Raw genomic sequence first — 57171 nt, 5'->3', positions numbered from 1 at the left:
TGCGCCGGTTCATCTACATCCACGGCTGCCCGGAAACCGAGCCGATGGGCGTCGCGCGCTCACATGGCTGCATCCGCATGCACGCCCCCGAGTTGATCGATCTCTTCGATCGCACGCCTGTCGGAACGCCTGTGCTGCTGTTCGGTACGGGTGAGCCGGAACCGTCGGCAGTGAGCTCGGCGTTCGGTACATCCACGGCCATTCGCGGGGACGCGGTTTAAAATCATATATTTTTTATCTCTTAAACCGCGCCGGCTCCAGCGGTCGTCAACTCTGCCGGGGCCGATCCCATCCAAAAACATTGCATACCGCGTGGGGCGCGGTTTAACGGGGGGTGTCGGATCCCCGCCGTCTTCGGCGCGCTCGGTAGGCCGCGATTTGCTGCATGATCTGGGGAAAGGGCAGGTGCTCGAGGGCGCCGAAACGTGCGATGGCGGCGAGGATCAATTCGCGCACGTCGGCGATCTCGGCAGGGGCGGGTGCCTCGGGATCGAGTGCGACGGCGATGCCGCGTAGTCCGCCGATCTGCAGGCGCATCGCTTTCGCGTGGGGTAGCGCGCGCTGCTGGTCGTTGGTCTTGAGTGCGAACCTGGCCTGCCGACGCAGGAGGTCGAGCAGGGCGATGCAGGTCACCTGCGCCTCGTCTGAGCCGCAATGCACACCCTCGCGCTCGGCGATACAGAACTTCTTGGCCTCCGAGCAACTGCACTGATTGGTCAGGATGCCTTTTTCGTAGGCGCAGTAGCGCTCGTTCATGGCGCGATAGGTTCGACGAAAGGCATCGCTGTCCAAGTGGCTATCAACTCCCGGAATCGGTAGGAATCTTGAAACGCTGAATCAGGCGGCGATCGCGCTTGGTGGGGCGGCCGGATGTGTCTCCCGCACCGGCACCGGTATCGCGGCGCTCGCGCAAGATCTCTTGGCGTTTGAGTCGACTCGACTCGTCCTCGCTGTAGAGCAAGGCCGCTTCACTGGCCGAGCGGCGTTGCTTGCTTAGGCCGAGAACCTCGATGTCCCAGACGAGACCGCCTTTGTGGATCTCGATACGGGTTCCGATCGCGATTGCCCGCGCCGGCTTGGCGCGCAGAGCCTTGACCTTGATCTTGCCGCCGTTGATCGCCTCGACGGCGAGATGGCGGGTCTTGAAGAAGCGTGCCGCCCAGAGCCATTTATCCAAACGGACGCTATCCGGCGAGCCGTTGACCTCACTCATCGGTGGCACGCGGATCGGCATCGGCGCCATGCGAATCCACCCGTTGCGCATCCACAGGAACGAGCAGGGGATCGAGCTCGCCGCGTGCATCGAGCATGGCGAGATCGTCGTAACCGCCGATATGGCGATCGTCGATGAAGATCTGAGGCACCGTATGTCGGCGGCTGCGTCGGCGCATGATCGCCATCTGCTCGCGATCACGGTCAACCGAGATCTCCTCGAAGTCGACACCCTTGCGCTGGAGCAAGTGGCGTGCGCGGGAGCAGTAGGGGCAAATCATCGTGGTGTAGATGATGATATGAGGCATCGTGGTCTTCACCTTGCTGACGGTGGACGTTCAACGACGGTTTGGAGATGATGGCGAAGCTTCGCCGTCCGGGGTGCCGGCCGTCAACCCGACCTTGAACCTGGAACAGGATCATCATGTACCGCGACACGCCGCACCCGATACATCGCAGAGACTATCGTCCGCCCGAATTCCTGATCGACCATGTCGAGCTCAGGTTCGAGCTGGATCCGGATCACACCCGCGTCGAGGCTAGCCTGCAGGTGCGCCGTAACCCGGCGGCAACCCGCGGTGACGGCACGTTCAGGCTCGACGGCGAACAACTGGACCTGGAGGAGGTGGCGATCGACGGGCACAGACTCTTGCCTGCCGAGTACCGCGTGGAACCGGATTCGCTCACGCTGCAGCGGGTTCCGGACCGTTTCCGGCTCGCGACGCGTGTTCGTATCCATCCCAATCTCAACACCGCCCTCGAGGGCCTTTACCAATCCGGCCAGATGCTCTGTACTCAGTGCGAGGCGGAGGGTTTTAGGCGGATCACCTATTTCCTGGATCGCCCCGATGTCATGGCCCGCTATCGGACCACGCTGGTCGCCGATCGCGATCGCTTTCCGATGCTCCTGTCCAACGGCAATCGAATCGAGGAGCGCGTGCTCGAGAATGGCCGACATCTGGTCTCCTGGGATGACCCCTTTCCCAAGCCCAGCTACCTCTTCGCCTTGATCGCGGGCGACTTAAGTGCGATCGAGGATCGCTTCACGACGGCATCCGGCCGCGATGTCGTCCTGCAGATCTTCGTGGAGCCGCACAATCTGGATAAGTGCGACCACGCGATGCAGTCGCTGAAGAAGGCGATGCGATGGGACGAAGAGCGCTTCGGTCGGGAGTACGACCTTGATGTCTACATGATCGTGGCGGTGAGTCATTTCAACATGGGCGCCATGGAGAACAAGGGCCTCAACGTCTTCAACGACAAGTTCGTGCTGGCCCGCGCCGACACCGCCACCGATGTCGACTTTCAGGGCATCGAGGGCGTCATCGCGCATGAGTATTTCCACAACTGGAGCGGCAATCGCATCACCTGCCGCGACTGGTTTCAGCTCAGTCTCAAGGAAGGCTTCACCGTCTATCGCGATCAGGAATTCTCGGCCGATGTCGGCTCGCGAGGCGTGAAGCGTGTCGCCGACGTACGCCTGCTTCAAGCCCATCAGTTCCCCGAGGACAGCGGTCCGATGGCGCATCCGGTGCGGCCCGACTCCTACGTCGAGATCAATAATTTCTACACCGCGACCGTCTACAACAAGGGCGCCGAGCTGGTGCGGATGCAGGCGACCTTGCTCGGCCCGGAGCTGTTCCGCAAGGCCACCGATCTCTACTTCACGCGTCATGACGGCCAGGCCGTGACGACGGATGATTTCGTTGCCTGCATGGAGGACGCGAGCGGGCGCGATCTCATGCAGTTCCGTCGCTGGTACTCCCAAGCCGGGACTCCCGGTCTGCACTTCGAGGCCGCTTACGATGCCGAGCGCGCGACCTACAGCCTGCTGATTCGCCAAGAGATCGCACCGACACCGGGCGAGCCGGAGAAGGACCCGCTGCATCTTCCGCTGGCGATCGCACTGCTGGGTCCGGACGGACGGGAGCTAGCGCTTCGCCTCGAGGGCGAGCCGAACGCAGGGGATCCCGGGACACGCGTGCTGGAGCTGCGCGATTGGGAGACGCGGCTGTGCTTCGTGGACATTCCCGTTCGGCCGGTGCCCTCTCTGTTGCGAGGATTCTCCGCTCCGGTGCAGCCGAGGTTCGACTACGACAACGAGGACCTGCTCCTTCTCCTGCGTCACGACAGCGATGGTTACTCGCGCTGGAATGCCGCGCGGATCCTGATGCAGCGTGTTTTATCGGCGATGACGGCGGATCCTGCGGCCGAGGTTCCGGGGCGGTTCGTCGACGCCTTTCACGGCGCTCTGACGGACACCGAGAGCGATAAGGCGCTGCTGGCCGAGGTGTTGACGCTCCCATCCGAGTCGTCTCTTGGAGACCAGATGGAGACCGTCGATGTGGAGGGGATTCACCGGGCATGCACAGCGCTCGCTCGCATGCTCGGCGAGCGTCTCGCCGAGGAGCTCTCACGCATCTATCACGACAACGCCGACACCGAGTCCTATGCACCGACGCCCGATGCGATCGGCCGCCGGGCGCTCAAGAACCTCGCCTTGGGCTATCTGATGGCTGCAGGCAACGCGCAGGGTCTTGCGCTCTGTCGCGCACAGTTTGCCGATGCCGGAAACATGACGGACGCGATCGCCGCGCTGCGTCTGCTCGTGGATCACGGCGGCGCCCAAGGCCCGCCCGCACTCGATGCCTTTTACCGGCGCTGGTCCAAAGAGCCGCTGGTGATCGATAAATGGTTCAGTGTCCAGGCGACCAGCAGCCGCGAGGGGACCTTGGACGTCGTGACCGGCCTTTTGCAGCACCCGGATTTTTCGCTGCGCAATCCGAATCGGGTGCGCAGCCTCGTCGGCGCCTTCTGCACGGCCAATCCGGCACAATTCCATGCCGGCGACGGTAGCGGCTATCGATTCCTTGTCGACCGGGTGCTGGAGCTGGATCCGCTCAATCCGCAGATCGCGGCACGGCTACTCAAGGCGCTCATCCGTTGGCGCCGCTACGACACGGGCCGTCAGGCGCTGATGCGTGCCGAGATCGCGCGCATCCTTGCCGCCGATGAGCTCTCCAGCGATACCTTCGAGGTTGCCTCCAAGGCGGTGGAGGATGCCGAGCCTTCCGCGCGTCCGAGCGCGTCGTGACGGCGCCCGGGCGGGCGATCAGCCGGGCGGTCAGGCACCCCGGGGGATCGGTGCCCGTTTGGACTCCTCGGCGGCCTGGCATGCCGCGCAACGTCTCGCATTCGGCACATGTCGGCGCCGATTCGGCGGGATCTGATCGCCGCAATCGATGCAGAGCTCGCGGCCGTGCCCCGCGTGCGAATGGCGTTGGATTGCCGCGATTCTCAGCTCGGTTTCCCGTTCCATGTGGGCCTGCGCGCGATCGAGCACATCTGCAAATCTTTCCATCGGGACCTGCCCCCCTTGCTAGGAACGAAGCCCGAGTATCGTCCTGCCCGATGACCCCCTAATGACCTCTGGATGACGCCTTAGAGAATCCCATGCTCGGAATCGTCGATCGCTATCTGCTCTCGGAAGCGGCCAAGGTGTTCTCCGCCATCGTGGCGATCCTGGTGCTGGTCGTCGCGAGCATGCTTTTTTTGCGCACACTCGAGGAGGTCAACGTCGGGGCGTTGAGCGCGCATCTGGTGATCAACTTCTTGGCCTTTCAGATCGTCCGCGATATGCCGAACCTGCTGCCGCCGGCGTTTTTTCTGGCACTGCTGGTGACCTTGAGCCGGTTCTCGCGCGACAGCGAGTTGATTGCGATGAGCGCTTGCGGCATCGGCCCGCGACGGGTGTTTCGGGCGTTGCTGATCCTTGCGGTGCCGGTCGCCTTGGTCACCGCCTGGATCTCCTTGCTCCTGCAGCCTTGGGCGGCAGCCGGGATCCATCAGATCAGGATGCAGCAGAAGGAGCAGGCGGCACAGATCGCGGGGCTTCAACCGGGTCGGTTCTATCTCGAGCAAGGCGGGGAGCTGGTGCTCTATATCGGAGACATCGACCGCCAACAGTCGCTCGCCAATGTCTTTATCCTCGACCGTCGCGAGGATGTCGCCCGTCTGGTGGTGAGCCAGGCCGGGCGACATCGTATCGAGGAAGACACGGGCGACCATATTGTCACCCTGACGAGCGGGCACCGCTTCGACGGCGATCCGGGTTCGGCGGCCTTCATGATCGGGGAGTTCGAGGAGTATCGGATTCGCATCCGGGCGTCAGGCGCCGCGCAAGGCGTGATCTCCAAGCGCTCCACCACGCCGTCTCTCGACCTCTTGGCGTCGCCCGAGCTTCCCGACCGTGCCGAGCTCGAGCACCGGTTGGCCGCACCCTTGGCGATCCTCGTCCTCACCGTCGTTGCGATTCCGCTGGTGGCGCTCTCCCCGCGGCAGCGCAGCTCGGGCCGCCTCTCACTGGCTTTCTTGGCCTATTTCAGCTTCTTCAACCTGCAGCGACTGGCCGAGAATTGGCTCGCGACCGGCGTGACCCCGGTCTGGCTGACGAGCTTCTGGTACCAGGTCGTGATCCTCTGCGTCGTTTATCTGGTCTTGCTCCCCGAGAGCCTTTGGCTCAAGCGCCTGATCGCACGGGTGTCGGGCGGCCCGAACGGGAGGATCGGCGAGCAGCCGGGTTAGATCGGGAACCGGTCATGGATCGGTTGCCCTCGTCACCGCGGCCGCCCCGCCACCGCAAGGCCGTAGGTTGTACCGAGCCATGCGAGGCACAACCCACCATCGGCGCAAGTTGTTCTTCCTATCGTCAGCACAACCTACGACTCGCGGCCTCGGCGCATCGAGATTCCCGCGATCACGACGGCCAGGGTGACGACGGCAACGATAATGGTCGCAAGCGCGTTGATCTGGGGCGAGACGCCCATACGCACGCTTGAATAGATCACCATCGGCAGCGTCGTCGAGCCGGGGCCCGCGACGAAGCTGGCGATGACCAGGTCGTCGAGCGAGAGGGTGAAGGCGAGCAGCCAACCCGAGAGCAGGGCGGGCGCGATCAGCGGGAGCGTGATCGTCAGATAGACGCGCAGCGGCCGGGCACCCAGATCCATGGCCGCCTCCTCGAGCGAGCGGTCCATCTGGGAGAGGCGCGCGCGCACCACCACGGCCACATAGGCCATGCTGAAGGTGACATGGGCGATGGTGATGGTCGTGAAGCCGCGACCGTCGGGCCAGCCGATTGTCTGCTGCATCGCGACAAACAGCAGAAGCAGCGAAAGCCCGATGATCACATCCGGCATCACCAGCGGGGCGGTGAGCAGCAGCTCGAATCCGGTGCGACCGCGAAAGTGGCGATGGCGCACCAAGGCGTTGGCGGCCAGGGTCCCGAGCACGACCGCCAGGGTTGCGTTCACGGCGGCGATGCGCACGCTCAGCCAGGCGGCATCGAGCAACTGCTGGTTGCGGAAGAGCTCGACGTACCACTTGGTCGAGAATCCGGTCCAAACGGTCACCAAGCGCGACTCGTTGAATGAATAGATGATCAGCAGCAGGATCGGCACATACAAAAAGGCATAGCCGAAGGCGAGCACCGTCAGTAGGGGCCAGCGTCGACGCCTCATGGACGGCTACCCTCCATGCGCTGCTGCAAACGCTGCATCATGACGAAGGGCACGACCAGCAGCGCAAGCAGCACGATGGCGAGCGCCGAGGCGAGCGGCCAGTCCTTGTTGGAGAAGAACTCGGTCCAGAGCAGCTTGCCGATCATGAGGCTCTCGGGTCCGCCGAGCAGATCCGGGATCACGAACTCCCCGACGACCGGGATAAAGACCAGCATGCTGCCTGCGATGATCCCGGCCATCGAGAGCGGCAGCGTGACCTGCAGGAAGGCCCGCATGGGTCGGCAGCCCAGATCCGCCGCGGCCTCGAGCAGGCTCATGTCGAGCCGCGTGAGATTCGCGTAGAGCGGCAGGATCATGAAGGGCAGATAGGAGTAGACGACGCCGATGTAGATGGCCGTCTGGGTGTGGAGGATCGCCAAGGGCGTGTCGATCAGACCCAGCCAAATCAGAAAGTCGTTCAACAGACCGTTGGACTTGAGAATCCCGATCCAGGCATAGACGCGGATCAGGAAGGAAGTCCAGAACGGCAGGACGATCAGCATCAACAGGATGATCCGCCAACGCTCGGGTGTCGTCGCGATGGCGTAGGCCATCGGATAACCCAACAGCAGGCAGAGCAGGGTGCAGATGAAGGCGACTTGGAGCGAATTGAGCAAGGCGCTCAGATAGAGGTCGTCCTCCGCAACCATCATGAAGTTGCGCAGATTGATCTCGATGCGCAGCAGGCCCTCGTCGACCCAATGCCAGAGTGCGGTGTAGGGCGGCTGCGCGAGCGCCGGCTCGGCCAGACTGATCTGCAGCACGATGGCGAAGGGCAGCAGGAAGAAGAGCCCCAGCCACAGGTAGGGGATGCCGATGTTGACCAGTCGGCTTGTACGATGCTCGTGCGCGGAGCGATTCGGGGGCGGTGCGGGCATGGTGCTCGATGGGTCTGCGGACTACTCGGTCAGGACCACGCCGCTGGTCGGCGACCACTCGATGGCGACCTCTTGCTCCCAGGTCAGTGCCTGCTCGGTGCGCGGTTGGACGTTGGTCAGCGTCATTTCGACCAAGGCCCCGTCGCCGACGCGGATGCGATAGATGGACACGTCGCCGAGATAGGCGATGTCCTCGACCTGTCCCTTGAGCTGGTTGACCCCGTCGTCTCGGAAGTCCGTACAGAGCCGCATCTTTTCCGGTCGCACCGCGACCGTGACCGGGGTGCCGAGTACCAGGGGCTGGAAGGCGCGCATCCGCATGGGTCGGCCGACCCGGGTCTCGACCAGGACCTGATCGCCCTCGGTGGCCACCACCTTGCCTTCGAAGAGGTTGATCGAGCCAATGAACTCGGCCACCAGGCGACAGGTCGGGAACTCGTAGATCGCCGTCGGCGTGTCGACCTGCATGATCTGTCCGGCATCCATGACGGCGATGCGCGTGGACATGGTCATGGCCTCTTCCTGATCATGCGTGACGGTCACGAAGGTGATGCCGAGACGTTCCTGCAGGTTGACCAGCTCGAACTGGGTGTTTTCGCGTAGGCGCTTGTCGAGCGCACCGAGCGGCTCGTCGAGCAACAGGAGCTTCGGGTGCTTAGCCAGACTGCGGGCAAGTGCGACGCGCTGACGTTGTCCGCCCGAGAGCTGATCGGGCCGACGTTTGCGCAGATCGATGATCTTCAGCAGCTCCAACATCTCGCCGATACGCTCGCTGCGCTCGCGCCTCGACAGCCGATCCTGCTTGAGTCCGAACTCCACGTTCTGCTCCACGCTCATGTGCGGGAAGAGGGCATAGGACTGGAACATCATGTTCACCGGCCGCGAGTAAGCCGGCACATCCGTGACGTCCACACCGTCGATGTAGATCCGTCCGCTGCTCGGATACTCCAGCCCGGCGAGCAACCGCAGCAGGGTGGATTTGCCGCAGCCTGAGCTGCCGAGCAGCGAGAAGAACTCGCCCTGGAAGATCTCGAGACTCACGTCATCGACGGCATAGACGTCACCGAACTTCTTGGTGACACGGTCGATGCGCAGGTAGGGTACCGCCTTGGGATCCTGCCAAGGCTCGAGCGAACGGCGCTCGGCGTGCGTAGCCATCGGCGAGGTCCCCGATCCCGGTCAGCGATTCGCCTTGAGGCGCGTCCAAAGCCGGTTCAGCTCACGGATCTCCCGGTCGCTGCGCTCCGCGGGCACGAACAGACGCGCCTTGACCTCGGCAGGCGGATAGATCGCCGGGTCATCCCGCACCGCTTCGTCCAGGAGCGACGTGGCCGCGAGGTTGGGGTTGGCGTAGTAGACCTCGTTGGAGACCGCGGCGATGGCGGCGGGCTGCAGCATGTAGGCGATGAAGGCATGTGCTGCGTCCGGATTGGGGGCGTCCTTGGGGATCGCCATGACGTCGGTCCAAACCGACGCGCCTTCGCGCGGGATGACATAGTCGATGACCACGCCCTTGCCGGCCTCGTCGGCGCGCGACTCTGCCTGAAAGACATCGCCGGAGTAGCCCATGGCGAGACAAAGATCGCCGTTGGCCAGGTCGCTCATGTATTGCGAGGAGTGAAAGTAGCGTACATGCGGATGGATCGCCTTGATCAGTGCCGAGGCGGCGTCGAGGTCGGCCTTGTCGAGACTGTTCGGATCCTTGCCCAGGTAGGCGAGGGCGGCGGAGAAGACCTCGGTGGGGTCGTCCAACAGACTGATGCCGCAATCGCCGAGCTTGGCTGCCGTCTCCGGGTCGAAGATGAGCGACCAGGTGTCCAGGTCGGCGGACTCACCCAAGGCGGCCTGGACCTTGTCGCGATTGATTCCCAAGCCGGAGGTTCCCCACATGTAGGGCACCAGGTGGGCGTTGTCGGGATCGATGCTCGCCAGTTGGCTCATGATCGCCGGGTCGAGCCGGTCCAAACCCGGGAGCTTGGACTTATCTAGCGGGAGGTATAACTCGGCTTTGATGTGGCGAACGCCAAAAGGCCGCGCGGTCGGAAAGACCAGGTCGTAGCCGCTGCGCCCCGCGAAGAGCTTCGCCTCGAGGACCTCGTTGGAGTCGTAGACATCCAAGCGTGGCTTGATTCCGGTCTCGGCCGCGAAGCCGGAGAGCGTGTCTTCGGCGAGGTAATCGCTCCAGTTGTAGAGATGCAGGGTCTCGTCGGCGTGGATGACGGGCGCGAGCGTCGGCAAAGCGAGCGTTGCAGCAAGTGCGAGGGCGGTGGAGGTCCGTTGCATACAGTCCCCGAAGATCATGTCGTGGAGGTCGAGCCGCGAGTCGGCATCGACAGGGCTGCAATGCTACTTCAGATCGGAGCGAAAGGTGTCGATTTTCGGCATCCTCGGGCGGGGTTTCGGCAGCAGCCGAATCCCGCCCAAGGTTTGGTGCGGGCATGACTGGACGGATCTTCGTTGTCCGAACAAGTCGTACGGAATGAGTCGATCGCCGTCGTCTAGGCGTGCGCCGAAGCACCTTCGACCGACAGTCCCTTCAATTCGATTCGCAAACCGGATCCGTAGCGTTCGGTCGCCTCGCCCTTGGCCATCTGCACCGCGGTCACGATCGACAGCGCTTGAAGCACGTCGCCTTGCGCTATGCCACGAGCGTCTCGACGGTAGCTGTCGATGCTCCTCATGAAACGTTCGACCAGCGTCGCGACGTCCTCGCACGAGCAGGTATCCGGATGGAGCGGGATGTCCACGTCGAAGGTGTCGCGGAGGGCTCGGGTCTGCTGAAGCTGCATGGCATTTTCTCCTGGCTGTCGACACGGAAGTAGGGTATCGGGTCGTTCGGCTCGCCGGGTGTGGGCTGCCGATGTTGGTCTTTCGGATTCGGCGAGAATCGTATTAAGCCTGGACAAGACTTGGACGGCGGGGCTCGCACTCCCACTATGCACTTATGGACAGATTCGCTCCTTACAGGATCGATGGCTCCGTCGAGATTTCGCGTCCATCCTCTGTCCAAAGTTGAACGGATATTGACCAAGTGTTAGGGTCAAGATTAGCGGGGCTTCGGATTCTTGTCAAGGTAAATACCTAAACAAAACATGAACAGCTGATCACCATGAGGAGACCGCTTTGACCGACCAGGATGCTGCCTTACCGGGTCACACCTATCGCATCGGCGCCGTATCGCGGTTGACCGGGGTTCCCGCCGATACGTTGCGCGTCTGGGAGCGCCGCTACACTGTTGTCGCGCCGCATCGGTCGGAGTCGGGAACCCGTCTCTACGGGCCGGACGACGTGAGTCGATTGACCCTCATCAAGCGTTTGGTCGATCGGGGCGATGCGATCAGCAGTGTCGCGAACCTGAGCCTCGATCAACTGCGCGAGCGGATCCGCGGAACGGACCTACCCGAACCGACAGGAGCGCCGGAACGCCCATGCCGCGTGTTGGTGATCGGGTCTTCGCTCGCCGAGCGCTTCAGGCGCGAAAGTCCGATCTCGGGGGGAGGGGAGATTGAGATCGTCGGGCTCTTCGATTCGCGTCGAGCGTTTCTTGCTGCAGAGCCTGCGCCGATCACACCGGATGTCGCCGTGCTCGAGTACCCGACGATCCAAGGTGACCAAGTGCGCGAGATCGGCGAGCTGGTCGCCGCATGCGGCGCGGCCCGCGCGATCCTCGTCTACTGCTTCGCAACTCGGTCAACGATCGAGCGGCTCGATGCCCGTAGGCTGCTTTCGAAACGCGCGCCGGTCGATCTGCAGGAGCTGCGTCACTGGTGCAGGGGTCACTTCGCGCGGGCGCCCGCGCGGGTCGCCGAGGAGCCCGCCCTCGACCTCTCCTTGCCGGTCCCGCAGCGGCGTTTCGACGATGCGGATCTGCTGCGGATCGCCGCCGCCTCGCCGAGCGTGCGCTGCGAGTGCCCGCATCACCTGGTCGAGCTGGTGCTCTCGCTGAACGCCTTCGAGAGCTACAGCGCCGAATGCGAGGATCGCAGCGCGGAGGATGCGGCCCTGCACGCCTATCTCCACGCGGCGACTGCGCAGGCGCGCGCCATGATGGAGGTCGCGCTGGCGCGCGTGGTGGCGGCGGAGGGGATCGAGCTCCACACGCCGGACGGAGAAATCTGAATCCGAGCGCCCGATAGCGCTAAGATAGCCGTTTCGGCGGGTCCAGCGACCTGCGTTTCCGATATCAACACGACCGCCTCGGATTCAGACCCATGATCTCCCTGCTCGACTACGGCGCCGGCAATGTGCGAAGCCTCCGCAATGCCATTCATTCCCAGGGCTTCTCCTTGACCGAGATCGAGCGCCCCGCGGATATCCTCAAGGCGGAGCGGCTCATCTTTCCCGGCGTCGGTGCCTTCGGTGCAGCAATGCAGCGCCTGCATGCGCTGGGCTACGTGGAGCCCTTGCGTGAGTATCTCGCCGCAGGTCGGCCGTATCTCGGGATCTGTATCGGCTTGCAAGCGCTCTTCGAAGGGAGTGATGAGTCTCCCGACGTGCCCGGACTCGGGATCATCCCGGGCCGGATACGCCGCTTCGACGCAGGCGCGCTCGCCGTTCCGCACATGGGGTGGAACGACGTGCGCGTGGAGCGCGACTCCCCCTTGTTCGCCGACTACGCCGGGGAGAAGCTCTACTTCGTGCACTCCTACTTTGCCGAACCCACCGCCGAGAACCGGGACTGGCAGCTTGCCAAGACGGACTACGGTCGGTCGTTTTTGAGCGCCGTCGAGCTTGGACGGATCTCCGCGGTTCAGTTTCATCCCGAGAAGAGCGCAAACGCCGGGTTGCGGCTGCTGCGACGCTTCCTCGGCGGCGACGATCAGCCGCTACCCGCGACGACCCCCTCGACCGATCGCCGCCCGACGCATCTGGCCAAACGCATCATTGCCTGTCTGGACGTGCGCACCAACGACGCCGGCGATCTGGTCGTCACCAAAGGCGATCAGTACGACGTGCGCGAGGCCGGCGAGGTCCGCAATCTCGGCAAGCCGGTCGAGCTGGCTCGGCGCTATTACGAGGAGGGCGCCGACGAGATCACCTTCCTCAACATCACCGCCTTCCGTGATTTCCCGCTCGCCGACCAGCCGATGCTCGAGGTCCTCGAACGGACATCGGAGCGCGTCTTCGTGCCGCTCACCATCGGCGGAGGCATCCGTGCCTTTCGCGATGCCCGTGGGAATGACTACTCCGCATTGGACGTGGCCGACGCCTATTTCCGCTCCGGCGCCGACAAGATCTCGATCGGCTCGGATGCGGTCGAGGCCGTCGAAGGCTATCTGCAACGCGGAGCCAACGACGGCAGCACGGCTATCGAGCAGATCGCTCGGGTCTACGGCAACCAGGCCGTGGTCATCTCCATCGATCCGCGTCGCGTCTATGTCCGCTCCCCCGAGGAGACGCACCATCACACGGTCGAGACCGCCACGCCGGGACCCGATGGCGAGCGCTACTGTTGGTTTCAATGCACGGTCAAGGGAGGGCGCGAGGGTCGCGACGTCGACGCCGTGGAGCTTGCGCGGGTCTGCGAGATCCTGGGAGCCGGCGAGATCCTGCTCAACTCGATCGACCGCGACGGCACAGGTGCAGGCTTCGATCTCGAGCTGGTTCATGCCGTGAGGTCGGCCGTCAGTATTCCGGTCATCGCCTCGAGCGGCGCAGGCTGTGTCGAGCACTTCGCGGAGGTGTTCGCGGCGACGAATGTCGAGGCCGCGCTGGCTGCGGGGATCTTTCACCGGCGCGAGGTGCCGATTCAGGCCGTCAAGGCGTATCTCCTCGCCCGGGGGATCGAGATCCGGGCCTGATGGGAAGGGGGCGAGACAGCCCGATGGTCCGAACGATCGCGCATCTTCTTCTGGGCGTTTCGATCGCCGTCCTCGTTGGCTGCGCCGTTCCCGGCCGGATGACGGACGCGACGCCCGATCGCGGCTCCGGCGGGAGCGGCAACCTGATCTCCGGCTCGAGCCCTCCACCGCAAGGGATGAGCCGGGACGATTGGTTGAGTCGGGTCGCGGCATGTCATCTCCTGCGTGTCGGACAGAATCTCGACGTCGCCGTGACCGATTCGGCGGTGATTGCCGCCGCCGACAAGTATGGCTTCCGAGTCGATACGATCATCGAGCGATCCAATCGCTTGGTTATCGAGTACGAGGCGCGCGGACCGGCACTCCTCGCCTTCGCGACCGAGTCCTGTCGGCAAGTCTCCGACGCGACCGGAATGGCCTCGACCTTGGTTCGGTTCGAGCCGGACGGGACCTTGCGGATGCATTGGCTGCGTCTCGACGGCGCCGAGATCGCCGACGGATTCGCCGATAAGACCATCGGCGAGCTGCGCCGCGGGCGTGCTGTCGGTCTGGTGATCAATAGCCCGGGGGGCTCGGTCTTCGAGGCGCGCAAGCTCGGGCGCTACCTGCGCACCATGGGTCTGCGAACCGCGGTCGATCAGGCCTGTACCTCGGCCTGCATCGATGTGTTTGCGGGAGGCGCCGAACGCTACGTCACGCCCGATGCGAAGCTGGGGATCCATCAGAGCAAAGTCCCGAGGCGGTTCAGCAGTCACGAGGGCGGACAGCGTTACGTCGCCGACGCCTTCCTCTATCTGCGCGAGATGGGCATCGATCCGGATGTCGCAATCGCGGCCGCATCCGTGCCCAACAACAAGATTCTTCTGATCTCGCTATCCGACGCACTGCAGACCGGCTTGGTCACGGACGTGATCGAGCGCGTGGAGTAAAGCCGCGAGCGTTCGGAAGAGTTCGCAAATTCCATGCGCTGGATCAAAAAAAACATCTGGATCAAAGTCTTCTGTTGATATCCAATAGTGATGATTTACAGAATTATGAAAGTTAATAGATCATAATTCCGTAAGATTAGCAGTGTCTTTTTCGGGCGGAGCCGGTCCACGCTCGTAGACAGGCGGCGCGGCCGGGTTTGAGGCACGCGTCACGAGAATCACGACCTTGTGCGGTTCATCATGCGGCCTTCGTCCGCCCCGTCCGACCTTTGCCTGATTTGAGCTGTTTATGGCATCCATCCTTAGCGCTGTCGGTTTCATGGCCGCTCTTGGCCTGCTGCTCGCCCTGATCCTGATCCTGGCGAATCGCCGGCTGTACGTGTACGAAGACCCGCGCATCGATCAGGTCGAAGACCTGCTGCCGCGTGCGAACTGCGGTGCCTGCGGAACGGCGGGTTGTCGACCGTTCGCCGAGATGCTGGTCAAGGGCGAGATCGCGCCCGGCCGGTGCACCGTGAACTCACCCGCAATGAACAAGCTCATCGCCGGGTTTCTCGGCGTCGACCTCGGTGCCGTCGAGAAGCGCGTGGCACGGCTCGCGTGCGCCGGCGGGGCCCACGTCGCCTTCCTGCGGGCCTCCTACGGCGGTCTCGAATCCTGCCGCGCGGCCGCTCTGGTCTCCGGCGGCGGCAAGGGCTGCTCCTGGGGCTGTCTCGGGATGGGCGATTGCGCCGAGGTCTGCGACTTCGATGCAATCCGACTCGATCGTCACGGCCTGCCGATTGTCGACGCCTCCAAATGCACCGCCTGCGGCGATTGCGTTACCGTCTGTCCGAAGGATCTCTTCAGCCTGCATGCGATCAGCCATCGCCTGTGGGTCGCCTGCAAGAACCTGGATCCGGGCGACGAGGGAGAGCATGAATGCGATGTCGTCTGCACCGCCTGCGGACGCTGTGCGCAGGACTCACCCGAGGGTTTGATCGAGATTCGCGACAACCTGGCCCTCGTGGATTACACCAAGAACACGCTCGCCTCGAAGGTCGCGATCGAGCGCTGCCCGACCGGCGCCATCGTTTGGCTTGAGCCGGACGGTCGGATCATCAAAGGGAGGGACGCCAGAAAGGTGGTCCGCAAAGAGGCATTGCCGCTGGCTTGACGCCTTGGTCCGGGAGCGCCGTCCGCTGCAATCGGCACACCACGGAATCGGTCGTTCGAAGAATCGAAGCATCCACCCTGTCGCGCCCTCGAGCCCAGGCGTATCGCCTGCGGCCGGGCCGCCGGGTCAACCAAAGAGAAGCCCCATGTTCGGAAAGCCCATGTTCGGAAGTAAGGACGAGAAGCAGGTCAAGTATCCCGGTACACGGATGGCGATGGACGGCAACACTGCAGTCATCATGTGCGAGCGCGAAGCCTCCGACGCGGCCGGCGCCTACCCCATTACGCCCTCCACCCAGATGGGCGAGTATTGGTCGGAAGAGGTCGCGAACGGTCACCTCAACGTGTCGGGAAATCCGCTGATCTTCGTCGAGCCGGAATCCGAGCATGCCGCCGCGGCCGTCACGGCGGGGATGTCCATGACCGGGTTGCGCGCGACGAACTTCTCGTCTGCGCAGGGCATTGCCTTCATGCACGAGTCGCTCTATGCGGCGGTCGGCAAACGTCTGCCTTACGTCCTGAACATCGGTGCGCGCGCGATCACCAAATCGAGCCTGAACGTCCACTGCGCCCACGACGACTACCACTGCATCGACGACACCGGATTTACCCAGGTCTTCGGCAAGAGCGCCCAAGAGGCGGCGGATCTGAACCTGATCGCCCGCAAGGTCGCCGAGTTGACCTTGACGCCCGCCGCGGTCGGTCAGGACGGCTTTCTGACCACCCATTTGATCGAGCCGTTACTGGTCCCCGAGCGTGAATTGATCGCCGAGTTCTGCGGTCGTCCGGACGACATCATCGCCTGCCCGACCCCGGCCCAGAAGCTGGTCTACGGACCGACGCGCCGCCGCGTCCCCATGGTCTGGGACGTCGACAACCCGGTGACATCGGGCTCCGTGCAGAACCAAGACGCCTACATGCAGTCCGTCGCTGCCCAGCGCCCTTACTTCTTCGATCACATCGCGTCGATCGCCGAGCAGGCGATGGACGAGTTCTATGCGCTGACCGGGCGGCGCTACCAACGCGTCAACGGCTATCGCACGGAGGATGCCGACTACCTCATCCTCGGCCAAGGCAGCATGCTCACCCAGGCCGAGGCCGTGATCGATTACCTGCGCGAGACCCGCAAGCTCAAGGTCGGCGTCGTCAATCTCACCATGTATCGTCCTTTTCCGGGCGATCTCATCGGGCAGATACTCAAGGGCAGGAAGGGCGTCGCGGTGCTCGAGCGCACCGACCAGCCGTTGGCCGAGGATCTGCCCATCATTCGCGAGATCCGCGCGGCCCTCACCAAGTGTCTGGAGAACGGCAGTGTTGAGAAGGGCGAGCGCCTGCCCTATCCGGACTACGCCGTCTATCGTCAGGGCGACATGCCGCGGCTCTATTCGGGCTGCTATGGGCTAGGCTCGCGCGATCTGCAGCCCGAGGGGCTGATCGCCGCGATCGAGAACATGCTCCCCGGCGCCGCGCGCCGTAAATTCTTCTATCTGTCGGTCGACTTCATCCGCAAACCCTTTGACCCCAAGGACGAGATCCGCATCCAGGCCCTCAAGGACGCCTATCCGCACATCGGCGAGCTCGCCCTGCGCGGCAGCGAGAACCCGAACCTCCTGCCCAAGGGTGCCATCACCGTGCGCATGCACTCGGTCGGCGGTTGGGGCGCGGTCACGACGGGTAAGAACCTGGCGATGACCCTTTATGATCTGCTCGGCTTCGACATCCGCGCCAATCCCAAGTACGGCTCGGAGAAGAAGGGTCAGCCGACCACCTATTTCCTCTCCGCCGCACCCGAGCCGATTCGGCTCAACTGCGAATACACCTATGTCGACGTGGTCCTGAGCCCGGACCCGAACGTCTTCACCCACTCCAACCCGCTCGCCGGCCTGGATCGGGGAGGGCGCTTCATCATCCAGGCGAGCCTCGACAATCCCGAGCAGGTTTGGGCGAGCTTCCCGCCGGCCGCGCGCAGCTACATCGTCGAGCACGAGATCCGCGTCTACTACATCGACGGCTTCAAGATTGCCCGCGAAGAGGCGTCCGATCCGGAGCTGCAGTTCCGCATGCAGGGCAACGCCTTCCAGGGTGCCTTCTTTGCCGCCTCGCCCCTGCTGGAGCGCGCCGGGCTCGATGAGGCCGGTCTCTTCTCCGCCATGGAAGAGCAGATCCGTCACAAGTTCGGCGCCAAGGGTGAGCGCGTCGTGCAGGACAACCTGCGCATCGTGCGCCGCGGCTTCGACGAAATCGTCGAGATCACCGAGAAGCCGATCATCAGCGGCCAGCTCCTGCCCCGCAAGGAGACGGGTCTGCCGATCATGCTCAAGCAACTGCCCGAGGGCGACGGCGGCATCACCGACGTGCACCGCTTCTGGGAGCAGACCGGCGCCTTCTACGCCAGCGGTCGCGGCAATGACAACCTGGCCGATCCGCACATGGCCCTGTCGCTGATGCCGGCCTCGAGCGGCGTCTATCGCGACATGACCCAGATCCGCTTCACCTATCCCAAGTACGTGCCCGAGAACTGCACCGCCTGCGGCAACTGTTTTTCGGTCTGCCCGGACAGTGCCATCCCGGGTCTGGTCAACACGATTTCCGACATCTTTGCCGCCGCGATCGCCCGGGTTGAGCGCGGCATGCCGACACAGTATCTGCGTCGCGAGACCCGCAACGTCGAAAAACGTCTGCGCAAGCTGATCGATTCCGCTGGCGATTCGCCCGACATGCGGGCACTGATGGATCAGGCCGTGCTGGAGACCCTGGCCGCCTTCAAGGGCGAGCCCGAGCAGAAGGCCGTGTTGGAGCAGGAATTCGGTCTCATGATGCAGGCCCTCGGCGACTATCAATTCGCCGTCACCAAGCCCTATTGGAGCAACCGTGAGAAAAAGCAAAAGGGCACCGGCGGACTGTTCAGCATCACCATCAACCCCTACACCTGCAAAGGCTGCAATGAGTGTATCGAGGTCTGCGACGACGGCGCACTCGTCTCCGCGCCACAGACCACGCAGACGATCGAGGAGATGCGCGCCAAGTGGGACTTCTGGCTCGATCTGCCGACCACGGCTCCGGACTTCATCCGCATCGATGATCTGGACGACAAGATCGGCGCGCTTGAAACCCTGCTGCTCGACAAGTCGAACTACCGGTCGATGGTCTCGGGCGACGGCTCCTGCATGGGCTGCGGCGAGAAGACGGTCATCCATCTGTTCACGTCGACCGTCTCGGCACTCATGCAGGGACGTGTGAAGCGCCACCTCGCCGAGCTCGACGACCTGATCAACCGGCTTGAGACCCATGTCCGGTTGAAGTTGGCCTCCAAGATCGACCTGACCAACGTGGCCGCGATCAGCAAGGCCGTCGAGGCGCACAAGGACGCCGACCTGCGCCTGTCGGACCTGTCGGCCGAGCTGGATCAGGATCGCAGTGCCGAGCCGGTCGATCCCGAATGGCTGACCTGGGTCACGGGTCTGCTGAGCAAGCTGCGTCACCTCAAGGCTCAGTACACCGCCGTCCAGCCGCGCGCCTCCATGGGCATCGTCAACGCCACCGGCTGCTCCTCGGTCTGGGGTGCGACCTTCCCCTTCAACCCCTATCCCTTCCCTTGGTCGAATCACCTCTTTCAGGACTCGCCCTCGATTGCGCTCGGTCTCTTCGAAGGCCACATGCGCAAGATGGGCGAGGGCTTCAAGGCGATCCGCATGGCGCGCCTGGAGCTTCAGCGCGGCTACAACCCGGCTGAGCACGGCGAGGCCCTGACCTACTTCGGCTGGAAGGACTTCTCCGAGGAAGAGTGGCTGCTCTGTCCGCCGGTCGTCGCGGTCGGCGGCGACGGCGCCATGTACGACATCGGCTTCCAGAATCTCTCGCGTGCGCTCATGTCCGGCCACCCGGTGAAGATCATGGTGCTCGACACCCAGGTCTACTCCAACACGGGCGGTCAGTCCTGTACCTCCGGCTTCATCGGACAGGTCGCCGACATGGCCCCCTACGGCAAGGTCGGCAAAGGCAAGTCCGAGATCCGCAAGGAGATGGGCCTGATCGGTATGGCCCACCGCACCAGCTTCGTGCTCAACGGCGCGGCCGGTAATCTCACGCACCTGCTCGAAGGCTTCATCGACGGACTCAATGCCCGTCACCCGGCGCTCTTCAACATCTACACCAGTTGTCAGCCCGAGCACGGCATCGGCGACGAGATGTCCACGCATCAAAGCCGCATGGCGATCGAGTCGCGTGCCTATCCGTTGTTCCGTTTCGACCCGGATGCCGGCACCAGCTTCGAGGAATGCTGCTCCATCGAGGGCAACCCGAACATCGACCAGGACTGGATCAACTGGACGCTGAAGTACACCGACGAGACGGGAGAACCGGCCGAGATGACCGTCCCCTTCACCTTTGCGGACTTTGCGATGACCGAGGGCCGGTTCCGTAAACACTTCCGCAAGGCCCCGCCCGAGACCTGGAACGACTCCATGATCCCCATGGCCGAGTTCCTGGACATGGACGAGGACGCGCGCATCGGACACTTCCCCTACGTCTGGGGCGTGGACGCCAAGAACCGCTTGATGCGGGTGCTGGTCTCCCAAGAGCTGGTCAGCTCCTGCGAAGAGCGCCGCGCCTTCTGGACGCAATTGCGCGGCATCTGCGGGCACCTCAACAAAGTCGACGTCGAGGCGGTACGCAACCAGGCCAAGGCCGAGATGGCACAGAAGCTCACCAGCAGCCTGCTCGCGATGGCCGGCGGCGACGTGGGAGCGCTCGTGTCCTTAACGGGCGGCAACGGCCGCGGCGGCAACGGTGCCGCGGCAGCCGGCAGCAACGGTGCGGCGACCGACTGGGAACCTGTGTGGGTCGAGACCCCGGAATGCACCGCCTGCGACGAGTGCATCACCATCAACCCGAAGATCTTCAAGTACAACGGCGAGAAGAAGGTCGAGGTGATCGATGCCAAGGGCGGCTCCTATCAGGACGTCGTCAAGGCCGCCGAGAAGTGCACCGCCGGCTGCATCCACCCGGGGACGCCATGGAACCCGGCAGAGGCAGGCCTGGAGAAGCTGCTCAAGCGGGCTGCGAAGTATCAGTAATGGGCCTTTTCAGTCTCTTCCAACGCCACCGCACCTTCGACCACGGCATTTATCCGGTCGAGCACAAGGAGCTGACGGCGGACAAACCCATCCGGCGGCTTCCCTTTGCGCCCGAGCTGGTCATCCCGCTCGTCCAGCATAAGGGGGCGCCGGCCGTTCCATTGGTCAAGGTCGGCCAGGAGGTGGTGCGTGGCGAGCCGATCGCCCGCGCCGAGGGTTTCGTCTCCGTGCCCATGCATGCCCCGGCGACCGGGGTGATCCGGGCGATCGCACTGACACCCACCGCCGACGGCCCCAAGACTCGAGCGATCTTCCTCAAGGTCTACGAGGCCGCAAGCCAAGAGGTCCTCTACGACCTGGAGCGCGACCTCGACGCCATGACGCCAGAGGAGATCGTCGCAGCCGTACAGGATGCCGGACTGGTCGGCCTCGGCGGCGCGGCCTTCCCGAGCCACGTCAAGCTGAAGCCCCCGGCAGGCAAGGCCATCGAGACGGTCGTCGTCAACGGCTGTGAGTGCGAGCCTTATCTGACCTGCGACCATCGGATCATGCTCGAGCAGAGCGACGCACTGATTCGCGGCATCAAGCTCGCGCTCAAGGCGACCGGCGCCAAACGGGCCATCATCGGCGTGGAGGACAACAAGCTCGATGCGGTCGCGCATCTGCGGTCGGTCCTCCCGAAGGATCTGCCCATCACCGCGGAGGCGGTGGAGACCAAGTATCCGCAAGGCGCGGAGAAGATGCTCATCAAGAGCCTCCTGCGCAAAGAGGTTCCGGTCGGCGGCCTGCCGGCGGATATCGGTGTGGCGGTCTACAACGTCGGCACACTCGCCCAGATGGGTGACCTTCTACCCAAGGGCCGGGGGCTGATCGAGCGTGTCGTCACCGTGAGCGGTCCCGCGGTCGCCAACCCGGGCAACTTCATGGTGCCGATCGGCACACCCTTGCGGTTCCTGCTCGGACAGGTCGGGCTCGCGGCAGACCGGGTCGGCGAGGTCATCCTCGGCGGTCCCATGATGGGCATGGCGGTCGCCTCGCTCGATGTGCCGGTGACCAAGGCCGTCTCGGGCGTCGTCGCCCTGGAACGGGAAGATCCGGACCTGGACCGGCGCAAGGTCTATCCCTGTATCAAGTGCGCCGAATGTCTCAAGGCGTGCCCGGTCTCGCTCAATCCATCGATGCTCGGGGAGCTGGCACTTGCACGCCAATACGACCGCATGGCGGAGGAATTCAACCTGAATCAATGCTTCGAATGCGGCTGCTGCGCCTACGTGTGCCCGTCCAACATCCCGCTGACGCAGTATTTTCGAATCGCCAAGTCAATCAATCGGGATCGCAATGCCTAAACCCATCGAGATCAGAACCTCACCGCACCTGAAGCGGGCGCTCAGCGTCGACCGCATCATGCGCAATGTGGTCTTTGCGCTCTTGCCGATCTGTGCCTTCTCGGTCTTTCAATTCGGGTTGAGCGCGCTGCTCCTGATCCTCACCACCACCGGTGCGGCGATTGCGACCGAGTGGTTTTTCGCCCGCGCGAGCGGGCGGGGCAACACCGTCTCGGACTGGTCCGTCGTCATTACCGGCATTCTGCTTGCGCTGACCTTGCCCCCGGGCTTCCCGCTCTGGATGGCCGCGGTCGCCGCCTTCGTCGGCGTTGCCCTGGGCAAGGCGCTGTTCGGTGGGCTTGGGTACAACGTCATGAATCCGGCCCTCGTCGGGCGCGCCTTCGTGCAGGCGGCCTTCCCCGTGGCCATTACGACCTGGACGCCAGCGTTCGCGCCCGGTCGCTTCACCGAGGTGATTCCCTCGACCTTCACGCTGCCCTTCATGCAGCCGATTCCGGTTCAGGATTGGATCGCCGGTCTGCAGCTCGATGCCTGGACCGGAGCGACGCCGCTGGCGCTTCAAAAATTTCAGCAGATCGAGCCGCCCGTGACCGAGGTCTTTACCGGGATGATCGCGGGTTCCGCCGGAGAGACCTCCGCACTCCTGATCCTTGTCTGCGGGCTCTATCTGGCCTTCAAACGCATGCTGGACTGGCGCATCCCGGTTGCCGTGATGGCCGGTGCGGCGCTCACCGCGCTGCCGTTCTGGCTGATGGACAGCAGTCTGTATCCGAGCCCTTGGTTCGTGCTCTTCTCGGGCGGCCTCATGCTCGGGGCCTGGTTCATGGCCAGCGACATGGTCGCCTCGCCGGTGACCACCAGCGGCGTGATCATCTACGGGCTCTTCATCGGCATCCTGACCGTCGTGATCCGTCTCTTCGGGGGACTCGTGGAAGGCGTGATGTACGCGATCCTGCTCGCCAATGCGGCAGGACCCTTGATCTCGAGCTGGACGCAGCCGCGTGTCTACGGCGCGGTCAAGAAGGCGAGAGAGGCGAAGTAGGTCATGAGCATCAAGGTCGAGCTTCAATCCCAACCGCAGCCCCAGTCTCAAGGGGGCCCCGGCGCGCAGATCGCACCGAGCTGGCCGATGCTGCGCACCTTGGCCGGCATCGCGACCCTGTCGGGTCTCTTGGTCGTCCTGGTCTACCAGGCCACCAAACCCATCATCGCCGAGAACGAGCGAATCCTGACCGAAAAGGCGGTCTTCGAGGTCCTGCCGGGCGCCGTTTCCAAGGTCGACTTCGTGCTGACCGACCGCGGGTTGGCGCCGGCCGGCGCGGGCGTCGTCGGCGTCCCGGTCTTCGCCGGATTCGGGGCCGACGGAGAGCTGCGCGGCATGGCCTTCCCGGGTGCCGCGCGGGGCTATCAGGACGTGATCCAGTTTCTCTTCGGCTATGATCCCGCGTGCCAATGCATCGTCGGCAGCAAGGTCTTGCGATCGACCGAGACCCCCGGACTGGGCGACAAGATCGACAGCGATCCGGTCTTCCTCGACAACTTCGTGGCGCTCGACGCCAGCCTGAATCCCGAAGGCACCGGTCTGGCGAACCCGATCGCACTGGTGGCGCACGGCACCAAGACCGCTGCTTGGCAGATCGACGGCATCTCGGGCGCGACCATCTCCTGCAAAGCGATGGCGCGTGCGGCCAACGATGCCGCGGAGCGTTTCGTGCCGAGCATTCGCCGGGATCTCGCCAGGCTCATCGAGGCGGCGCCGTGATCGGCACCCTATTCGCGCAACGAGGCATAACCCATGGCTGAATTGCCCAATCCGCAAGAAAACCTGAGCATGGATACCTTCCTGCGTGGGCTCTGGAAAGAAAATCCGGTATTCGCAATGCTGCTCGGAATGTGTCCGGTCCTGGCCGTGACCAACTCTACGATGAACGCGATCGCCATGGGTTTGGCGACGACCTTCGTGCTGGTGTGCTCCAGCCTGCTGATCTCGCTGCTGCGCAACTGGATCCCCAAACAGGTCCGGATCGCCAGCTATATCATCATCATCGCGACCTTTGTCACCATTGTCGATTACGGGATTCAGGCGATCAGCCTGGAGCTCTATGCCGCGCTGGGTGCCTTCATTCAGTTGATCGTGGTCAACTGCGTCATCCTCGGGCGTGCCGAGGCATATGCCTCCAAGCAGCGCCTGCATACGACCTTGGTCAACAGCCTTGGGATGGGCGCGGGCTTTACCATTGCCCTACTCGCGCTGGGCACGGTTCGGGAGATCCTCGGCAGCGGAAGCATCCTCGGCGTCGCCCTGTTCGGAGACGGCTTTCAACCCTGGGTCGTGATGATTCTTCCGCCGGGCGGATTCTTTGTGCTCGGGGCTTGGCTGTTGCTCTTCAACTGGCTCCGTCTGCGTAAGGAGCGCAAGGTCATGGAACATTCCGAGGTCACCGCCAATGCAGGATGAATCGCTCTATTTCATCTTTCTGAATGCCGCCGTCGTCAATAATTTCGTCTTGGCGCTCTTTCTCGGCATTTGCCCCTTCCTCGGTGTCTCGGCGAAAAAAGACACCGCCTGGAACATGGGCCTGGCGGTTATCTTTGTGATGCTGGTGAGCTCGATGAGCGCCTACGGCATCAATTGGCTCCTGACCGAGTTGGACCTGCTCTTCCTGCGGCTGATCTGCTATATCGCGGTGATCGCCTCGGCGGTGCAGTTGGTTGAGATGTTCGTCAAGCGTTACAGCCCCGCGCTCTTTCGCTCGCTCGGCATCTTTCTACCCTTGATCACGACCAACTGCGCCATTCTGGGTCTCGCGCTCTTTCAAACCGCAAAGGAATACGACTTCGTGCAGAGCCTGGTCTATGCGCTCGGCGCGGGCGGCGGTTTCATGCTCGCCTTGATGCTGATGGCCGGGCTGCGCGAGAAGCTCGAGCTCGCCCGCGTGCCCAGCGTCAGCCAGGGCGCGGCCATGAGCCTGATGCTGGCGGGTCTTCTGTCGCTCGCCTTCATGGGCTTCGCGGGTCTGGGAGGATCACATGGTTAAAGTGCTCCTGGCCTCGCTGGTCATCTTCCTGGTGCTCGCGGCGTGGGTCCTGGTGGAGCGCATCTATGCCGCCTTCGCGGCCCGTCATCCGGAGCTCGGACCCTTCCGACGCAACGACGGAGGCTGCTCCTGCGGCAGCGGAAGCTGCGAGCGGCGCTGATCGGGTGCCGGCACGCCGATTCCGAAAGGGTCCGAAAGAGCGCGTTTTGCAGCTGCGTCGTCGCTCGTGCGACGCCGAATCATCACATCCATCTCGTCTCGGCTCCGATGGCGCCGACAAGATCAAAGGAGCACCTAAACCATGAATGAAGCCCCAGCCGATTTGGGTCCGACGACTCAGGCGTTCATCAAGGATTCCAAGCGAATCACACCCGAGAGATCCGAGGAGGTCCGTCACATCACCCTGCAGGTCACCGACCCGGCTTTTCAGTTCGTCGAAGGCCAAAGCATCGGCGTGGTGGTCCCCGGTCCGCATCCGTTCGGTAATCCGTATCATGTCCGGCGCTATTCGATCGCCAACGCGCGCAGCGTCCCGCTCGATACCGGGGTTGAGCTCGATCTTCTGGTGCGTCGCTGCTTCTATATCGACGAGGTCAGCGGAGAGCGCTATCCGGGCATCGCATCGAACTATCTGTGCGACGCGAAGCCGGGCGCCCCCTTGACCATCAGCGGTCCCTATCTCAGCCCGTTCAAGATGCCGTTGGACAATCGCGCCAACCTGCTCATGATCGGAACCGGGACCGGCATTGCCCCGTTCCGTGGCTTTGCACAGTTGATCTACGAGCGGCGCGGTGATTGGAAGGGGCAGGTCCGGCTATATTACGGAGGCCGCAGCGGCCTGGATCTCATGTACACCAACGATGAGACCACCGATCTCGCCAACTATTACGACGAGAAGACCTTCAAGGCGTTCAGGGCGCTCGGCACACGTCCCTTGATGTCGTCCTCGCAGGCATTGGCGCGTGGTCTGACCGACAACGCCGAAGAGGCATTACACCTCATCAACGAACCCAATACGCATGTCTTTCTCTCGGGACTGGGCAAGATTGCAGCGGTCTTCGACAAGGTGATGGCGGAGCAGGTGGGCTCGCCCGATGACTGGAAGGCGATCAAGTCGAAGATGGTCGACGAGGGACGTTGGTCGGAGCTGATCTATGGTTGATCCCGGGGATTCATACCGGGGATTGGCCGATCCGATCGGCGCGCTGGCGGGTTTGTGAGCGAGGCTGGACCGAGGCGCGGAGAGGCCGAGTGAACCGCGTTGCGGATCAGTCTGAACCCGGATCAGCGCGGCGGATCTCGAGGAGATTTCGCGCGACCTTGCGCGCGCGAGAAGGCGTCGAGGTCCAAGCTGACCCGAACCTGCGTTTGCGGTTTGGGACCCTCCGGCCGTGTTCCGATCCACAGCGCCACCAGGCCCAGAATGGCCGCAACGGACAGCGCCAGCACGGGACCCGGGGTGGCAAGCCCGTACCAGACCGACCAACTGATCGCCATGCTGCCGATGGCCGCGGTTTTGCCGGTTCGGCACATCTCGCCGCGCTCGAGAAAGCCTCGAATCGACGCGCCGAAGCGCGGGTGCTCGACCAGGAAGCGCACCCGCTTGGGTGAGCTGCGCAGCCACAGCCAGGTTGCGCAGATCCAGAACACCGTCGTGGGCATCAGCGGCAACACCATCCCCAGAAAGCCCAATCCAAAGCACAGCCAGCCCAACAGGTTGTAAACCCGTCGGCGGCTTTGGCTCATGCTTGCGACTAGAGGGTCTTGCTCGGGGATGTTGCCGTGCATCGGGTGCTCCAGGCTGAGGGTCGACTTCCGAAGGGACACCGAGGCTCGATTGCCTAAATCCGGGTTAGATTCACCTGCGGCTCCGCTCCATCCAGAAGGACCCCACAACGGCCCGACGGACTGAGAGGACAAAAGTATAGCGGCTCCTACCCGATACGCCCATCCGCCGGAAGGGGGTAGGGACAAGCGGCGGACGCGTCTCAAGGCGTGGGTGAGACGGTGATTCCACGCGCTGCGAGCCACTGAGTATCCAGCTCCCACTCCACGGTTTCGACCTGCGGTTGCGCCAGAATCAGACCTTGGGCACGTTTCTGGTGGTCGATCAGCCCCTGTTGGGCGGCGATCATCTCCGGATCATTGTCCGCCTTGTTGGTCAGATTCGGGTGGATAATGGCGAGGAAACGGTACGCCGGCACGTCGAAGGAGCGCGGTGTCGAGATCGTCGCGACCCCGTTCTCGAACGAGACCACCCTGAAGCGATACGGGTATTGGGAGATTTTCGGGTCGGTATCGAGCACTTGATCGAGCTCCCAAACCTGCGGTTTCCAGGCCGAGCCGATCCACACGGCCAGGACGCCGATCACGATGATGCCGATTGCGATACTGTAGTTGCGGGTAAAACGATCCATCCGGTGGGTCACTCCTGAGATTTCTGTGTGATTAGCCGGGGGTGCTTGAAGAGATCCCCCTAAGATGCTCACAGCTTGCCCGGATCGGCACGATACTCCCATGAAATACGTCAATCACTCCATTTTCTATCCCACCTTCGCCAAACCTGTGCCATTCTTGGTGGTAGGGATCTAAACCGCGTCCAGAGCGACATGCGTCATTTGCGTTTTGCGTTTGGCTTTGGAGATGCCCTCGATCTCGGTGAGACGCGGTTTAAAATTTAAGATTTTTTAATACTTTAAACCGCGCCAGCTCCGAAAGTCGTCGAAGCTGGCGCGGCCAATCCACTCCCGCAAACGATACATACCGCACCGGGCGCGGTTTAGAGGCAGTCTCGTCCAATGCAGCACAGAGATAGACAGTCGTTGGTTGCGGGCATCTCCGGCCTGGCGCGACAGGTCTACGACACCGAGCCACCGAACCGACGAGAAGAGGCGATGATCGAGCGGCTCAACCCGCTGCTCGATGCCTTTTTACTCGAATCTCGGCCGATCGAAGCGGTCGAGGCGACCATCTTGATCGCCGATATCCGAGGGTTCACGGCGCTAACCGAATCCCATCCGCCCCAAACCATCATTCGATTGCTCAATCGGTATTTCGCACGGATGGTGGAGCTGGTCCGCCGTCACGGCGGTGTCGTCGACAAGTTCATGGGCGATGCGGTGATGGCCCTCTTCGGCGCGCCGGTCCGTCGCGACGATCACCTCAAGTGCGCGCTCTCCTGTGCGGTCGAGATGCAGCAGGCGATGCTTGAGCTCAACCGCGAAAGCCAACTGATCGGAGAGCCCCGCATCTACGCCGGCATTGCCGTCAACAGCGGCAGCGTGATGGCGGGCAGCTTCGGCTCACGGATCTACAACGAGTACACCGTGATCGGCGACACGGTCAATCTGACTGCCCGGATGGAGGGCTACAGCCTGCGGGGGCAGGTTCTGCTCAGCGATTCGAGCTATGCGGCGGCACGCCACTATATCGACATCGGTAGTGCCAACTCGCTCTTCGTGAAGGGTAAGGCGCGCGAAATCACGCTCTACGAGTTGCTCGCCGTCAAAGGTCCGCGGCGACTGGTGGTTCCGCAGGTCGAGATCCGTCGCTCGCCGCGCGTCCTGGTTGACTTCCCGATCGCCTTCCGTCGGGTCGAGTCCAAATGCATCCTGGCGCAACGCTTCATGGGCAAGGCGAACGATCTCAGCTACTACGGGATGAATGCCGATCTACCCCTGATTCTGCCGCCCTATTCGGAGGTGATCCTGACCTTCGTACCCGAGTTCGGTGCCGATCCGGCGACCGAGGTCTATGCGCGGGTCCTGCGAACCCAGCCGAGCGATGGACTCCACCGCACCAACCTCGAGTTCACGACGATCGACACGCCCGGACATCGGCTCGTGAAACGCTACGTCGATCAGCTCCTTTGGCGGCGTTGAACGATCAGCACATCGGCGTCCGCCATGTGACCGCCCCGGTGCACCGCGCTCCCATGAACCCGAGCCTCGCCGCCGATGGCCTTGTCCTGCTGCACGCACTCTTCATTGCCTTCGTCGCGCTCGGGGGGCTCTTGGCGTTGCGTTGGCAGGCCGTGGCCTACCTGCATCTGCCATGTTTGTTCTGGGGCATCGCCATCGAGCTCGGCGGTTTCATCTGCCCGCTCACGCCGCTCGAGATCCAGTGGCGCCTTGCAGCAGGCGAGGGCGGCTACAACGGCGGCTTCATCGACCATTACATTATGCCTTTGATCTACCCCCCCGGCCTGACCCGCGGGACCCAAATCCTGCTCGGCCTCGCCCTCCTGATCGGCAACGCACTCCTCTACGGATACCTTTGGCGAAAACGCAAACGCCGCAGCCGACGTCCGTAGGGAAGGGTTCAAAAACATAAGTAAAACAACGCGACGAGAGAACATCTTCGCCGCTGTTGGTGTTGGCATTGTCGATCACGATTACGACAACGGCAACGACAACGGCAACGACGGTTCGGTGCTCAACTTGTTTCTTACCCGTTGGTCGGTGGCCGCAGCGAGCAGAACTCCCGCTCACTCCTCACTCCTCACTCCTCACTCCTCACTCCTCACTCCTCACTCCTCGCCCCCGCCCCCGCCGAGATGCGACAAGACCTGTCGCGTCATCGGTGCACTCTAGGTCCATCGCGCACGTCTCCCGAGCGATAACGTCTCGGGTCGCGGCGAGCGCGACATCCCCGAACAACGGACCGGAGTCCAAGGATCATGACTACTCGCCAGCCCTCCAGCACCTCTTTCCCGCATGACACTGCCTTCCCGCGCCACTACCTGCGTATCGGCATCCTGGACACGCCGCTGCCGATGTCGACCGGCGTCCAGCCCGCGGAGCCACTGCCGTACCAATGGTCTTGCCACGTCGAGACCGAAAGCGGCCTGATCGACCAGTTCGGCTTCCTCGATACCCGCGGATGCGATCCGCGACCCGAGCTGGTCGAGACATTGCTCGCCGTTATCGCGCGCAAGGGAGCGATTCTGGTGCCCTCTGCCCGCGAGACGGCACTTCTGCAGGGATTGCACCGCGATCTTGCCGATGCGTCGGGAGCACTCGCCCATGCTCTGACCCGATTGGTGGAGGTCGATCGACTCGCGAATCACCGACAAGATCCCGCCATGTTGCAGGCCGTTTCGGGCGATCGCCCCGGGGCATTGGTCCTGTGGTCGGACGATGCCCTCGACCCCTCGCCGGAGCTGCGCGATGACCGGGCGGCCCAGGCCGCGTACCTCGAGCTCATCGATGCGCGCACGCAGATCATCCGTCGGCGTCAGCTCACCCGCGCACTGGTTCGGTACGGGGACCGGCAGCTCTCGGATCTTGTGGAAGCCTTCGCCGAGCATACGGGCGGTGACCCGGCCTCGATCGCATCGGGTCCGATGCTCGATTGATCCTGCACCGAGCGCGTAGGGCTGGGGGCGACGCGTTGGCCCGTTCACGCCGGTCGGCCGCATTTGACATGCGGGCGCCCGTGCGGCCCAATGCGTCGCGCCCGGCAGCAGACCCGAGGAACCTTTGAAACCGACGGGTACTCTATGTTGCAGCGTTTCAACCCGTTATGACCTGAACCGTTTTAACCGGAAGGAGAATTTCCAGTGGATCACGACGAGCAGAACATGATCGGCAACCTCTTTGCCAAACTCAAACAGGCCGAGCAACAGGCCGGCCCCCGCGACCCGTCTGCGGAGCAGGAGATCGCCGCTGCCGTGAGCCGCCAGCCGGCCGCTCCCTACTACATGTCGCAGGTCATTCTGATTCAAGAGCAGACGGTACAGGCTCAGAACCAACGGATTCAGGAGTTGGAGCAGCAACTTGCCGAGCGTCCCGCGGCGGGCGGCGGATTTCTCGGCGGTCTTTTCGGGGGCGGGGCGGTCCCGGGTGCGAGCGTTGCGCGGCCAGCGGCCGAGCGCACGCCGGCCATGACTCCGGGCAGTACGCCCGGGACGGCTCCGGGCATGGAGTTCGGCAAATCCGCAGCTCCGAGTCGAGGCTGGTCGCAGCCGACACAGCCCGCCGGGGGTGGTTTCATGGCATCGGCCCTGACGACCGCCGCCGGCGTTGCGGGCGGCATCCTGATGGCCAACGCCCTGACCGGCATGTTCGGCGGGAATGAGGCAGAGGCGTCGGAAGCACCGGCGGAGCCCGAGGAGGCGCCCCCGGGGTCCGAGGAAGCCTTCCCGGACGAAGGCGGTGATTTCGAGTCCTTCGAGGAGTTCTGACCCGCGCCGGGCGCATCGCCGTTGCTGCTGCACGGGGCCGGTTTGGCCCCAAAGGTCGGCGATGCGCTTCCCCCGCCGGACGAGGATTGTCCTTGCTCCGAGCACTGACGGATGTGCACCTGAAGAATCGACGTTTCGGACGGCTCGCGACCGCGTTCTTCTGCGCACTGTCCGTCGCCGTGGTGGATGCGGCCTGTCTGGATATCGACGCCGCCTCCAGTCCTTGCCGATATCCAGCGGGCGATGCCTGGTGCGCCCGCAACGATGGCGACAATGGTTATGCCTACAAAGACGGTTGCGTGGATGAAGGTCGGCGCACGCAAGCCGAAAAGCCGGCACGCGCACCGGTCAAGTCCGCACCTGGAGATCCCGTTGCCGACTGGGACTGCGCCAATGCCAGAACCGCGGTCGAGCGCGTGATCTGCGCCAACCCCGACATCCGAGCCCAGGATGGGCGAATGGGCGTGGTGGGCACGTCCATTGTGCCCCGGCCTCCGGCTACTTGAGGTTCTTGTCCCGCAACCGCCACTGGAAATGGCTCAAGAGCTTGGAGCGCACCTTCTTCTCCTTGTGCTTGGCCGCGGCGGCGAGACGCTTCTCGGCGACACCGATCAGGGTCTCCTGAGCACCCTTGGCGTTCTCGTCTTCCGGGGTGCGTTGGGTGTAGATGCCGTCCGAATCCATGTCCCAAGCGGAGCGGGTGTCCGCGAACTGAACGTCCAGGATGAGGCGCAGCTCTTGGCGCAGCTCCGGGTTCTCGACCGGTGCGTGGACCTCGACGCGGCTGTCGAGGTTACGGCCCATCATGTCGGCCGAGCCGATGTAATACTCTTCCGCGCCGCCGTTTCTGAAATAGATGATGCGTGCGTGCTCGAGGAAGCGCCCGACGATGCTGACGACGCGACCGGTTTCGCTGATCCCGGGCAGTCCGGGTCGGTAGCGGCAGGTGTCGCGGATGATGAGATCGACCTTCACGCCGGCGCGGCTGGCCTTATAGAGCGCGTGCGTGATCTCGGCGTCTTCCAGTGCATTCATCTTCATCTGGATGAGTCCGCCGCCTTGGCGCTTGTGATGCTCGATCTCGCGGTTGATCTTCTCGATGATCCCGCGCTTGAGCGTATAGGGCGCGGCGAGGATCTTGCGATAGCTCGGGGGCGGCGAATAGCCCGTCAGATAGTTAAAAAGCTCGGTGAGATCCTGGCCGATATCCTCGTCGCAGCCGAGCATGCCGAGATCCGTGTAGAGCTTGGCCGTCCCGGAGTGATAGTTGCCGGTGCCGATGTGGTAATAGCGGCGCAGTTGCGAGTAGTCGCGCCGCACGACGAAGATGAGCTTGCTGTGGGTCTTCAGTCCCATGACGCCGTAGTTGACATGGATACCCTCGGCCTCCAGGCGCCGGGCCCAGACGATGTTGGCGGCCTCGTCGAAGCGGGCCTTGAGCTCGACGAGCACAGCGACCTGCTTGCCGTTGCGCGCGGCCTGCATCAGCGAGTCCAGGATCGGGCCGGCCGAAGTGCGGTACAGCGTCATCTTGATGGCGAGCACCTTGGGGTCTTCCGCGGCTGTCCGCAGGAAGCGCTCGACCGAGGTACTGAATGCCTGATAGGGGTGCTGGAGCAGGAGCGGTCCGTTCTCGCGGATGATGTGGAAGATGTTGCGCCGGTCGTTGGCGAGCAATGGATGATCGACCGCGCGGTGGGTCTTGTCGTGAAGCTCGGGTTTGTCGATGGCGGCAATCTCGAAGAGATCGCGCAGACCCATCATGCCCTCGACCTCGAAGACGTCCTCGTCCTCGTTCAGACCCAGCTCGGCGGCGAGCATGCCCCGATGGGTCCGTTCCATGCCGGGCTGGACCTCCAGGCGCACGATCGGCGCGAAGTGGCGCTCGCGCAGCTCGCTTTCGATCATCTCCAGCAGATCGTTCGCCGCCTCGGCCTCCGGCTCGACGATGGCGTTGCGGGTGATCCGGAAGAGGGCGCAGGAGTCGATCTCCATGCCCGGGAAGAGCATGTCGAGGTTCTTCACCATCAGGTCTTCGAGTGTGACGAAGGTGGTGGTGCCGTCGACGGGGATCAGACGACGCGACACGTCCTTGCTCACCGGCACCTTCACACGAGCCATGTAGGCCTCGCTGCCGCCCGGGAAGCGCAGGGTTACCAGTAGGTTCAGGGTCAGATTTGAGATGAAGGGGAAGGGATGAGCCGGATCCATGGCCAAGGGGGTGAGCATCGGGAAGATGTTGGCGCGGAAATAATCGCGCAGCCGCTCGCGTGCGTCCGCCGGCAGATCGTCGTAGAGGGCGATGCGGATATCGTGTTGTGCGATCTCCTGCCTCAAAATGCTGTCGATGCGTTGCATCTCGATCTGAAACTCGCGGACCGCGGCCTGGCATTCCTTGAGCTGCTGCAAGGGGGTGCGGCCGTCGACGCTCGGGGTATGCACCCCGGCGGCGATCTGCTGCTTGAGCCCCCCGATGCGTTTCATGAAGAATTCATCGAGGTTGTTGCTGACGATCGCCAGGAACTTCACCCGCTCCAGCAACGGGGTGCGGCTGTCGTTCGCCTCGTTGAGGACGCGGCGGTTGAACGCAAGCCAGGTCAGCTCGCGATTCAGATAGAGTGAGGGGTCGCCGAGGTCGATCTCGTCCGCGACACTCAGGGCGACGCCCGGGGGCGGGTCGACGTCCTGCGCGAAATCGGAGTCCTCGTCGATGGCTTGCTGGATCTCGTTCTTGTTCATCATGTTGCGTTCCCTTTGACGGCAGGTCGGCAGTGGTGTGGGCGGGGCGGTTATTGTATACCGAGCACGGGTCGACGATGGCGGTTACGTGACGTGACTCTGCCTTGCCTTGGGTGTTGCCGCAAGCCCATCTGGACGGTGATCGAGGATGCGAAATTTGAGGATGAACGAGCCCGATGACCTTTTCGATCGGCCGAGCGCGCCGATCAAGCCGTTCGAGTTCGATGCCGACGTCGCTCGGGTCTTCCCGGATATGGTGCGTCGTTCGGTCCCGGGATATGCCGAGCTGGTGGGCCTCACCGGACTCATCGCCCGGAGGGTGGTGCGGCCGGGAACGCGCTGTTACGACTTGGGGTGCTCATTGGGTGCGGTCACCCGCGAGCTGCTGCTGCAGACCCCGGCGGATGTGTCCGTGATCGCCGTCGATGCCTCCGAGGCGATGATCGATGGCATGGTGACGCGGCTCTCCGGTGTCCCCGGGATCGAGCGACTCGTGCCGCTGCGCGCGGATCTCGAAGCCGTCGAGGTCGGCGGCGCCGGACTGGTCGTTTTGAATCTGACGCTCCAGTTCATCCCGCCCGAGCGGCGCGACGCCCTGATGTCCCGTCTGCGCGCCGGTCTGGTCCCGGGCGGGATGTTGGTGCTGGCCGAGAAGGTCGAGATCCCCGACGCGCAGGGTGGGCGCCTGATGCGCAACCTCCACGAGGACTTCAAGCGTGCGAACGGCTACAGCGAGCTGGCGATCAGCCGCAAGCGTGCGGCGCTCGAGCGCGTGCTTGTCTCGGAAACCGTCGAGACCCATGAGCGGCGACTCCGCGATGCCGGGTTCGCCGGCCATCTGCGCTGGTTCCAGAACCTCAACTTCGTGGCCTGGGTCGCATGGACCTGACGCCGTTCGAGCCCTTTCTCGATCGGCTCGGGCGGACCGGTTTGGGTGCCTGGCGCGAAACGCTGGCCGAGGCCATCGCGCTTCGGTTGAGTGAACGGGCACATGGAGACCTGCCGAAATGGGAAGCGGCGTTGGCGCGGCTGCCGGACCTGCCGAGCGGTCGGTCTTGCCTGGATCGTCCCTGTGTCGGGATCGAAGGCGCCGGGCCGCTCGATGCGGATCTCGGGCGGTCTTTGACCGAGGCGCTGATGGACCTGCATCCCTGGCGCAAGGGTCCCTTCTGTATTCAGGGCGTGCACATCGACACCGAGTGGCGCTCGGATCTAAAGTGGGAACGCTTGGCCGGGGCCATCGCGCCGCTCGCCGATCGCCTGGTGCTCGACGTGGGTTGCGGCAACGGCTATCACGGCTGGCGCATGCTCGGGGCCGGCGCCCGGTTGGTGATGGGAATCGATCCGACGCCGGTGTTCGTGCTCCAGTGGATGGCGATCGACCGCTATTTGGCGCGGGACGATCTGTCGGTTCTGCCGCTCGGCATCGAGGATCTGCCCGGGGATCTCACCGGCTTCGATACGGTCTTCTCGATGGGCGTGCTCTATCACCGGCGCTCGCCGATCGATCACCTGATGGACCTGCATCGACTGCTGCGTCCCGGCGGAGAGCTGGTCCTGGAAACACTGGTGCTGGAAGGCGAGGGCGAGGGATTGCTGGTCCCGCCGGGACGCTATGCCGCCATGCGCAATGTCTGGTTCATCCCGACGGTCGATGCGCTGGCGCTCTGGCTCGGTCGCTGCGGATACATCGGGATCCGTGTCGTCGACGTCACTCGTACCGGCCCGGACGAGCAGCGCTCAACGGCGTGGATGCGCTTCCAGTCGTTGCCCGATCATCTGGATCCGATCGATCCGAGCCGCACTGTCGAGGAACACCCGGCGCCCGTACGCGCCGTCCTGATCGCGAACAGACCGGAGTCCAACCCATGACCGGCTTCGTCGATAAGCTCAAACTCAAGGAGAAGGCCGAGGAGGATCTCTATTTCGCCCGGCGGGATGCGGAGCTCTTGGCTGCACGTAGGTCCGTCGAGGGGGGTGATCTGCCGGCGCCTGCGTCGGGCATCCGGGTGGTCTCGGGAGGGCAAACCGGGGTCGATCGCGCGGCCTTGGATGCCGCACTCGCACTGGGTCTGTCGATCGGCGGTTGGTGCCCGCGCGGGCGTCGCGGCGAGGACGGTCCCATCCCGGAGCGCTATGCCTTGGGCGAGACCCCGAGCGCCGACTACGCGGAACGCACCGAGTGGAACGTCCGCGACAGCGACGCCACCCTGATCCTGCATCGCGGCCCCATGAGCGGCGGCACACGCCTGACCGCGGAGCTGGCGCGCCGACTCGGCAAACCCCTGCTGGTGCGCGACCTCGCGGCGGCGATCGATGTCCGGGCGATCGCCGACTGGCTGGTCGCGAACCACGTTGGGATCCTCAACTGTGCCGGACCTCGGGAATCCGGTGCAAAGGGGATCGGCGAGGAGTCGCAGCGAATCTTCGCGGCGGTCTTTCGCACTTGGTCTCCCCTCAGCGAGGCGTCGCGTCCCGCCGAAGCGTCAGGAGACGCGATAGCTTCAGGATGAGCAGGACCCAAGGCGTTGCATGCAGCAGCAGGTCGAAGATGTCGATCGGTTTCACCAAGGTCCCGTCGGCCAGCATCTTGAGCTTTTCCCAAAGATGCGGTTCCGGAACGAAGGGCGATAGACCCAGGGTCAGGGCGGCGATGATGAAGAGATAGAGCGGAAAGCGGTCGGTCCAGCTGAGCATCGGATCAGTCCTGTGTGTGCCCGGGGTCGGTCCGATCCCGGCGCAGTCAAGAGGGAAAAGGCGAGGACGGTTCAGTGGTGTCGGCCCCGATGGATCCCGGGCAGAACTGCGCAAGTTCACTCCGGCCTGCCCGGCAACTGCGGCGTACCGCATTTTCGAACAGTCACCGGATGCCTAAAGCGACTACCGGAAACCTCGATACCCGTAGGTTGTGCTGACGATAGGAAGCACAACTTCTGCCTAATGGTTGTCGTTGTCGTAATCGACAACGACAACGAGAATCGTGGCATGAGTATTCTCTCGTCGAGTTGTTTTCCTTGTTCTTGAATCGTTCCTATAGCGGTTTCCGGAGCTCAACTAAGGCGAGCCCTCGGCCCAAATCGGATGGTTCCATCCGAAGTAGCCCCCGAAGAGTCGATTCTCCTCGCGGCGCTCGTAGGGTTTGAGCTCCTCCGAATAGAGCACCTTCATGCGCGTGCGCAAAGGCGGCAGACTCAGTTCCGTGAGCTCGCGCGCCTGCGCCTCGCGGATCAGCGCGTAGCGGGCCAACTTCTCGGCATGGAAGGTCTGCAGGCGCGGGATGTCGCGGGCGATCTTGGGGACATTGGAGACTAGGAGCAGAGCGATCAGACTGCCGGCCGAGACCAGGCGGCGAATCGACATCCTGCTCGGATAAAGGCGATCCCCGAACGCTGATCGCAGCGCCGCCATGGTCGGAATCAGGACTAGCGTGCCGAGCAAGACGCTGATGCTCTGCACCCGTCCGGGCGCCTCCGCCCCTTTCGCCCAAGCGGCCGGGAAGAAGAGCAGGACGAGCAACCCGAGAAACGCCAGCGCGAGCAGGATCCGGTCCGCTGCGGATAGACGCCCGAGGATGCCGTCGAAGCGCGCGAGACCCTCGGCCAGGATCGTACGAACGAAGCCGATCTGAAGAAAGACCAGGGCAAACAAGACCAGCTTCAGCGCGGTCAAAAGCGCGTGGAAGACCGAGATCAGCAGGCTGCGACCCGGGGATTCGTTCCCGACCTCGCCGATGATCCCCATGCGCACCTCATGGCCGGGAGCGAATGCGGCGATCGCGCCCAGTACCATGATGACGATCAAAGGCGGCAGCCAGACGCCGATCCGCGGCCCTCGCAGACGCAGCACGACCACGGCCATCAATGCCGACAACCCCGCCGTCACCAACATGATCGTCTCGTTCATCCCGGCGATCAGCGCCGCGAGTGCGGCCAAGATCAGGCCGAAACGCAGATCGCGGGTCTGCGTCGCGGGACCGCCGAAATAATCGGCCCAGACCCCGACGAATAGGAGAAACAAGGCGTTGCCCGCTTGATAGGTCGCGGCCCCGGCCAGCCAGTAAAAGGCGGTGTCGAGTCTCGGGATGAACAGCACGTAAAACAGGAAGGCAAGATGGCCGAGCACGATCGGGCGGCCGATCCCGAGCAGCCGGCAGAGTGCGCGGAATGCGTAGAGAAAGGCCGCATAGAGGGTCAAGAGGCTCGCCGCGGTTACGATCCAATAGGACTGTGTGAGATCCACCCAGCGGCCGAACGCGAGCGTGACGGCGGCACTCGCATAGCGACCGCTCCAGTTCTGATAGAAATGGATGACCCCGCCGAGGATGCCATGCTCGCGGGCGACATAGGCATAATCGAAATCATCGCTTGTCGGATGGGCGTAGAGCCCCAAGGCAAGCAACAGGGAGAGCAGTGCGAGACAGACGAGGACGACGCCGAAGGCGATCCGTCGGGCCTGCATTGTGGTTTGCGCGGTCAAAGGTCGGCCCTTGGAAGGTCGCCGAGCCGGCGACGGCGGATCGGGATGACAGAGCGAACGCATTGCTCGGTGTCGCGGTTTCTCGTCGGACTAAGCAAGGCGGGGCACCGGCGTCTGAGTGTTCGTATGCTGCTCCGGCGAGGCGCCGGCACGACGCAGTATACTCGCCAGGTCGCGAAACACCCGACTCGGGCGTGCTTCCGGCCCGATCGGTATTCGTCTCTCCTTGGAGGTCACAGCCATCATGAGCAACCCAAAGATCATTGCCGTCTTCGGCGCCACGGGCGCACAGGGCGGCGGTTTAGCGCGCGCCATCCTCGACGACCCGAACGGCGGTTTTGCGGTGCGCGCCATCACGCGGGATGTCGACTCGGAGAAGGCCAAGGCGTTGGCCGAGCTTGGAGCGGAGGTCGTGGCGGCCGATGTCGACGACGAGGCCAGTTTGCGCCGAGTCCTGGACGGGGCCTACGGGGCTTATTTCGTCACCTTCTTCTGGGCGCATTTCTCGCCCGAGAAGGAGAAGACAGAGGTCATGAACATGGCGACCGCGGCAAAGGCGGTCGGACTGCGCCACGCCATCTGGTCGACCCTCGAAGACACGCGTCTGTGGGTGCCGCTCGAGGATGAGCGGATGCCGACCCTCATGGAGCACTACAAGGTTCCGCACTTCGATGCCAAGGGCGAATCCAACCTCATCTTCACCGAGATGGGCGTGCCGACGACCTTCTTGTTGACCTCCTTCTATTGGGAGAACCTCATCCACTTCGGCATGGGGCCTCGGCGCGAGTCCGACGGCCGACTCGTCTTCACGCTGCCGATGGACGACAAGAAGCTGCCGGGCATCGCCGCCGAGGATATCGGGCGCTGTGCCTACGGCATCTTCAAGCAGGGCGAGCAGTCTATTGGCCGGACGGTCGGTATCGCGGGCGAGCATCTGACGGGCGAGCAGATGGCCGCCGCACTGTCCGATGCGTTTGGCGAGGAGGTGCGCTACCGCGCCATCCCTGCCGAGGTCTTCCGTGGTTTGGGTTTCTCCGGAGCGGATGACCTGGGGAATATGTTCCAGTTCAAGCGCGACTTCGAGACCGACTTCTGCGGCGCGCGGGATCCGGCGGTCGCTCGCGCACTGAATCCATCCTTGAAGTCGTTTCGTAAGTGGTTGGAGATCAACAAGGATCGCATCCCGCGCGGCGGGTAAACCGACTCGCGCCGGGTCAATGACCGTCGCCTCCGGTGCGGTGCCGGTGGTGGGTGCCGAGGGTGTGTTGGGGGCCGGGTGGATGCCTTGTTGATATGGGGACACACGGCTTCGAGTGGAGAGAACGATGACGACCATCAGCTATGACGCAGACGTTGTCGCCTGGGCGAACGAGCAAGCGCGCCTAATCCGCGCGGGTCGGTTTGATCAGCTTGACCTAGAGCACATCGCCGAGGAAATCGAAGACGTGGGCAAGAGCGAACAACGCGAGCTGGCGAGCCGCATGGCCGTGCTGATTGCGCATCTCATCAAATGGCAGTATCAGCCTGAGCGCCAAAGCAACAGTTGGCGGCGAACGATCAAGGAGCAGCGCAAGGCCCTGGCGTTTCATCTCAAACAGGTACCGAGCTTGAAGCCGAGACTCGCCGACGCCGAATGGCAGGGCGCGATCTGGGCCGATGCGGTTACGCTCGCGATCGACGAAACGGGAATGGGTGCCTTCCCGGACGACTGCCCATGGACGATCGAGCAGATCCTCGCCGACGATTTCTTGCCGGCCTAGCCTCGCGCGGACGCGAGCTCGCATGTTCGGCTGCGTCGCTGAATCGTAACGGTAGGGTAGACGAGCGAGAGCGAGGTCCACCGAGCTCTGCACCGGCGCTGGTGGACTGCGCTACGCTTGTCTACCCTACGACGCTCGTCCACCCGTCCGATCTCGTGAAAAGGCATTCCTCGACACCGGCGCCCCTGATAACGTTGTCTGCCGAGCGTCGATCATCAACCACGGAAACTTTGCACTCCAATGACATCGAATCTGTCCACCGCCGAGCAGGCATTGCGTGACGCTGCCCGGGAGTATCACCGTAGCCCCACTCGCGGCAAGATCGCCGTCACGCCCTCCAAGCCGCTGTCGAACCAACGCGATCTCTCGCTGGCCTACTCGCCCGGCGTGGCCTATCCCTGTCTCGATATCCAGGCCGATCCGGCGCTCGCGGCGGAGTACACCTCGCGCGGCAATCTGGTGGGCGTGGTGACCAACGGCACGGCCGTGCTCGGCTTGGGCGACATCGGGCCGTTGGCTGCAAAACCCGTGATGGAGGGCAAGGGCTGCCTGTTCAAAAAATTCGCGGGCATCGATGTGTTCGACATCGAGCTGGCCGAGCGTGATCCGGACAAGCTGATTGAGATCATTGCCGCGCTCGAACCGACGCTGGGCGGCATCAATCTGGAGGACATCAAGGCGCCGGAATGCTTCTACATCGAGCGCGAGCTCAGCAAACGCATGAACATCCCGGTGTTCCATGATGATCAGCATGGCACGGCCATCATCTCAAGTGCCGCGCTCTTGAACGCTCTGGAACTGGTCGGCAAGGCCATCGATACCGTGAAGATGGCCGTCTCGGGTGCCGGTGCGGCGGCGATCGCCTGCGTCGAGGTGATGATCGGTCTGGGTATCCGGCGCGAGCTTGTCTTCATGGTCGATTCCAAGGGCGTGATCTACGAGGGCCGTCCGGGCGGGTTCGACCCATCCAAGGCCCGCTATGCGCAGCAGACCGACGCGCGCACCCTGGCCGACGTGGTCGACGGCGCCGATGTCTTTCTAGGGTGCTCCGCACCCGGCGTGTTGACGGTGGAGATGGTGAAGACCATGGCCGATCGGCCCATCATCCTGGCCCTGGCCAACCCGGAGCCGGAGATCCGCCCGGAGCTGGCCAAGCTCGCGCGGCCCGACTGCATCATCGCCACCGGCCGCTCGGACTACCCCAATCAGGTCAACAATGTCCTGTGCTTCCCCTATATCTTTCGGGGTGCGCTCGACAGCGGCGCCACCAAGATCACGGCGGAGATGAAGCTTGCCTGCGTTCGCGAGATCGCCGATCTGGCAAAGAGCGAGAGCAGTGCCGAAGTGGCGACGGCATACGCCGGGCAGGACCTGGTCTTCGGCCCCGATTATCTGATCCCCAAGCCCTTCGACACGCGCCTGATCCTGCACATTGCGCCCGCCGTGGCCCGGGCCGCCGCCGACTCGGGTGTGGCCACGCGCCCCATTACCGACATGCAGGCCTACCGAGAGAGCTTGATGCTCTTCGTTTACCAGACCGGCATCCTGATGCGCCCGGTCATCAATGCCGCCAGGGCCCTGCCCGACGCCAGGAAGCGCGTGGCCTTTGCCGACGGCGAGGACGAACGCGCCCTGCGGGCCGCTCAGATCGCGCTCGACGATCGCCTGGCTCGGCCCATCCTGATCGGACGTCCTGCCGTGATCCAGGCCCAGATCGAGAAGGCCGGTCTGCGCATGCGTCTCGGGGAGGATGTCGAGAACGTCAACCCCGAGCAGGACCCGCGCATCAACCTGTACCGTGATCATTACCACCGACTCATGGGCCGCAACGGCGTCACGCCCGAGGTGGCCGCGGCGGCGGTGCGTCGCTCCAACACCATCATCGGCTCGCTGATGGTCGCTCTGGGCCACGCCGACGCCATGATCTGCGGCCTGGCCGGCAGCTATGAGACCCATCTCGAGCGCATCCACAGCATCATCGGCCTGCGGCCGGGCGTGAGCAATTACGCTGCACTCAACGCGCTGATGACGGAGCGCGGCGGACCGCTTTTCATTGCCGATACCTACGTGAACGAAGACCCAGGCGCGGAACAACTGGCCGAGATCGCCTGGATGGCCGTGCAGGAGATTCAGCGCTTCGGCCTGCCGCCGAAGGTGGCCTTTCTGTCGCACTCGAGCTTCGGCTCGTCCAAGCGTGCTTCGGCGAAGAAGATGCGTCTGGCGCGTGACCTCTTCGTCGCCAGCCACCCCGAGGTCGAATGCGACGGCGAATTACACGGCGACGCCGCGCTGGAGGAAGACATCCGCAGCCGTTACCTGGCTGACACCACCCTCGGTGGCTCCGCGAACCTGCTGATCTGCCCCAACCTCGATGCCGCCAACATCCTCTACACCGTGCTCAAGACCACCACCAGCGGCGGTGTGACCGTGGGCCCGATCTTGATGGGGGCGGCCGCGACGGCCTGTATCCTCACCCCTGCCGCCACCGTGCGGCGCACCCTGAACATGACCACCTTGGCTGTGGCGAGCGCGGCGGCCGCGCGGCATGTATCGGACTCCTCTCAAGCGAAGCCGGCCGATGACCTGCCAGCAGCGCCGTAGGTTGTGCCGAGCCGTGCGAGGCACAACCAACCGTCGGCGCAAGTTGTGCTTACTATCGCCAGCACAACCTAAGGGGATCGAATCATCCGGGAATCGTCTAAGGGGTCACGCAATCTCGTCGATCGGCGCGGCCTCGGTCCCGCGGTCCAGCCCGCTCCAAGGCGTGATGTCTTTCCGATAGCGGCGCATCACCAGGTTGGCGAGTAATCCCGTCCAACCGGTTTGGTGGGAGGCGCCGAGACCCTCGCCGGTCTCGCCATGGAAATACTCGTGGAAGCTCAGCAGGTCGCGCCAGTGGACGTCCCCATGCAGATGACCCTCGCGCACGAGGGCCGGGGGCGGTGAGCCGTTCGGAGGGCGGTAGAGATCGACGAGGCGTTCGGCGATCAAGGTGGCGATCTCGGCGAGGTTGAGCCGTTGGCCGTCGTTGCAGGCGACCGGGACCTGAAAACCGGGCCCGAGGAAGCGGTGGTATTTCTCCAACGCCTGCACGAGCGAGTAGTTGGTCGGCAACCAGATCGGGCCGCGCCAGTTGGAGTTGCCGCCGAAGAGGGGCGAGTTGGACTCGCCGGGGACGTACTCCATCAGCGCATCGCCGATGCCGGGAATACGGCCCAGATGGGTCTGGGTGGCATGAATCCGGCTCACGCTGCGGATCCCGAAGGGCGACAGGAACTGCTCCTCGTCGAGCAGGCGCTCCAGGATCCGCGGCAGCATGGTGTGATCGACCAGCGCGAGCAGATGTTCGCCGCGATCGTTCTCCCAATCCGGACAGAGACAGACGGTGCTGCCTCGGAAGAGCCCGCCTTTGTGACCACTCAGCAGGTCGGCGAAGCCCGGGGCGTTCGCGAGGAGTCGCCGGTCGACGATCTCGGTGGCGAAGAGCGGGATGAGGCCGACCCAGGAGTAGACCTCGATGCGGTGACCGACCCCGGTCGGGGTGACCAGGAGATCCATGAAGAAGCCCTTCTCATCGTCCCAGAGCGACGGCATCCCGGTCTCCGGGTTGCCGGCGATCGCCTCGCCGATCGCGAGGAACTGCTTGTAGCAGTGGATCGCCATCGCCTCGTAGTTGCGGTCCTTGGCGCAGAGCTCGAGCGCGATCAGGGTCATGTCGAGACTGAACATGGCCATCCAGCCGGTCGCATCGGCCTGTTTGAGGCTGTAACCGGGCGGGAGCGGGTGCGAGCGGTCGTAGACGGAGATGTTGTCGAGCCCGAGAAAGCCACCCTCGAAGAGATTGTGTCCCTCGGCGTCCTTGCGGTTGATCCACCAGGCGAGGTTGAGCAGGAGCTTGTGGAAGACGCGCTCGAGAAAAGCCAGGTCGCCCGCACCGCGCTGGACCCGCTCGGCGCGGAACACCTTGAGCGCGCCCTGGGCATGAACCGGCGGGTTGGCGTCGTCGAAACCCCATTCGTAGGCCGGGATCTGGCCGTTCGGGTGCAGATAGCGATCCGAGAGCATCAGCTCGATCTGATGCTTGGCGAAGTCGACATCCAGCAGGGCCAGGGCCGGGCAGTGATAGGCCAGGTCCCAGGCGGCGAACCAGGGATATTCCCAGGCGTCGGGCATGGAGATGATGTCGTGCGCCTTGAGATGGCGCCAATGGCGGTTGCGTCCCTGCCGCCGGGATTCGGGTGGCGGGAGCTGATCGCCGCTGAGCCAGCGTTCGACGTCGTAGTGATAGAACTGCTGGGTCCAGACCATGCCGGCGAGGGCTTGGCGGAGGATGCGGTGGTCCGTCGCGCTTGCCTCGGGCAGGAGATCGTCGTAGAAGACGGTGGTCTCGGACTGGCGGATGGAGAGCGTGCGCTCGCTGCGCGCGAAGGGTTGGGCGAGCGGCTCGGCGCTGAGCACAAGATCGACCCTGGCGTGCTGTTGCGGGCCGACGGTCCAATGGCCCCAGGCCGCGCATTTGGTCCCGGTGAGCGCCGGGTTGACCGCTGCCGTGTCGCCCTGAACCACGCGACGATGGAAGGCGTCCTTGACGTAGGGAGACGGGTTGGGGTTGCCCCAGAGCAGCTCGGCGTTGGAGAGGTTCTCGGTGAAGAGCAGCTCCGCGGGATGGGTGCCGTAGAGGTGATAGGTGCCGAGCGTCGGGTGCTCTGCCTCGACCGCCCAAGCGGCGCCGTCCGGGGCGGTTGCCGCCCGCAGCACAGGAGGCTCCGAGCCGGCGTCCCATGACCAGGTGTTGCGGAACCAGAGGTTCGGCAAGAGATGGATCTCGGCGGCATCCGGACCGCGGTTCTTGAGATAGATCCGGATATGGATCTCGCGCGGCCCGGCCTTGGCGTAGAAGACGTCGACGTCCCAATAGCGTTGTGCGTCGAAGCAGCCGGTGTCGGTGAGCAGGTAGGGCGGATCCTCGCGGGAGCGCCGGGCGTTCTCCTCGATCAGCTCGCGGTAGGGGAAGGGCGCCTGCGGATACTTGTAGAGATAGCGCAGATAGCTCGCCGTGGGCAGCGCATCGCGATAGAACCAGCACTCCTTCACGTCCTCGCCGCGATTGCCCTGCGGTCCGGTGAGGCCGAAGGCGCGTTCCTTCAGAAAGGGGTCGCGTGCGTTCCAGAGGGCGAGCGCAAAGCAGAGTCGCTGCTCGCGATCGCAGATGCCGCCGAGCCCGTCCTCGTTCCACCGATAGACGCGCGAGCGGGCCTGCTCATGCGTGAAGTGATCCCAGGCGTTGCCGTCGGCGCTGTAATCCTCGCGCACCGTTCCCCAGGCGCGCTCGGCGAGATAGGGTCCCCAGAGGCGCCAGTCGGCGGTTCCGTTGTGCGCCTCTTCCAGGCGTTCGCGTTCGGCGTTGCTCGGTCCTTCGCTCACGTGAATCTCCTGCGGATGCGCTCCAGCTGGGTCCAGGCATTCAGAATACAGGCGACGGACCAGGCTTGCGCCGGACAGCCGCGCGGGTGGTGCGGCGGGTCGCCGTCGAAGATCTCGCTGACGCTGCCGAGTCCGGCGTCGCGAAGATGATCGGCGATCGGCTCAAGCCGCGCTTGGGCTGCCGCCGCATCGCCGGTCACCCGGTATTCCGCGAGGGCATAGTGACCCAGCAGCCAGGCCCAAACCGTGCCCTGATGGTAGGCCGCATCGCGACTCCAGACATCTCCTTCGTAACGACCCCGATAGTCGGGGTCTTCTTGCGCCAAGGTGCGCAGGCCGAAGGGACAGAGTAGATGACGCGTACAGACCTCGAGGACCGAGGCTTGGGCGGGTGCGTCGAGCGGGGAGTGCGTCAGGCTGACAGCGAAGATCTGATTCGGGCGAATCCGTGCGCCTTCGCCATCAGAACCGTCCGGGCCGTCGATGACATCGTAGAGACCCGCGCCGTCCGGGCGCACGAATCGGGCAAAACCGGCGCGCGTCCGCTCCGCTGCGCTCCGGTAGGGCAACGGATCGCGACCCAGTCGCTCGGCGAAATCGGCCATCACACGCAGCCCGTGATACCAAAGTGCATTGATCTCCACCGGCTTGCCGATCCTCGGCGTTACCACCCAGTCGCCGACCTTCGCATCCATCCAGGTGAGCTGCACGCCCGGCTCGCCGGCGCGGATCAGTCCATCCGCCGGGTCCATGCCGATCCCGTAGCGGGTGCCCTCGCGATAGTGCGAGACGATCGACGCCAGGATCGGAAAGACCCGGGAGAGTGCAGTGAGATCGTCCGATGCCTCGATATAGGCGCGCCAGGCGTCGATGTACCAGAGTGCGGCATCGACCGTGTTGTAGACGGGCGTCTCGCCGGCACCGGGGAAGCGGTTCGGCAGCATGCCGCGGTCGACGAATCCCCCAAAGGTCTCCAGGAGACGCTTGGCGATCTCGGGTCGACCGGTCGCGAGGGTGAGTCCGGGCAGCGCGATCATGGTGTCGCGACCCCAGTCGCCGAACCAGGGGTAGCCGGCGATGACGGATGCGCCTTTTACCTCTGGTTGCAGCCTGGAGAGGGCGCCAATCGGACGCTCGATCAGGAAGCTGTCGGCGGCGAGGATGAGCTGCTCGACCCAGATGGGGATGTCCGGAATCTGCTTGTGATGTGTCCGTGCGGTCTGAAGGAACGCGCGATCGTGCTGCCTGAAGCGCTCCAATGCCTGCTCGGGATCCGGCACGGGTCCGGTCTTGGCGTCGGGTGCGACCGTCGCCAACACTCCGCACCACCCGCTCATGCTCAGGGACAGCTCGGCGAAGCCGACCCGCAACAGGTCGTGCTGATCCGGCAGCCCGCGTTCGCGCTCGATCGGCAGGGCGAAGTGCTCGATCCATGCGCGGTCGATCCGTATGCGTCCGCCGACGGCGATCAGGGCGATGTCGTGTCCGTCGGCGCATCGGGCGGTCAAGCGCGTATCGCCGTCGAGGGTCAGGATCGGATCGAAGTCGCCCTTGTGACCGACGTGGTGATGGTCGTGATCGGCGAGCAGGAGAGCGATGCGCACGCGCGTCGCGGCGCCCGGACGACCTTTCACGAGCCGATAGACCGACCAGACGCTGTCCTCGCCCGGAGGCATCCAGATGCGCTGCTCGACCAAGAGATCGCCGCAGGCCCAGTGCCACGCCGGCATGCGCCCGTCCAGGCGGAAGGCGTCGATCAGCCCATGCCCGTCCGGCTCGACACAGCCGTCGGCCCAGCGGTTGGTGAAGAGGGGCCAGTGTCGCTCCCCGTCGATCAGGGTCGCGTCGAGCTTGGCGAGCTGCAGGCGGCGCCCGAGCGGCGAATTGATGGTTGCGGTCAGGAGGCCGTGATAGCCGCGGGTCAGGCTGCCGGCGACCGTGCCCGCGGCATAGCCTCCGCGGCCGTTGGCAATCCACCATTCGCGGCGCTCGGCGTGTTCGAGGTCAGATGAGGGTTCAGTCATGGGCGAGCGTTCGGTGTGGTCGATAGGGTTGTCTGGGGGTTGCAAATCGGGCGAGTCAGTCCACAATTGCACGCATGATTCCTCGCCGCCTTTCGACACCTCTCAAGCATCGACTCAACCGGTTTCCGGCTGTCGCCTTGCTTGGTCCTCGTCAGGTCGGAAAGACGACCTTGGCTATGTCGTGCCGCGCGGCCGACGGTGCGCTCTACCTGGATCTGGAGAATCCGGCCGATCTCGACAAGCTGTCGGATCCTCGCGGTTATCTGGAGGGGCGTCGCGGCCGTCTCACGATCATCGACGAGGTCCAGCGCGCCCCGGGGCTGTTTCAGGTCCTGCGTGGTCTGATCGACGAGCGTGTGCGGGACGGCGAGGCGGCCGGCCATTTTCTCCTCCTCGGCTCGGCATCGGTCGACCTGTTGCGCCAATCGAGTGAGAGTCTTGCGGGGCGGATCGCCTATCTCGAGCTGGCCCCGTTCGATGCCCTGGAGGTCGATCCGACGCGGATTCAGCAGCTCTGGACCCGCGGTGGATTTCCGCGGAGCTTTCTCGCGGACACGGATCCGGACAGCGTCGTGTGGCGCGAGAGCTTTATCCGCAGCTATCTCGAGCGCGATATCCCTCAGCTCGGGCCGCGGATCCCCGCCGAGACCTTGCGCCGTTTCTGGACCATGCTCGCGCATGCGCAGGGTGGTCTGCTCAATGCCGCCGAGCTGGCGCGTGCCCTCGCCGTCGACGGCAAGACGGTGGCCAGGTATCTGGACCTGATGGTCGATCTCCTCTTGGTGCGCCGCCTTCCCCCCTATCTTGCGAACGTCAAGAAGCGCCTCGTCAAATCCCCCAAGGTGTACGTGCGCGACAGCGGTCTCGTCCACACGCTGTTGCGATTGGACACGCTTGACGACCTGCTCGGACATCCGGTCGCCGGCATGAGCTGGGAGGGGTTCGTCATCGAAACCCTCTTGCGGGCCGCGCCCGAACGAGCTCAAGCCAGCTTCTACCGGACCGCGACCGGCGTGGAAATGGATCTGGTGCTCGAGCTTCCGGGCAACCGCCTCTGGACCGTCGAAATCAAACGCGGCCTCGCGCCCAGGACCGAGCCGGGCACCTACACGGCGCTCGACGACCTGAATCCCGACCGTGCCTTTCTGGTCTACTCCGGGGACGAGCGCTACCCGAAAGGTGGCGGAATCGAGGCCATCGGTTTAGGGCCCTTGGCGCAGGAGCTGGCAACGCTGGACGTGGCGTGAGGCGCAATGGTCAGTCGCCCGCCGATCGTGATCTGCCGAACGCTGCCGCCGGCCGGCAGCGGTGGTCCCTCATGCACCGCGACCCACTCGAAGACCGCGTCCGGGCAGGTGCAGCCGAGCGTCCCGCGAACGAAGCGCTCGAGCCCCGCACTTGCCGGACCCGCGCCATCAAGGCCGGATGTAGGCATAGCCCTTAGATTGCAGCTCGGCGATGCGTGTCACCCCGCCCTGACTCACCTCGACGAATCCCGGCAGCAGCTCGTCGAGCTCGAGATTGAAGACTTTGAGCGTGTTGCCGCACATCTCGAAGGCGACGCCCTGCTCGCGCAGCGACGCTACACCCGAGCTGACTTTCTCGGTTGCCTCGATCTCGTTCAGCGCGTTCACGGCGGGGCCGTGGACGACCAGCACCATATTGACGTTCTCGGGTCCGCCGACCCCGTCGATATGATTCTGCATGTTGTTCAACACGAAGGCCGCGCGATCCGGCTCCGAGAGGTGATAGACAACATCGAGCTTCTCCGCCGCAGTCGCGATGGACGATACACCGGCGACTACGGCAAGCAACGTCAAGAGCGGAGCAGTCTTCATTGGAAAGTCCTCGTTTGATGGTTGATCGGCGCCCGTTTCACGGAGCGCTCCACACACAGGCGAAGCCCTAAAGCAACGCAGCAAGAGGGCTGCAAGCGCGACGCCCGGTCACGCGACCAAGCCTGCCGAAACCTGCGCCGCATTCTTCTTATTCTCGTTCACCTCGATGGCGTCCACGCCGTCGCCTCGGAGATCTCGAAGCGTCCGGTTATCCACTCGACCGCATCGGAACCTCAGAGAGGCGATCGAGTTCCGGGCGATTTCCGTGAATGGGCATCCCGGCCGTGAATGCCTCCAATGCTTACCGGTCGACTAACGTCGGCCCTACATCCAAGCGGACCGCCCGCCGTGTAGGGGCGACTTCAGTCGCCCATAAACCCAGCCGCACAACCACCGGGCGACTCAAGTCGCCCCTACATGTCGGGCGATGCGTTTCCGGAAATCACCCTAAAGCTCCTGGGACGCGAAGTCCGCCAAACGCGAGCGCTCCCCGCGCAGCAGCGTAATGTGGCCGCTGTGCGGCCAGTGCTTGAAACGATCCACCACATAGGTCAGGCCCGAGGTGGTTTCGGTCAAGTAAGGCGTATCGATCTGGCTGATGTTGCCTAGACAGACGAACTTCGTTCCTGGGCCGGAGCGGGTGATGAGTGTTTTCATCTGCTTGGCGGTGAGGTTCTGCGCCTCGTCCAGGATGATGTATTTGTTCAGGAAGGTCCGCCCGCGCATGAAGTTGAGCGAGGAGATGCGGATGCGGTTGCGGATCAGATCATTGGTCGCTGCGCGTCCCCATTCGCCGCCCTCGGGTTTGGTGAGCACCTCGAGGTTGTCCATGAGCGCACCCATCCAGGGCGTCATCTTCTCTTCCTCCGTGCCGGGCAGGAAGCCGATGTCTTCACCGACCGGGACGGTCACCCGGGTCATGATGATCTCGCGATAGAGGTTGCGGTCCAGCACCTGTGCGAGACCTGCCGCCAGTGCAAGGAGTGTCTTGCCGGTCCCGGCGGCCCCGATCAGGGTGACGAAATCCAGGTCCGGATCCATCAGCATGTTGAGCGCGAAGTTCTGCTCGCGGTTGCGCGCCATGATGCCCCAGACGCCGTGGCGCGGAATGCGGTAATCGTCGACCAGCTCGATAACCGCTTCCGTCTCGGTGCGCTTTTCACGCACGATCGCCTCGAAGGCACCGTCCTCGCCCAGGTAAAGGCACTCGGCGGGATACCAGTCCGCGATGTCCGGCCCGGCGATCCGGTAGAGCGTGCGTCCCTCTTCCTTCCAGGCATCGAGCGACTTCTCGTGGTGCTCCCAAAAATCCTCCGGAAGCGCCTCCATGCCAGTGTAGAGCAGGTTGACGTCGTCGAGGACCTGATCGTTGGAGTAGTCCTCCGCCGGGATGCCGAGCACCGCCGCCTTGATGCGCAGGTTGATGTCTTTCGAGACGATAATGACCTGGCGATCGGTCCGCAATTTGCTCAGCGCCTGAGCGGTGCCAAGGATGTTGTTGTCCGCTCCGCTGCCCGGCAGCGACGCCGGCAGCTTCAGATCGAGCAGCTCGGTCTGAAAGAAAAGCCGTCCGGTGGACGGGTGCGCGATGCCGCCGCCGGCCGAGACCGGGCCGATCAGAAGGCCCGCGTCGATCTCGTCCTTGTCCGCGTCGGACATGAGCTGATCGAGAAATCGACTGACCTGGCGGACGTTGCGCGCCACCTCGGACAAGCCCTTCTTTCCGTGATCGAGCTCTTCGAGCACGATCATGGGCAGGAAGATGTCGTGCTCCTGAAACCGAAAGATCGCTGTGGGGTCGTGCATCAGCACGTTGGTGTCGAGGACGAACAGGCAGGCCTTGTCGTTTTCGCGTTTGATCATGGATGTCGGCTACCGGAGCGCCGCGCCGGAGCACTCGGCAGCGGCGATCGATCGGGTGGGGGAGGGGATCTACGCCTCTCGGCAAGGCAGCTCGGCATCGCCGGGCGACGCGCGGGCCGGCTTCGATCCTGTGTGGATACGGAGTGCCGCGGCCTCCGCGCGCGGGTGGGCGAGGCACCGCGCGGCGCGACCTAGCCAGCGTTGAGTCGTTGCGCCGCGGCGAGCACGGCGGCGACGTGGTCCTTCACCTTGACCCCGCGCCATTCCTCGCGCAGCACGCCCTCGGCATCAATCAGGAAGCTACTGCGCTCGACCCCGAGGCTCTCTTTGCCGTACATCTTCTTCATCTTGATGACATCGAATGCCTTGCAGAGCGTCTCGTCCTTGTCCGAGAGCAGATCGAAGGGGAAGGATTGCTTGGCCTTGAAGTTTTCCTGGGCCTTGATGCCGTCGCGCGAGGCACCGAGGATCTGCGTGTCGGCCGCCGCGAAGGTGTCCGCCGCATCGCGAAAGTCCTGGCCTTCCTGCGTGCAGCCGGGTGTGCTGGCCTTGGGGTAGAAATAGAGGACGAGATTCTTGCCGCGGTAGTCCGAGAGCTTGACGCTTTTCTCGCCCGTGGCGGGCAACTCGATATCCGGGATGGTTTCGCCGATCGCGACGCTCATGCTGGGTACCTCCATTCTCGTGATGATCAGGTCACGCGGACTTGGTGGCGGCCGGAGGTGTTTTATAGACATTGCCCGGCACGCCAGCAGGGCGGCTCGGGCTCAGCCCTTGATCGGCTCGAGCACCGCGTCGAGGTTCAGCCCGTCGCAGTAATCCATGAACTCCTCGCGCAGACCGGCGATGTGCATATCGGACGGGATCCCGACCGTCATGTGCACCGCGAACATGGTGGTTCCGGTGTGGGCGGCCGCATAGGTGGAGGTTGACATGTCCTCGATGTTGATCTTGCGCTCGGCGAAGAAGCCGGCGAGGTTGTTGACGATCCCCGGATGGTCCATCGAGACCACGTCGACCGCGTACGGGAGCAGATTCCGGCCCGTTGCACGCTCGCCGGTGCGCTTGGAGATGATCGTCATCCCGAGCTGGCGCTCGAGCTCAGGGAGGGCATTCTCGATCTTGGCCAGCGTGTTCCATTTGCCTTCGACCAAGAGGATCGCCGCAAACTCGCCGCCGAGGACCGTCATGCGGCTGTCCTCGATATTGCAACCGTGCTCAAGCACGGTCTTTGATATCTGGTTGACGATACCCGGGTGGTCTTCGCCGAGTGCCGAGATCACGAGGTAGGTCTTCTGCTTGGTCATATCCTTGCCGAGGTTCGCGGGTTACAGGTACCGTTCGGAGTGTAGCATGGGCCATCGGACCCCTGCACAGGGCCCGCCCGGGCTCTCAGGAAGGCGACTCACGCCGCGGCTCGTCCGGCCCCTGCAGCGGATACCAGGTATCGTCGCGCGCGGCCGGCAACAGATCGCGTCTCAGCTGCTTGAGGGCCTCCGAGGTCCGCGCGGCCCCGCCTGCGCCGAAGGGATCCTCGGAGTCGAGCACGTCGCCGAGCTCCGCGTCGATCTGATCCGGATCTTCGCCCGCCTCCATGCGGCGGATCGCCTCCGCCATCCCGTCGCCGAGCTTCAGACCCGTCGCCTCGAACAGCTTGCGCATGGTCTGCGCCGCTTGCTTCGGGTCGTCCTGATCGAGATTCTCCAACTCGCCGGCCATCGAGGCGAAGGCGTTCATCAACTTCGCCTCGTCCAGACCCGCAGGCAGATCGTCGTCTCCCGCGTCCTCGCCACCTTGCGCGCGCCCGCGGCTGATCGCGAACAGGCTCGCCTGCCGACCCAGCTCAGGTCGCCCGCAGCGCGGACACGCGGGACGCGTCTCGGTATCGACCCGACGCGAGAAGAAGTTGAAGATGGCATGGCAGTCGGGGCAGTAGAACTCATAGACCGGCATGGTGTTGTCTCCGTCGAAAGGCTCGGCGCATTCTACACGCGATGTCCGCCTCGCGGATCGCGCTTCGACAGGGTGCTCGCGACGCTGCGCCGCCCCTCGTCGTCGCGTCCCGACGCGACAAACGCTATCCCGACGCATCGGGACCTTACCGAGAGAATCGAAGCTCCGATGTCTATCCTCGACAAGAGTAACGGTCTGTATTCACTGCTCGTTGCGCTAATCCTGTTCGTATCGGCCGCCCCTACTGCATCGGCGCCCGACGGTCCAGACGATGTGCCTCGCGGCGAGCGCAGTATCTTCGATTACCCCGGAGTGCCTCAACACCATCGACACATGCGGCGGCTGCTGAACAACGCCTTCAGCTACGTCGATCCGGCGCACCGCATCATCGACCCGGTGTCCGGTTATCCGGTCGAGGGCTGGAATCAGGAGCCGGCCAACGGGCTTTTTCTGCGCGACTTCACGCAGCTCACCGCGATCGGCGCCTGGATCGAGCTGCTGGCCAGCATCGCCGCAGGCCAGGCCGACAATCCCTATCTCTCCCGCGACGCGGCCCTGGACGGACTCGCGCTCGCGGTCGCGACACTCCGCGCCGATCAGCGCGATCCGAACCTCGCCGCGAAGGGATTGCTCTCGAATTTCATGGGTTTCGACGGCGGGGAGCGCCGCGGCCCGCTCCTGGAATCCATCGAGCGACGCCGCTTTATCGACACCTTCGGCGAGCGCGACGGGCAGGCGATCTGGCTCGCTCTCCTGGAGAAGGGGTGGCTGCAGGAGGAGGACAACGGCCGCAAGGGCAAGATTCTCCGTCGCGCAGGCTACGGGGCGCTCCATTTCGACGGGGCGCTTGCACCCTATGCCGATCCGTCTCGGCAAGCCGCCATCATGGGGCTGCTCGATCAACGCGTGGTCACCATCATCTTCGGCGACAACGCCAACCTGACGGCCGCCTTGGCGAGGGCGATCGGCGCACTCCTGCAGCCCGAGATCCGTGACGTCCCGCAGGCCGTCGCCCTGCGGGACGCGATGGAGCGCTTCATCGAGGCCCAACGAGAGGGCTACGCCCATCTGTTCGATCCACGGACCGGCACCTTCGTGTTCGGCTGGGACGCGACGTCGGATCGTTTCGTCGGCTGGGACGACGGTCGGGGCAACTGGGTGACCGGGCAGATGAACTACTTCATCAACGAGTTCCGCGGACCTCTGATGTTCACCGTGCTGCGCTACGGACTGCCGGTCGCGGCGATCCGCAACGCCGGATTCAAGATCAAGCCCTATCGACAGGCCGACGGCAGCGACACCTATGCACTGGCCGCCTGGGACGGCTCGGCCTTTCAGCTGCTCGGGCTGTCGCTGTTCATGCAGGAGTCCCGCAACCCGGCGTGGCGGAGCGCGCTGGAAACACTCGTCGACATCGAGCTCGATTTCTCGACCCGGCATCGGCTGCCCGGACTCCTCTCGGAGGCCTACAGCGGCAAAGGCACCGAATACACCGGCCTGATCGGGATCGCCGACATCGCGGTCACCGATTCTCCGCTCGACACCCAGGCCCCCTCGCTCTACAGCCTAGGCGTTGCCTACGGGATTGCACCCGAGCAGGTAGACGGGTTTCTGCGGTCCGAGTGGGCGCGCATCTCGAGCCTCTTCACCGAACACGGTCCTTGGGAAGGTTGGAATACGGCCACCGACGCGGTGATCCCCTACCAGACGACCGCCCACACCCTGTCGCTGATCCTCGGGGGAATCAATACCGCCCACGAAAACATGCGGCGCTATCTCGACGCGACGAACCTCTCCGGCCAGCTCGAAGCGCTCTATACGCCGGGGCAGCGGATCGACTTCCTCGCCGCCGAGAACCGGATCCTCCCCTGGACCGCGCACGAGGATCCGATCGCCTTCTCGCGTGACGAGGGCACGCCTCGTTTCGCGTCGAGCATCACCGGCAGCGGAGGGCTCGCGTTCGTTCTCCCGCAAGGCCGGGCGGCGAGCCTGTCGAACGGCACCCTGTCGATCCGGTTCCGCTCCGAGACCGAGATCGAGGATGCCGTCGTCGCCTTCAAGCGCGCGACCGATGACTCGCTTCCGTCGCCCGCGATCCCCATCGAAATCTTCGCACGCTTCCCGAAGACCGAAGATGGCACGATCGAGGTCGTCCTCCCGGCAACGCCGGCCCTGCAGGGAATCGCGGAGGTCTCGCTGACCTTCCGCAGCAACGAGCAATCGGCACCGGTCGATCTTGCGATCCGAACGTTCGACTTTGTGCCTTTCGAGGTTGCGCTGGAGCCCTGATCGCGAATGCGGCGTTTCCGCTAGACTTCCCCCAGGCGCAGATTCATCGACCTCCCGCCACAAGCGTTGGTCCTGCTCGCCATCGTCATCGCCGCAGTGCTCGGCTGGGCAATGCGATCCTGGTTGGTCGGGATCTTCCTCGGCGTCCTCGGCGCGGTGCTCGCGGCCATCGTCGGCGGGATGCTCACATGCGCCCTGGTCGACACCGGCCGCCCCGTCAAACGCGGCGGTAAGCCTTGAGGTGATTCTCGGGCCTAAGCGTCTCGGCCCCGCATTCCTGCAAGACATGTAGGGGCTGTAGCGGCGACTTTAGTCGCCCCGTGATCTCGGTAGTTCCATCCCGAAAGTCACCTAAGCCTTCGCAATTCCTGCGCATCCAGATCATCCGGCGGCGCCTGCAGGCGCACGGCATCACCGAGCGCTGGTCCAGCCTGCGCGCGATCCTCGCCGGCCAATGCCGGGTGACCGCCACCTTCCGCCGTCCCGACGGGCGTGCCCTGCATGAAGGCTACCCAACCCGCACCGGCGCAGTTGGCCGTCATCCGGGCCCTCGGCAGCGACCCCACCCCGGGAGGAGTGCACAAAATGATTGTCTGAACCCGCATCCCGAAGAATGGCATGGTTGTAGTGCCACTCAGCCACTTCGCTAGGCGTAACCCAATGAAAGTAAAGGTGGATTTGGATGGGGTGTTCAACTTGGGCTAAGAATCACGCGTAACCGCGCTGCACGCGGTGCAGAGGACAGAAGATCATAGATTCAGTGAACAACGAATCAGTGGTCAGCGGATGGGGGACGCGCACACCACACGGAAACCGATCTGGTAGTCGCGGCTGGCCGGGGGCCTGTTGTCGCCGCCGGCCGCGCGCGCGAGACCCGGATGGTCGTGCCAGGAGCCGCCGCGCACCACGCGAGGCCCAGGGCCCTCGGGCCCGACACGCACCGGGTTGGCGTATTCATTGAGCTCGATGTCGGTCAGGCGCGGCAGCCAGGCGTCGTGCAGGTCCCTGTACAGCGCGTCACGGTCCGCAAGGGCGGCGCCGCTCTCCAGGATGCATTGGGCCGCGACCTCGGGCTGGTGGTCTTTCAGCCACCGGATGACCGGGGTGCAATCGTCCGAATTGAGTCCAGCCAGTAGCACCGCCGCCTCTTCCCAACCGCTGCGCCGCCACCAATGCTCGGTAGGCCAGAGCTGGTCGGCCGAGAGCTGGTCCGCAGCGATCCGCTGCCGCATCGCGTTGGCAGTGAAGTACTCCTGCAGGAGCTGGTCTCGTGCTGCGAGAAGAGGCGGCCACAGCTCCGGGATGCGCCAGTGGTCGATCAAGGCACGGATGAAGGTGTCGGCCAGCGTGCGCAACGACTTGTCGGAGACGTCGGGCACGACTTCCTCGAAGTGGTCCGAGACAAATCGCATCAGCGTCCCCTCGGTCTGGAACCGCGCGACGAGGAAGTCTCGGAGCTGAGCCCGGGGTGACGACAAGCGTTAGTCCTCGTGCTCTGGCAGGGCGTCGGCCACCTTAGGTTGCGCTGCAATTAGCGCAATAGGTATTGCCTCGTTGTAATCGGGCTTAATCGTCTTGGGGTCGCCGGAGTGGTGCAAGGCGACGACCCGCCAATCGCTGTCGAGCAAT

52 protein-coding genes and 1 pseudogene (2 of these 53 cut by a window edge) are annotated in these 57171 nt (G+C 64.0%); 30 read left to right on the top strand and 23 right to left on the bottom strand.

The genetic code is table 11. The annotated features are described in order from the left end of the window. A protein-coding gene (locus tag AADX97_RS15540; RefSeq protein WP_374234432.1) for a L,D-transpeptidase family protein crosses the window boundary here: on the top strand, positions 1 to 221 show its 3' portion. It extends 343 nt beyond the left edge of the window; only the last 221 of its 564 coding nucleotides appear in the window; its start codon lies beyond the left edge, outside the window; it ends in the stop codon at positions 219 to 221. A 103-nt stretch (positions 222 to 324) separates the two neighbouring features. Here the strand turns inward: AADX97_RS15540 and AADX97_RS15535 are convergent, their stop codons facing one another. The 3 genes from AADX97_RS15535 to grxC are packed head-to-tail and all read right to left on the bottom strand — an operon-like array spanning position 325 to position 1520. Next, positions 325 to 792, bottom strand: coding sequence for a hypothetical protein (locus AADX97_RS15535; RefSeq protein ID WP_374234433.1), 468 nt, complete (start codon positions 790 to 792; stop codon positions 325 to 327). A gap of 7 nt (positions 793 to 799) precedes the next feature. After that, on the bottom strand, positions 800 to 1213 hold the full coding sequence (locus AADX97_RS15530; RefSeq protein WP_374234434.1) for an RNA-binding S4 domain-containing protein: 414 nt from the start codon (positions 1211 to 1213) through the stop codon (positions 800 to 802). Beyond that, a complete protein-coding gene (gene grxC, locus AADX97_RS15525; protein WP_374234435.1) occupies positions 1206 to 1520 on the bottom strand; it encodes a glutaredoxin 3 in 315 nt (104 codons plus the stop codon). The genes AADX97_RS15530 and grxC overlap by 8 nt, the downstream gene beginning before the upstream one ends. 116 nt (positions 1521 to 1636) lie before the next feature. Between grxC and pepN the strand changes: the two genes are divergently transcribed. Next, entirely contained in the window at positions 1637 to 4306 is a 2670-nt protein-coding gene (pepN, locus tag AADX97_RS15520; protein ID WP_374234436.1) for an aminopeptidase N, read from the top strand. 30 nt (positions 4307 to 4336) lie between these two features. Here pepN and AADX97_RS15515 read toward each other — a convergent pair whose 3' ends face one another. Then, positions 4337 to 4531 carry a TraR/DksA C4-type zinc finger protein gene (locus AADX97_RS15515; protein WP_374238841.1) on the bottom strand — a complete coding sequence of 65 codons (195 nt, stop codon included), beginning with the start codon at positions 4529 to 4531 and terminating at the stop codon, positions 4337 to 4339. Positions 4532 to 4665: 134 nt separating this feature from the next. On the opposite strand from AADX97_RS15515, the gene lptF reads away from it, so the two are divergent. Then, entirely contained in the window at positions 4666 to 5796 is a 1131-nt protein-coding gene (gene lptF / locus AADX97_RS15510; protein WP_374234438.1) for an LPS export ABC transporter permease LptF, read from the top strand. Positions 5797 to 5930: 134 nt separating this feature from the next. Here the strand turns inward: lptF and AADX97_RS15505 are convergent, their stop codons facing one another. The 5 genes from AADX97_RS15505 to AADX97_RS15485 all read right to left on the bottom strand — a co-directional run bounded on the left by AADX97_RS15505 (position 5931) and on the right by AADX97_RS15485 (position 10437). Then, the gene (locus tag AADX97_RS15505) at positions 5931 to 6731 is read right to left on the bottom strand and encodes an ABC transporter permease subunit (RefSeq protein ID WP_374234439.1); all 801 of its coding nucleotides are present in this window, start codon (positions 6729 to 6731) and stop codon (positions 5931 to 5933) included. Beyond that, the gene (locus AADX97_RS15500; protein WP_374234440.1) at positions 6728 to 7648 is read right to left on the bottom strand and encodes an ABC transporter permease subunit; all 921 of its coding nucleotides are present in this window, start codon (positions 7646 to 7648) and stop codon (positions 6728 to 6730) included. The genes AADX97_RS15505 and AADX97_RS15500 overlap by 4 nt, the downstream gene beginning before the upstream one ends. A gap of 21 nt (positions 7649 to 7669) precedes the next feature. Then, a complete protein-coding gene (locus AADX97_RS15495) occupies positions 7670 to 8806 on the bottom strand; it encodes an ABC transporter ATP-binding protein (protein ID WP_374234441.1) in 1137 nt (378 codons plus the stop codon). 21 nt (positions 8807 to 8827) lie between these two features. Beyond that, the gene (locus tag AADX97_RS15490) at positions 8828 to 9931 is read right to left on the bottom strand and encodes a polyamine ABC transporter substrate-binding protein (RefSeq protein WP_374234442.1); all 1104 of its coding nucleotides are present in this window, start codon (positions 9929 to 9931) and stop codon (positions 8828 to 8830) included. Positions 9932 to 10146: 215 nt separating this feature from the next. Next, entirely contained in the window at positions 10147 to 10437 is a 291-nt protein-coding gene (locus tag AADX97_RS15485; RefSeq protein ID WP_374234443.1) for a hypothetical protein, read from the bottom strand. 334 nt (positions 10438 to 10771) lie between these two features. Between AADX97_RS15485 and AADX97_RS15480 the strand changes: the two genes are divergently transcribed. The 12 genes from AADX97_RS15480 (at position 10772) to AADX97_RS15425 (ending at position 26154) form a co-directional block, all read left to right on the top strand. Next, entirely contained in the window at positions 10772 to 11767 is a 996-nt protein-coding gene (locus AADX97_RS15480) for a MerR family transcriptional regulator (RefSeq protein WP_374234444.1), read from the top strand. Between the two features lie 92 nt (positions 11768 to 11859). Next, a complete protein-coding gene (gene hisF / locus AADX97_RS15475) occupies positions 11860 to 13449 on the top strand; it encodes an imidazole glycerol phosphate synthase subunit HisF (RefSeq protein WP_374234445.1) in 1590 nt (529 codons plus the stop codon). Between the two features lie 23 nt (positions 13450 to 13472). After that, complete coding sequence (locus AADX97_RS15470; RefSeq protein WP_374234446.1) at positions 13473 to 14378, top strand: hypothetical protein; 906 nt, start codon at positions 13473 to 13475, stop codon at positions 14376 to 14378. 289 nt (positions 14379 to 14667) lie between these two features. Next, positions 14668 to 15534, top strand: coding sequence for a (Fe-S)-binding protein (locus AADX97_RS15465; protein ID WP_374234447.1), 867 nt, complete (start codon positions 14668 to 14670; stop codon positions 15532 to 15534). Positions 15535 to 15694: 160 nt separating this feature from the next. Then, complete coding sequence (locus tag AADX97_RS15460; RefSeq protein WP_374234448.1) at positions 15695 to 20608, top strand: 2-oxoacid:acceptor oxidoreductase family protein; 4914 nt, start codon at positions 15695 to 15697, stop codon at positions 20606 to 20608. Next, positions 20608 to 21954 (top strand): electron transport complex subunit RsxC, encoded by a 1347-nt coding sequence (gene rsxC, locus AADX97_RS15455; RefSeq protein ID WP_374234449.1) that lies wholly within the window; start codon positions 20608 to 20610, stop codon positions 21952 to 21954. Before AADX97_RS15460 ends, rsxC begins: the two co-directional genes overlap by 1 nt. Then, positions 21947 to 22996 (top strand): RnfABCDGE type electron transport complex subunit D, encoded by a 1050-nt coding sequence (locus AADX97_RS15450; RefSeq protein ID WP_374234450.1) that lies wholly within the window; start codon positions 21947 to 21949, stop codon positions 22994 to 22996. The genes rsxC and AADX97_RS15450 overlap by 8 nt, the downstream gene beginning before the upstream one ends. 3 nt (positions 22997 to 22999) lie before the next feature. Then, complete coding sequence (locus tag AADX97_RS15445) at positions 23000 to 23716, top strand: FMN-binding protein (RefSeq protein ID WP_374234451.1); 717 nt, start codon at positions 23000 to 23002, stop codon at positions 23714 to 23716. Positions 23717 to 23749: 33 nt separating this feature from the next. Next, on the top strand, positions 23750 to 24412 hold the full coding sequence (rsxE, locus tag AADX97_RS15440) for an electron transport complex subunit RsxE (protein WP_374234452.1): 663 nt from the start codon (positions 23750 to 23752) through the stop codon (positions 24410 to 24412). Continuing rightward, positions 24402 to 24992, top strand: coding sequence for an electron transport complex protein RnfA (locus AADX97_RS15435; RefSeq protein WP_232408044.1), 591 nt, complete (start codon positions 24402 to 24404; stop codon positions 24990 to 24992). Before rsxE ends, AADX97_RS15435 begins: the two co-directional genes overlap by 11 nt. Further along, positions 24985 to 25152, top strand: coding sequence for a hypothetical protein (locus tag AADX97_RS15430; RefSeq protein ID WP_374234453.1), 168 nt, complete (start codon positions 24985 to 24987; stop codon positions 25150 to 25152). Before AADX97_RS15435 ends, AADX97_RS15430 begins: the two co-directional genes overlap by 8 nt. 141 nt (positions 25153 to 25293) lie before the next feature. Beyond that, a complete protein-coding gene (locus AADX97_RS15425; RefSeq protein ID WP_374234454.1) occupies positions 25294 to 26154 on the top strand; it encodes an oxidoreductase in 861 nt (286 codons plus the stop codon). Positions 26155 to 26276: 122 nt separating this feature from the next. On the opposite strand, the gene AADX97_RS15420 is transcribed toward AADX97_RS15425, so the two are convergent. Together AADX97_RS15420 and AADX97_RS15415 are read right to left on the bottom strand one after the other, a co-directional pair. Next, on the bottom strand, positions 26277 to 26780 hold the full coding sequence (locus AADX97_RS15420; protein WP_374234455.1) for a YbaN family protein: 504 nt from the start codon (positions 26778 to 26780) through the stop codon (positions 26277 to 26279). Positions 26781 to 26980: 200 nt separating this feature from the next. Then, on the bottom strand, positions 26981 to 27409 hold the full coding sequence (locus AADX97_RS15415; protein WP_374234457.1) for a hypothetical protein: 429 nt from the start codon (positions 27407 to 27409) through the stop codon (positions 26981 to 26983). A gap of 381 nt (positions 27410 to 27790) precedes the next feature. Here AADX97_RS15415 and AADX97_RS15410 point away from each other — a divergent pair, with 381 nt between their 5' ends. The 5 genes from AADX97_RS15410 to AADX97_RS15390 all read left to right on the top strand — a co-directional run bounded on the left by AADX97_RS15410 (position 27791) and on the right by AADX97_RS15390 (position 31682). Continuing rightward, positions 27791 to 28873 carry an adenylate/guanylate cyclase domain-containing protein gene (locus AADX97_RS15410; protein ID WP_374234459.1) on the top strand — a complete coding sequence of 361 codons (1083 nt, stop codon included), beginning with the start codon at positions 27791 to 27793 and terminating at the stop codon, positions 28871 to 28873. A 53-nt stretch (positions 28874 to 28926) separates the two neighbouring features. Then, positions 28927 to 29304: a DUF2784 domain-containing protein gene (locus AADX97_RS15405; RefSeq protein WP_374234460.1), complete on the top strand. Its 378-nt coding sequence runs from the start codon at positions 28927 to 28929 to the stop codon at positions 29302 to 29304. A 366-nt stretch (positions 29305 to 29670) separates the two neighbouring features. Further along, complete coding sequence (locus AADX97_RS15400; RefSeq protein WP_374234462.1) at positions 29671 to 30348, top strand: DUF2779 domain-containing protein; 678 nt, start codon at positions 29671 to 29673, stop codon at positions 30346 to 30348. A 204-nt stretch (positions 30349 to 30552) separates the two neighbouring features. Continuing rightward, positions 30553 to 31176 carry a DUF2076 domain-containing protein gene (locus tag AADX97_RS15395; protein ID WP_374234464.1) on the top strand — a complete coding sequence of 208 codons (624 nt, stop codon included), beginning with the start codon at positions 30553 to 30555 and terminating at the stop codon, positions 31174 to 31176. A 92-nt stretch (positions 31177 to 31268) separates the two neighbouring features. Beyond that, on the top strand, positions 31269 to 31682 hold the full coding sequence (locus AADX97_RS15390; protein WP_374234466.1) for a hypothetical protein: 414 nt from the start codon (positions 31269 to 31271) through the stop codon (positions 31680 to 31682). Here AADX97_RS15390 and ppk1 read toward each other — a convergent pair. Beyond that, positions 31675 to 33918 carry a polyphosphate kinase 1 gene (ppk1, locus tag AADX97_RS15385; protein WP_374234468.1) on the bottom strand — a complete coding sequence of 748 codons (2244 nt, stop codon included), beginning with the start codon at positions 33916 to 33918 and terminating at the stop codon, positions 31675 to 31677. The genes AADX97_RS15390 and ppk1 overlap by 8 nt on opposite strands. 160 nt (positions 33919 to 34078) lie before the next feature. On the opposite strand from ppk1, the gene cmoA reads away from it, so the two are divergent. The 3 genes from cmoA to AADX97_RS15370 are packed head-to-tail and all read left to right on the top strand — an operon-like array spanning position 34079 to position 36428. Further along, positions 34079 to 34804 (top strand): carboxy-S-adenosyl-L-methionine synthase CmoA, encoded by a 726-nt coding sequence (gene cmoA, locus AADX97_RS15380; protein WP_374234470.1) that lies wholly within the window; start codon positions 34079 to 34081, stop codon positions 34802 to 34804. After that, positions 34795 to 35787: a tRNA 5-methoxyuridine(34)/uridine 5-oxyacetic acid(34) synthase CmoB gene (gene cmoB / locus AADX97_RS15375; RefSeq protein ID WP_374234472.1), complete on the top strand. Its 993-nt coding sequence runs from the start codon at positions 34795 to 34797 to the stop codon at positions 35785 to 35787. The genes cmoA and cmoB overlap by 10 nt, the downstream gene beginning before the upstream one ends. Next, on the top strand, positions 35784 to 36428 hold the full coding sequence (locus AADX97_RS15370; protein ID WP_374234474.1) for a putative molybdenum carrier protein: 645 nt from the start codon (positions 35784 to 35786) through the stop codon (positions 36426 to 36428). Before cmoB ends, AADX97_RS15370 begins: the two co-directional genes overlap by 4 nt. On the opposite strand, the gene AADX97_RS15365 is transcribed toward AADX97_RS15370, so the two are convergent. Both AADX97_RS15365 and AADX97_RS15360 read right to left on the bottom strand, forming a co-directional pair. Beyond that, positions 36373 to 36612, bottom strand: coding sequence for an RND transporter (locus AADX97_RS15365; RefSeq protein ID WP_374234476.1), 240 nt, complete (start codon positions 36610 to 36612; stop codon positions 36373 to 36375). The two genes, AADX97_RS15370 and AADX97_RS15365, sit on opposite strands and share 56 nt — an antisense overlap. A gap of 357 nt (positions 36613 to 36969) precedes the next feature. Further along, on the bottom strand, positions 36970 to 38373 hold the full coding sequence (locus AADX97_RS15360; RefSeq protein ID WP_374234478.1) for a DUF6056 family protein: 1404 nt from the start codon (positions 38371 to 38373) through the stop codon (positions 36970 to 36972). 262 nt (positions 38374 to 38635) lie between these two features. Here AADX97_RS15360 and AADX97_RS15355 point away from each other — a divergent pair, with 262 nt between their 5' ends. From AADX97_RS15355 to AADX97_RS15345, 3 genes are all read left to right on the top strand, one after another. Then, the gene (locus tag AADX97_RS15355; RefSeq protein ID WP_374234480.1) at positions 38636 to 39589 is read left to right on the top strand and encodes an NmrA/HSCARG family protein; all 954 of its coding nucleotides are present in this window, start codon (positions 38636 to 38638) and stop codon (positions 39587 to 39589) included. A gap of 127 nt (positions 39590 to 39716) precedes the next feature. After that, on the top strand, positions 39717 to 40151 hold the full coding sequence (locus AADX97_RS15350; protein ID WP_374234482.1) for a DUF29 domain-containing protein: 435 nt from the start codon (positions 39717 to 39719) through the stop codon (positions 40149 to 40151). A gap of 240 nt (positions 40152 to 40391) precedes the next feature. Beyond that, a complete protein-coding gene (locus AADX97_RS15345; protein WP_374234483.1) occupies positions 40392 to 42752 on the top strand; it encodes an NADP-dependent malic enzyme in 2361 nt (786 codons plus the stop codon). A 105-nt stretch (positions 42753 to 42857) separates the two neighbouring features. On the opposite strand, the gene AADX97_RS15340 is transcribed toward AADX97_RS15345, so the two are convergent. Both AADX97_RS15340 and AADX97_RS15335 read right to left on the bottom strand, forming a co-directional pair. Then, on the bottom strand, positions 42858 to 45575 hold the full coding sequence (locus AADX97_RS15340; protein ID WP_374234484.1) for a glucosidase: 2718 nt from the start codon (positions 45573 to 45575) through the stop codon (positions 42858 to 42860). Further along, the gene (locus AADX97_RS15335) at positions 45572 to 47599 is read right to left on the bottom strand and encodes an amylo-alpha-1,6-glucosidase (RefSeq protein WP_374234485.1); all 2028 of its coding nucleotides are present in this window, start codon (positions 47597 to 47599) and stop codon (positions 45572 to 45574) included. The genes AADX97_RS15340 and AADX97_RS15335 overlap by 4 nt, the downstream gene beginning before the upstream one ends. Positions 47600 to 47673: 74 nt before the next feature. On the opposite strand from AADX97_RS15335, the gene AADX97_RS15330 reads away from it, so the two are divergent. Then, positions 47674 to 48846: an ATP-binding protein gene (locus tag AADX97_RS15330; RefSeq protein WP_374234486.1), complete on the top strand. Its 1173-nt coding sequence runs from the start codon at positions 47674 to 47676 to the stop codon at positions 48844 to 48846. A gap of 168 nt (positions 48847 to 49014) precedes the next feature. On the opposite strand, the gene AADX97_RS15325 is transcribed toward AADX97_RS15330, so the two are convergent. The 5 genes from AADX97_RS15325 to AADX97_RS15305 form a co-directional block, all read right to left on the bottom strand. After that, positions 49015 to 49437, bottom strand: coding sequence for a DsrE family protein (locus AADX97_RS15325; RefSeq protein WP_374234487.1), 423 nt, complete (start codon positions 49435 to 49437; stop codon positions 49015 to 49017). A 447-nt stretch (positions 49438 to 49884) separates the two neighbouring features. Beyond that, the gene (locus AADX97_RS15320; RefSeq protein WP_374234488.1) at positions 49885 to 51300 is read right to left on the bottom strand and encodes a PhoH family protein; all 1416 of its coding nucleotides are present in this window, start codon (positions 51298 to 51300) and stop codon (positions 49885 to 49887) included. Between the two features lie 191 nt (positions 51301 to 51491). Beyond that, entirely contained in the window at positions 51492 to 51965 is a 474-nt protein-coding gene (locus AADX97_RS15315; RefSeq protein WP_374234489.1) for a peroxiredoxin, read from the bottom strand. A 102-nt stretch (positions 51966 to 52067) separates the two neighbouring features. Beyond that, positions 52068 to 52607 carry a glycine cleavage system protein R gene (locus AADX97_RS15310; RefSeq protein WP_325291140.1) on the bottom strand — a complete coding sequence of 180 codons (540 nt, stop codon included), beginning with the start codon at positions 52605 to 52607 and terminating at the stop codon, positions 52068 to 52070. 85 nt (positions 52608 to 52692) lie between these two features. Beyond that, a complete protein-coding gene (locus tag AADX97_RS15305) occupies positions 52693 to 53253 on the bottom strand; it encodes a zinc ribbon domain-containing protein (protein ID WP_374234490.1) in 561 nt (186 codons plus the stop codon). A gap of 168 nt (positions 53254 to 53421) precedes the next feature. On the opposite strand from AADX97_RS15305, the gene AADX97_RS15300 reads away from it, so the two are divergent. The 3 genes and pseudogenes from AADX97_RS15300 to AADX97_RS15290 all read left to right on the top strand — a co-directional run. Beyond that, on the top strand, positions 53422 to 55542 hold the full coding sequence (locus tag AADX97_RS15300; RefSeq protein ID WP_374234491.1) for a hypothetical protein: 2121 nt from the start codon (positions 53422 to 53424) through the stop codon (positions 55540 to 55542). Between the two features lie 66 nt (positions 55543 to 55608). Then, positions 55609 to 55782, top strand: a complete 174-nt coding sequence (locus AADX97_RS15295; RefSeq protein ID WP_374234492.1) for a hypothetical protein — start codon at positions 55609 to 55611, stop codon at positions 55780 to 55782. 134 nt (positions 55783 to 55916) lie between these two features. Continuing rightward, a pseudogene (locus AADX97_RS15290) lies at positions 55917 to 56139 on the top strand (transposase); the annotation flags it as partial. 182 nt (positions 56140 to 56321) lie between these two features. On the opposite strand, the gene AADX97_RS15285 reads toward AADX97_RS15290, so the two are convergent. Continuing rightward, entirely contained in the window at positions 56322 to 56954 is a 633-nt protein-coding gene (locus AADX97_RS15285; protein ID WP_374234493.1) for a hypothetical protein, read from the bottom strand. 69 nt (positions 56955 to 57023) lie between these two features. Next, on the bottom strand, positions 57024 to 57171 hold the 3' end of the coding sequence (locus AADX97_RS15280; RefSeq protein WP_374234494.1) for a serine protease. Its footprint extends 329 nt past the window's final position; only the last 148 of its 477 coding nucleotides appear in the window; its start codon lies beyond the right edge, outside the window; its stop codon occupies positions 57024 to 57026.

Source organism: Thiocapsa sp. C2-2m (assembly GCF_041903745.1).
In the GTDB taxonomy this organism is placed as follows: domain Bacteria; phylum Pseudomonadota; class Gammaproteobacteria; order Chromatiales; family Chromatiaceae; genus Thiocapsa; species Thiocapsa roseilacustris.
Note: the sequence above shows the minus strand (reverse complement) of the source record. Positions and strands in the feature narration are given on the sequence as shown.

Bases quoted from the DNA above. Each gene is read 5' to 3' on its own strand.
- AADX97_RS15515 (WP_374238841.1), bottom strand. From the start codon at position 4,531: ATGGAACGGGAAACCGAGCTGAGAATCGCGGCAATCCAACGCCATTCG.
- AADX97_RS15485 (WP_374234443.1), bottom strand. From the start codon at position 10,437: ATGCAGCTTCAGCAGACCCGAGCCCTCCGCGACACCTTCGACGTGGAC.
- AADX97_RS15490 (WP_374234442.1), bottom strand. From the start codon at position 9,931: ATGCAACGGACCTCCACCGCCCTCGCACTTGCTGCAACGCTCGCTTTG.
- AADX97_RS15450 (WP_374234450.1), top strand. From the start codon at position 21,947: ATGCCTAAACCCATCGAGATCAGAACCTCACCGCACCTGAAGCGGGCG.
- AADX97_RS15345 (WP_374234483.1), top strand. From the start codon at position 40,392: ATGACATCGAATCTGTCCACCGCCGAGCAGGCATTGCGTGACGCTGCC.
- AADX97_RS15360 (WP_374234478.1), bottom strand. From the start codon at position 38,373: ATGCAGGCCCGACGGATCGCCTTCGGCGTCGTCCTCGTCTGTCTCGCA.
- AADX97_RS15495 (WP_374234441.1), bottom strand. From the start codon at position 8,806: ATGGCTACGCACGCCGAGCGCCGTTCGCTCGAGCCTTGGCAGGATCCC.
- lptF (WP_374234438.1), top strand. From the start codon at position 4,666: ATGCTCGGAATCGTCGATCGCTATCTGCTCTCGGAAGCGGCCAAGGTG.
- hisF (WP_374234445.1), top strand. From the start codon at position 11,860: ATGATCTCCCTGCTCGACTACGGCGCCGGCAATGTGCGAAGCCTCCGC.
- AADX97_RS15330 (WP_374234486.1), top strand. From the start codon at position 47,674: ATGATTCCTCGCCGCCTTTCGACACCTCTCAAGCATCGACTCAACCGG.
- AADX97_RS15500 (WP_374234440.1), bottom strand. From the start codon at position 7,648: ATGCCCGCACCGCCCCCGAATCGCTCCGCGCACGAGCATCGTACAAGC.
- cmoA (WP_374234470.1), top strand. From the start codon at position 34,079: ATGAACGAGCCCGATGACCTTTTCGATCGGCCGAGCGCGCCGATCAAG.
- AADX97_RS15315 (WP_374234489.1), bottom strand. From the start codon at position 51,965: ATGAGCGTCGCGATCGGCGAAACCATCCCGGATATCGAGTTGCCCGCC.
- AADX97_RS15405 (WP_374234460.1), top strand. From the start codon at position 28,927: ATGAACCCGAGCCTCGCCGCCGATGGCCTTGTCCTGCTGCACGCACTC.
- AADX97_RS15430 (WP_374234453.1), top strand. From the start codon at position 24,985: ATGGTTAAAGTGCTCCTGGCCTCGCTGGTCATCTTCCTGGTGCTCGCG.
- AADX97_RS15310 (WP_325291140.1), bottom strand. From the start codon at position 52,607: ATGACCAAGCAGAAGACCTACCTCGTGATCTCGGCACTCGGCGAAGAC.
- AADX97_RS15425 (WP_374234454.1), top strand. From the start codon at position 25,294: ATGAATGAAGCCCCAGCCGATTTGGGTCCGACGACTCAGGCGTTCATC.
- rsxE (WP_374234452.1), top strand. From the start codon at position 23,750: ATGGCTGAATTGCCCAATCCGCAAGAAAACCTGAGCATGGATACCTTC.
- AADX97_RS15415 (WP_374234457.1), bottom strand. From the start codon at position 27,409: ATGGATCGTTTTACCCGCAACTACAGTATCGCAATCGGCATCATCGTG.
- AADX97_RS15325 (WP_374234487.1), bottom strand. From the start codon at position 49,437: ATGAAGACTGCTCCGCTCTTGACGTTGCTTGCCGTAGTCGCCGGTGTA.
- AADX97_RS15505 (WP_374234439.1), bottom strand. From the start codon at position 6,731: ATGAGGCGTCGACGCTGGCCCCTACTGACGGTGCTCGCCTTCGGCTAT.
- AADX97_RS15335 (WP_374234485.1), bottom strand. From the start codon at position 47,599: ATGACTGAACCCTCATCTGACCTCGAACACGCCGAGCGCCGCGAATGG.
- AADX97_RS15350 (WP_374234482.1), top strand. From the start codon at position 39,717: ATGACGACCATCAGCTATGACGCAGACGTTGTCGCCTGGGCGAACGAG.
- pepN (WP_374234436.1), top strand. From the start codon at position 1,637: ATGTACCGCGACACGCCGCACCCGATACATCGCAGAGACTATCGTCCG.
- AADX97_RS15465 (WP_374234447.1), top strand. From the start codon at position 14,668: ATGGCATCCATCCTTAGCGCTGTCGGTTTCATGGCCGCTCTTGGCCTG.
- AADX97_RS15435 (WP_232408044.1), top strand. From the start codon at position 24,402: ATGCAGGATGAATCGCTCTATTTCATCTTTCTGAATGCCGCCGTCGTC.
- AADX97_RS15410 (WP_374234459.1), top strand. From the start codon at position 27,791: ATGCAGCACAGAGATAGACAGTCGTTGGTTGCGGGCATCTCCGGCCTG.
- ppk1 (WP_374234468.1), bottom strand. From the start codon at position 33,918: ATGATGAACAAGAACGAGATCCAGCAAGCCATCGACGAGGACTCCGAT.
- AADX97_RS15355 (WP_374234480.1), top strand. From the start codon at position 38,636: ATGAGCAACCCAAAGATCATTGCCGTCTTCGGCGCCACGGGCGCACAG.
- AADX97_RS15445 (WP_374234451.1), top strand. From the start codon at position 23,000: ATGAGCATCAAGGTCGAGCTTCAATCCCAACCGCAGCCCCAGTCTCAA.
- AADX97_RS15300 (WP_374234491.1), top strand. From the start codon at position 53,422: ATGTCTATCCTCGACAAGAGTAACGGTCTGTATTCACTGCTCGTTGCG.
- AADX97_RS15530 (WP_374234434.1), bottom strand. From the start codon at position 1,213: ATGAGTGAGGTCAACGGCTCGCCGGATAGCGTCCGTTTGGATAAATGG.
- AADX97_RS15285 (WP_374234493.1), bottom strand. From the start codon at position 56,954: ATGCGATTTGTCTCGGACCACTTCGAGGAAGTCGTGCCCGACGTCTCC.
- grxC (WP_374234435.1), bottom strand. From the start codon at position 1,520: ATGCCTCATATCATCATCTACACCACGATGATTTGCCCCTACTGCTCC.
- cmoB (WP_374234472.1), top strand. From the start codon at position 34,795: ATGGACCTGACGCCGTTCGAGCCCTTTCTCGATCGGCTCGGGCGGACC.
- AADX97_RS15320 (WP_374234488.1), bottom strand. From the start codon at position 51,300: ATGATCAAACGCGAAAACGACAAGGCCTGCCTGTTCGTCCTCGACACC.
- AADX97_RS15400 (WP_374234462.1), top strand. From the start codon at position 29,671: ATGACTACTCGCCAGCCCTCCAGCACCTCTTTCCCGCATGACACTGCC.
- AADX97_RS15470 (WP_374234446.1), top strand. From the start codon at position 13,473: ATGGTCCGAACGATCGCGCATCTTCTTCTGGGCGTTTCGATCGCCGTC.
- AADX97_RS15365 (WP_374234476.1), bottom strand. From the start codon at position 36,612: ATGCTCAGCTGGACCGACCGCTTTCCGCTCTATCTCTTCATCATCGCC.
- rsxC (WP_374234449.1), top strand. From the start codon at position 20,608: ATGGGCCTTTTCAGTCTCTTCCAACGCCACCGCACCTTCGACCACGGC.
- AADX97_RS15370 (WP_374234474.1), top strand. From the start codon at position 35,784: ATGACCGGCTTCGTCGATAAGCTCAAACTCAAGGAGAAGGCCGAGGAG.
- AADX97_RS15305 (WP_374234490.1), bottom strand. From the start codon at position 53,253: ATGCCGGTCTATGAGTTCTACTGCCCCGACTGCCATGCCATCTTCAAC.
- AADX97_RS15460 (WP_374234448.1), top strand. From the start codon at position 15,695: ATGTTCGGAAGTAAGGACGAGAAGCAGGTCAAGTATCCCGGTACACGG.
- AADX97_RS15420 (WP_374234455.1), bottom strand. From the start codon at position 26,780: ATGCACGGCAACATCCCCGAGCAAGACCCTCTAGTCGCAAGCATGAGC.